Genomic DNA, 56,189 nt, shown 5'->3' with positions numbered 1-56,189 from the left:
GACGCGTTGTCCTGGCCGCGGCCGAAAGACACGTCCCGCCGTTGCAGCGTGTCAGTGAGGATCACGCCGCCGGGCGGCGGGCTGGTGCCAAGATCGCCCGACAGCACAGTCGGCGCCGAGGAAAGCTGGCCGGTCGCGGCGAGTTCGAGCAAGGACTCCGAGCCGCCCACGATGGTATTGACCGAATCCACCGGGTAGATTCCGGCCGGGTCAAGGGTTTGGCTGACCTCGAAGATCTCCAGCGCGGGGCTCAGCGGGTTCATGCCATAGTCGAAGAAGCCGCCCTCCGCCGGATCGGCCCCCACCATCGGCCCGAAGGTCTTGACGAGGGTGAGCCCGGGGGAGCGCGAAAGTGCTTGGCGCGCCAAAGCCGGGCGGCCCGCGCCGGTCTTGCCGTAGTTCAGGTCCGAGCGCAGCAGGACATACTTGACGCCGCTGCGCGCTAGCACGCTGGCCAGCCCCGGCGAACCCTCACCGCTGGTGAGCACCTGTTCGACCGAATCCAGCAGCCGGATGGTGCCGGCTGGGGCGAGCGGGATGGCGTTGCGCACGGCCCACCCGCGGTCCAGCAACGGCTGGGTGATCTCATCGGCCGTGCTTCCCCACATGTAGTGAGGAAACCGCGCCCCGGGCACCACAAGCACATGATCGCGCCCGAGATTGGCATTGAGCCAGCCTGTCGCGTCGCGCCAATAGCCCGGCACTTCGGTGAAACTTCCCGCCGGTACCAGGCCGAAACCCAACGCAGGCACGGCGACGCCCCCGATCGCGGCAAGAGCCGCGCCTGTCACGACAACGGCGCGCCGTCGGGCCAGGTGCCAGCCGCGTCCCGAAAACGCCGCTGCCCGGTCGAAGATCCCAAGCAGGTGGGCCAATCCCAGCGCGAGTGGCAGCCGTAGCAGCACGTCGAACTTGTGGACATTGCGCAGCGGCGCCCCTGCGCCGTCGAGAAACTGCCGCGCCACCCCGGAATGGAATGTGTCCAGATCGGACACATGGCCGAGCGTGAGCATCGCCATGCCCAACATAGCTCCGGCGATCAGGAACCGCCGATGCGGCATCCCGCGCCGCGCCAGCCCGGCTACAGCCAACACCGCCACCGCGATCGTGGCCGCGAAGAGCAACGGCTCAAAGACCAGGCGGAAGCCGGCGCTCATTGGCGGCCCGTGCGGCCCGCCGAAATAGGCAACCCAGTGCGAGGTGCCGCGCAGCACGGAGGTCAGATCCGTCGGCTGGGTGGTCACGGCCGAGGTCTCGATGTAGTCGAGGAAAGGCGGGCTGAATCTGCTCAGCAGCAGCAGCGGCCCGACCCACCACAGCGTCGCGCAGAGCACCGCCAGGCACCACAGCACCAGGGCCTTGAAGCGCAGCCGGGCCGGGCGCAGCATCGCCAGCCAAAGCAACGCCAACGGCACCGCGGCCAGCGTGGCGGTGGCGTTGATACCTCCGGCGAGACCAATCAGCAGCGCCGAAGCGGCTATGCGCCGGCGCATCGAACCGGTGGCCAGCCCGATCAAGGGCACAAGCACCCATGGCGCTACGGCGGTCGGCCACGCTTCCGACGAAATGACCCCGAGCTCGGTCAGAATGCGCGGGCACAGCGCGAAGGCGACACCCGCGACCATGCGCGTCAGGGGCGTGCCGATGGCCATCCGGTTCGCCAGCGCGACCACCCCGGTGTAGGCCACGCACAGCAGCAAAGCCCACCAGAGCCGTTGGACCACCCACGGCGGCAGGGAAATCCACTGGCCCACCGCGAAGAACGGTCCCATCGGCCATAGGTAGCCGTAGGCCTGGTTTTGCACCTCGCCGAAGTTCGCGACCGGGTTCCAGAGCGTCATGGCCCGCGTGAGCCAGCCCGAGGGGTTGACCAGCAGATCAATCTTTGTGTCGGCGGTGATGCGGCCTGGCTCTTGGACGAAGGCCAGCGCGGTCAGCAGGGCACAGACCGCGGCCGAGCGCATCCGCCAGGACCGCACCGGTTCTACAACATCCAAGGCACGCAGTCCCCGATCATGAACTCGCCGCCGCACAGGTCGGCGTCGAAGAGCTCGGTCACGGCCATGGCAGGCAGCTTGCCATAGTCAGGTCAGTCCTGGGGAGCCGCTGGAACGGTAAGGATTTCGACGGACCTGTTGATCAATCCCGCCACGTCGCCGGGGCCTTGTTCATTCCGCCCACCTTGGTGCAGCGTCTGGAACCACGTGGGCCTTTTGGCCGCGCGTCAGTGCGCCGAGGCCGGCGCCGACCAGAGCGGAAGGAAGCCCGATCACGATGATGGCGCCCAGCACCCAGAACAGTGCGTTGCCCAGGTTTTGACCGACCGGACCGGGTTCGCCGTCGAGCAGCAGCCCGGGTCTGATGGTGTAGCGACGCAGCGCTTCGTAGAGGAACACGGCGTAGGCCAGGGCCGCACTGGTGCTGATCGCCCACACGCCGACGTAGACGCCGGAGCGAAACGATCGGCCTGCTGATGCCGCCGCGAACGAGGCGAGGGGGAAAACGATGGCTGACCCGGAGACCAGCCACATGATGGCCAGCAACTGCATGGTCTGCTGAGTCCCGGGTTCAAGCTGTGGGTGATAGCCGGCCCGCAGCAGGGTGAGGTAGCCCGCAGCGTAGACGAGTGCGACGCCGATGCCCAAATAGGGTGCCAGCCGGTTGGTACGCGGTGCGGCGACGGCGATCCATAGGCCCCCGGCCAGGACGGCGGCGAGGAATATCCCTCCGAATATGGACAGGTGTTCAGCGGCGGTCGGCTGCCGGACCATGAACGTGACGGTCATCGTGACGGCCGCGGCCACCGCACCGCCCAACAGCAAGGTCGCGACAGGTGCGGGCATGCGCACCCGGCGGGAGTAGGCGATCGCCAGCATCACCATGACGCCGATGATCCCGGCGAAGGATGCCGCGAAGACTCCCAGCCCAGGCACTGCCGCGCCGGTCGCCCATCCAGCGGTCACGCCCCCCGCCACCACAACCGCCGTCACTGGGGCGAGGACCGGCCAACGGCCAATCGGCGCCAGCCATAGCGCGGCAGCGGCGCTGCTCGAGGCGAACTGCCAGCGGGCCCGCCGCCCCTCTATCCCGGCCAGCTCGGCGATCATCGCCACGCCCCAGTCGCGTCGGCGATCGGGTAGCGTCGCCACCGCCGCCGTGAGCAACCGATCTGGAAAGTCCATTGTGGACAGAGCCCGTCCACCGGTCCACCGGTGCAACAACAGCCCAGCCACGATCAACAGTGCCAGCGGGAAACACAACACCAATGCCGCGATCGCGGCCGTGACCGCGGCGGTCCGGAAGGTCCTTGTGTTCGGATTCATGCGCCCTGCCACCTCACTTTCAGTGCCGAGCTTGGGGATGCCGCTGCTGCCGCGGCGAGTTCGGTGGCCAGGGCCCGACCGGCGCCGGTCAGCCGGTAGAGGTGGCGTGGGGGCCGGCCGGCCGGAACATCGTTGTCCCAGGCCGTCTCAAGCAGACCCCGGTCGGCCAACCGCACCAGGATCGGATAGAGCGAACCAGGTTTGAGCCCCAGCTGCCGGCACAGCTCGTAGCCGTAGCGCCAGGTAGAGGGCTCGTGGGCCAGCGCCAATACCACCGCTGTGGTCTGCGGGGAAGGCCGGCGAGTACGCGTCACGCGCTTAACTCTATATAGTCAGAGTTAGGCGGTCAACGACTAGGCGCGGCGAGGTGGGGCGGTGCTGCCGCGCGGGGTCAGCCTCGAGGGCTCGGCTTGGAAGGAAGCGGTCGGCTCGTGGGCGATGGCGGCGAGCAGGGTGCGGGCTGCCAGCGCCCCGTAGGCGGGGATGTCGCGCCCGAGCGCGGTCAGCGCAGGGTGGACAAGCTGGCACAGCGGCGAGTCGTCCCACGCGACTATGGAAAGGTCGCCCGGCACGGCCAGGCCCATCTCCTGGGCCACGCCGAGGCCCGCAATGGCCATGACGTCGTTGTCGTAGATGATGCCGGTCGGCCGTCTGCTGTTGCTCAGCAGGCGTCGCGTCGCGCGGGCGCCCTCTTCGCCGCTGTAGTCGGAGGAGACCGTGATCGCCTCGGTCATCCCGAGCCGCTTGCTCGCGTCGGCGAAGGCTTGGCTGCGGATCTCGGTGTGCAGCAGGTCGGGCAGGCCGCCCACTCGGGCGATGCGCCGATGGCCAAGGGCGGCAAGGTATTCCACCGTCTCGACGAGCGCGGCCGCGTCGTCTGACCAGACGCTGGAGAGGTTGCCGGTATGGGTGGGCCCGCCGATCACCACCGCGGGAAGCTGGAGCTTGTCCAGCACCGGGATCCGCTCGTCGTCGACCCTCAGGTCACAGATGAGCACGCCGTCGACGCGCCTCTCGCCCCACCACCGGCGGTAGACGGCCACCTCGTCCTCGACCGTGGCCACCACTTGCAATGTCAGCGCATAGGACCGCGCTGACAGCTCGCCCTCCACACCGCTGATCAGCTCCATGAAGAACGGCTCGATGCCGAGGATCCGCGCGGGACGGCGAAGCGCCAGACCGATGGCGTTGGAGGTGGCGGCCGAAAGCGCGCGCGCAGCGCTGTTGGGGTTGAAGCCGATTTCCTCAGCGATGGCGAGGATGCGCTGGCGCGTTGCTGGGCTCACCCCGGGTTGTCCGTTGAGCGCATAGGACACAGCACCCTTGGAGACGCCCGCCCGCTGGGCGATGTCGGCGATGGTGGGCCGCTTCATGGCGATCACTGTACTCGGTTAAGCAACCGGGATAACAGTTTGGTAGCGCTCCCATCAATGTGTGTTCCATGTATTGACGAACGACTACGTCCGTGTTTCTCTGGTGTAACTTATCCGGTTCAGTAGGCATCGAAGAAATGAGGAAGGTAACGATGCGAAGCCGGTTAGCGCAGTTCGCAGCCGTGTTGCTAGCGGTCAGCATGACCGCTTCGGCCTGCCCGGGCGATTCCAAGACTCCGGATAACCCGGCCGGTGCAGGCGGATACCCGCGAAACGAGACGCTCTATACCAGCGGCACCCAATGGGGCCCGCCGAACAGCTGGAACCCGGTCGTGCCCTCGCACGCCATGGGGACGGTCGGCCTCGCCTACGAAACACTGTTCCTCTTCGACGCGGAGAAGCTGGTGCTCACCCCCTGGCTGGCCGAGAAGGGCGAATGGACCGACAGCAAGACCTACACCCTCACCATTCGCGAGGGCATCAAGTGGGGTGACGGCAAGCCGTTCGTCGCCGACGACGTGGCTTACACCGCAGAGCTCGGCAAGATCAAGGCCGTGCCCTACAGCAACCTTTGGAACTGGCTGGGCAGTGTGCAGGTGGTGGATCCGCGGACGGTCAAGTTCACGTTCACCGACACCCGGTACCAAGAATGGGACAACTGGCTTTATGAGAACGCCATCGTTCCCAAGCACATCTGGTCCACCCGGTCGGAGAAGGACATCACCACCTCGGCCAACGAAAAGCCGATCGGCACCGGCCCGTACGAGTACCTGACGCACGACCAGGACCGCATGGTCTGGCAGAAGAAGTCGGAGTGGTGGGCCACCAAGGCGCTCAAGCTTGAGGTCAAGCCCAAGTACATCGTGGACATCGTGAACTCCAGTAACGAGGTCGCGCTCGGCCTTCTGCTGCAGGGCAAGATGGACCTGAGCAACAACTTCCTTCCCGGCGTCGCCAACCTCGCGTCTGGCAAGTTCAACATCAAGACCTACTATCCCGAAGCGCCGTACATGCTTTCGGCGAACACAGCGGTCCTGATTCCGAACACCACCAAGGCGCCGCTGAACGATGCCGCGTTCCGTAAGGCCCTCGCCTCCTCTGTCGACACGAAGAAGATCGTCGAGGGCGTTTACGGCAAGATTGTCAAGCAGTCCAACGCCACCGGCCTTTTGCCGACGTGGGACAGCTATGTCGATCAAGCGGCCGTTTCGGAGCTCGGCTTCAAGTTCGACACCGCGGGAGCGAAGAGCATCCTGGCACAGGCCGGTTACACCGATCGCAACGGTGACGGTTTCGTCGAGACGCCAAGCGGTGCCCCGATCAAACTGTCGCTCATAGTTCCGGCCGGCTGGACCGACTGGATGGAGTCCATCCGCGTGATCAGCGCCGGCGCCCAGGCAGCCGGGATCAACGTGGTGCCCGAGTTCCCGGACTCGGGTGCGCTCGACGACGCGCGTACCGCAGGCAACTTCGACCTGGTCATCAACAACTGGACCGAGGTCAGCAACACCCCCTGGACCTGGTACAACTACATCTTCCAGATGCCTGTTCAGGCGCAGCAGTTCAACGCCAACTTCGAGCGCTACTCCAACCAGCAGGCGTGGGATCTGGTGCAGAAGCTGTCCCGCACGGCGAGCAACGATCCCGCTTTCAAGACCACGCTCAGCGAGCTGCAGAAAATCTCGCTGCGTGAGCTGCCGGTGATCCCGCTTTGGTACAACGGATTGTGGGCGCAGGCCAACGACACGGTCTGGACCAACTGGCCCTCCTCGGCCTCCGGCGCGCCGAAGCACTTCCCGACCACCTGGAACAACTTCTGGGAAAAGGGATCCATCTACATGCTTTGCGACCTCAAGCCCGTCGGAAAGTAGGAGCTCGCGATGCACCGGTACTTCGGGCGTAAATCGCTCATCTACCTGCTGACGTTCATCGTTGCGGTGACACTCAACTGGCTGATACCGCGGTTTATGCCCGGAGATCCGGTGCTGCGCATGCTGACCCGCAGCTCGGTGTCCAATCCAGAGTCACTCGCGCCGATGCGCGAGTACTACGAGAACGTCTTCGGCCTCGACGTCCCGCTCTGGCAGCAGTACCTCAACTATTGGTCAGAGCTGTTGCAGGGCAACATGGGGATCAGCGTCTGGTTGTTTCCCGCTCCGGTCACCGGGGTCATCCTCAAGGCGGTGCCCTACACCTTGGCCCTGCTCATCCCCTCGATCCTGTTGAGCTGGGTGGCCGGGAACAAGGTGGGGGCGCTTGCCGCTCGGCGCAAGTGGCTCGACAACACGGTGCTGCCGCTGGGTTACGTGCTCACGGCGACACCCTATATGTGGCTGGGCATCCTGCTTGCCTGGAGCCTCGGCATAGTCATGGGCATCTTCCCGATCGCGGGTGGCTATAGCTTCGCGTTGCGGCCAAGCTTCACCGTCGGCTTTATAGCCAATGCCTTCACCCATTGGTTCCTGCCCTTCCTATCGCTCTTTCTGGTGGCGTTCGGCGGCTGGGCGATCGGCATGCGAAACCTGATCATCTACGAGCTGGAAGCCGATTACGCCAACTATCTGGAGGCCCTCGGCACGCCGAGAAAGCTGATTCGCCGATACGCCTTCCGCAACGCCATGCTTCCGCAGTTGACCGGTTTGGCTTTGCAATTGGGGGTACTGGTCGCAGGCGCTCTGGTGACCGAGATTGTCTTTGCCTACCCGGGCCTGGGTTACCTGATCCTGCAAGCGATCCAGAACCAAGACTTCTTCCTGCTGCAGGGCGTCTTCCTGTTCATCGTGATCGGCGTTCTGCTGGCGAACTTCATCATCGACATCATTTATGTCCTGGTGGATCCGCGGACGCGGACCGGTTTGCAAGGTGGGACAGCATGAGAACCGAGCTATATTTCGCCTTCCGCAACCGCAAGGTGGTCGGCGGGTTCGCGGTGATCCTCGCCTTCCTCCTGCTGGGCCTCATCGCCCCGCTCTTCACCGACCACGGCCCCAACGACTATGTGGGCCCCCCGGCCGCGCCGCCGTCGGGCGAATACTGGTTCGGCACCACCACCTTCGGGCAGGACATCTTCCTGCAGTTCGCCAACGGCCTGCGTTCCACGTTTCTCGTCGGCCTGCTCGGCGGCGGGATAGCGGCGATCGTGGGTATGACGATCGGGTTCGTCGCCGGGTATCGCGGTGGGATAGTCGACGAGGCGCTCAACATGCTCACCAACATCGTCCTGGTGTTGCCGGCGCTGGCGGTGCTGATCATCCTGCACACCTACATCGGGATCAAAAGCGTTCCCGCCCAGGCACTTTTCATCGGCCTCTTCTCTTGGCCGTGGGTGGCTCGGGCCGTGCGGGCGCAAACGCTTTCGCTGCGTTCACGCGAGTTCGTCGACCTGGCCCGGCTCTCCGGGCTGCGGCCGCTGACCATCATCCGCCGCGAAATAGCGCCGAACATGAGCTCCTACCTGCTGCTGACCTTCATCCTGCTCTTCGGCGGGTCGGTGCTTTTCGCCGCGACGCTCGACTTCATCGGTCTGGGCCCGACGGAATCTATCTCGCTGGGCCTGATGATGAACAACGCTGTGCAGTGGAGCGCGCTCCATTTAGGACTGTGGTGGTGGTTCGTCCCGCCCGGGCTCGGCATCACCGCCATCGTCGGCGCGCTCTATGTCATGAACGTCGGCCTAGACGAGGTGTTCAATCCCAAGCTGAGGGAGATGTGAGCCGGTGGGCCTGCGAGTTGAGAACCTCCGGGTGTATTACCGGACCATGCGCGGCGACGTCAAAGCCCTCGACGGGGCCACCTTCGAGGTGGCCGATGGCGAGATCATGGGCCTGGCGGGCGAGTCGGGCTGCGGCAAGTCCACCCTGTCGAAGAGCCTGATCCGCCTGGACAGCCGGATGAAGCTGGTGGCGGGAAGCGTCGAGCTTGACGGGAAGATGCTGCCGCTCACCGATCACGAGGCGATGAACAAGTACAGGTTCGCCGAGGTGTCGCTGATCCCGCAATACGCGATGAGCGCGCTCAACCCGACCCGCAAAATCGGGAAAATGATCGCCGAGCTGGTCCGCTCCCGCGGCTTTTCCTATCGCGTCCTGCTCCCCGAGCTGGAGAGGCGCCTGGCGCTGGTGGGCCTGTCCCCAGACGTTCTGAACAACTACCCGATCGAGCTTTCGGGCGGGATGAAACAGCGCACGGTGATGGTGCTCTCGACCCTGCTCGATCCCTCGCTGCTCATCGCCGACGAGGTCACCTCGGCGCTCGACGTGTCGACCCAGCGGGCGGTGGCCGAAACCCTGGTCCAGTTCCGCGATCGCGGCTTCGTCAAGAGCATGATCGTGGTGACCCACGACTTGTCGCTGGTTTACCAGATCGCCGACACCATCATGGTGATGTACGCCGGGAAGCTGGCTGAAAAGGCTCCGGCCGACAAGGTCGTCAAAGAGCCCCGCCATCCCTACACGCGGCTGCTGATCTCATCGCTGCCCGAGGTGGGCGTGCGGTACGCGGAACGTCGGCTCGTCGGGATCCCGGGCCGCCCGCCCGGCCTGCTCGACCCGCCCAGCGGGTGCCGGTTCCGCGATCGGTGTCCGCTCGCGTTCGACAAATGCGCGGAGGAGCCGCCCTTCGTCGAGGTGGAACGCGGCCACGAGGTCGCCTGCTGGAAGGCGATGTGATGCTGACGCTGGAAGCGATTTCCAAGGTTTACAAGGTGGGCGCCTTCGGCGGCCGGGAGCTGACCGCTGTCCAGGAGGTGAGCTTCGCCGTTGGCCCGGGCGAGGTGGTGTCGCTGATCGGCGAGAGCGGCAGCGGCAAATCGACGATCGGGCGGATGGTGCTGCGGCTGGCCTCGGTCACCAAGGGCCGCATAGTCTTTGACGGCACAGACGTCTCCCGCCACACCGGCGCGCGCCTGAAGGCCTACCGCAAGAAGGTTCAGGGCGTCTTCCAGGACCCGTTCAGCAGCTACAACCCGATCTTCAAAGCCGATCGCGTGCTGCATATGATCCGGGATTCCTTCTTCCCGGGCGTTTCCGCGAGCCAGTGGCGCACAAAGCTGGAGGAGTCCCTGGACGCGGTTCGCCTCGATCCCGGCCAGGTGCTCGGAAAGTATCCGCATCAGCTCAGCGGCGGGCAGCTGCAGCGGTTACTCATCGCGCGGGCGCTCCTGCTGGACATCGAGCTGCTGGTGGCCGACGAGATTATCAGCATGCTCGACGCTTCCACCCGGATAGATGTGCTGAACCTGTTGGCAGAGCTCAAGGAGCGCGGCCTCGGCATCCTGTTCATCACCCACGATCTGTCGCTGGGGCACTACCTCAGCGATCGCTCGGTGATCCTGCGCCGCGGCGAGGTCGTGGAGATCGGCCCGACCACCGAGGTGTTCGCGAATCCGAAGCACGACTACACCAAGATGCTGTTGGCCTCAGTGCCGCAGCTGCACCGGAAATGGGACATGGCATGACTTCCTACCGTCCGCTCGACGAAGGCTGGACATTGTCGGGCGCGGGATACGACCGGGTTTCCGCACGGGTGCCGGGCTGTGTGCATCTCGACCTGATGAGCGGCGGTCACATCCCCGACCCCTATCTGGGCGACAACGAGAGCGACCTCGACTGGATAGGCAAAGCCGAATGGACCTACCGCACCACGTTCGAGTGGCACGACGATGGCTCAGACTTTGTCGATCTGGAGTGTGACGGGCTCGACACGCTGGCCTCCATAGAGCTCAACGGGGTTGGGGTCGGGCAGACCGCCAACATGCATCGGCGTTATCGCTTTGCCGTCAAAGAGCTTCTTCAGGTGGGTACCAATGAGCTGTCTATAACGTTCGGCTCCGTTTACCCTTACACCCAAAAGTGGCAGGAAGAGCTTGGAGCACGGCCCGCGGCCTACACCGAGCCTTACAACCTGGTCCGGAAGATGGCCTGCAACTTCGGCTGGGACTGGGGCCCGACCCTGGTCACGGCGGGAATTTGGCGGCCGATCGGGCTGCGCTCGTGGTCGGTGGCGCGCCTGGCCGAAGTCCGTCCACTCACGACGGTGACTTCCGGTTTGGGCACGGTCGATGTCCAGGTTCGGCTGGACGGGGAAGGGCCGCTCATCCTGAGCGCGACCATCGGGGGCCAGGCCGCACAGACGGAGATTCCATCCGGCCACGCTGAGTCCTCGGTCACGCTGACAGTGACCGATCCGCGGCTGTGGTGGCCTCGCGGCTACGGCGAGCAGGCACGTTACGTGCTCGAAGTGGTGTTGTCGGATGCTTCGGGGAAAAGGCTGGACAGCTGGTCTCGCCCGATCGGGTTTCGCTCGGTGCGGCTGGACACCACTCCCGACGAGCACGGGACCCCGTACACCTTGGTGGTCAACGAGGTGCCGGTCTTCGTCCGCGGCGCGAACTGGATTCCCGACGATTGTTTTCCGTCCCGGATCACCCGCGATCGGCTCGCCCAGCGGCTGACCCAGGCCTGCCAGGCGAACCTGAACTACTTGCGAATCTGGGGCGGCGGCCTCTACGAGTCGGAGGAGTTCTACGATCTGGCCGATGAGTTCGGCCTCATGGTCGGGCAAGACTTCCTCTTCTCCTGCGCCGCGTACCCGGAGGAGGAACCCTTCGCCTCGGAAGTGCTGGCCGAGGCAAGAGACAACGTCGCGCGGCTCACGCCGCACCCTAGTTTGGTCCTGTGGACGGGAAACAACGAATGTCTCTGGGGCCACGCGGACTGGGGCTGGCCGGACCAGCTCGACGGCAAGTCGTGGGGGAGCGGCTACTACCATGAAACGCTGCCAAAGGTAGTGGCGCAGCTGGACCCCACGCGTCCGTACTGGCCGGGCAGCCCCTACTCCGGTTCGCCGCAACTGCATCCCAACGATCCCGCGCACGGCAGCATGCACATCTGGGACGTCTGGAACACCCATGACTACACCCAATATCGTGCCTACACCCCACGATTCGTCGCCGAATTCGGCTATCAAGCGCCTCCGGCGTTCGCCACCCTGGCCAAGGGTGAGCACCAGAAGGCGATCGACGGAGCGCTGAAGCTGCAACGGGGCCTCGACGCCCACCTGCCGCCACCCAAAGACAGCGATGACTACCTCTACTACACGCAGGTGAACCAGGCGCGGGCGATAACCCTTGGTGTAGAGCGGTTCCGGGCGTTGAGCCCGATCTGCATGGGTGCCATCGTCTGGCAGCTCAACGACTGCTGGCCGGTGACCTCCTGGGCGGCCATCGACGGCGACGGCCGGCTCAAGCCGCTCTGGTACGCCCTTCGCAACGCGTTCGCCGACCGGCTGATCACGATCCAGCCGGATCTGTCCGTGGTGGCGGTGAACGACTCGCCCGACCGATGGACCTCGCGGCTGACCGTATCGCGACTGGGTCTGGACGGATCGAAATTCGGTGAGATGACGGCGAATCTCGACGTCGCGCCCAGGGCTTCGGCGACCGTCCGGCTGCCCGCCGATGTGTGCATGCCTGGCGATCCAAAGGGTGAGCTGTTGGTGGCCGAGACCGAAGGCTACCGCACGTTTCATTTCTTCGCCGAAGACCGCGAGCTGGCCTATCCCGCCGCGGCCTACCAGGCCGATGCCGAGCCGGTCCATGGCGGAATGAAGGTGACCGTGACCGCCCGCACCATCCTGCGCGATCTATGCCTGTTCCCCGATCGACTCGATCCAGCGTCCACTGTGGACAACGCATTGGTGACGCTGCTTGCGGGCCAGACCACCACCTTCTTTGTCCGCACCGATCAATCCCTTGACCCGGCGGCATTGACCTGCAGGCCGGTGCTGCGCTGTATCAACGACTTCCTCTAGGAGGGTCGCAATGAAACCTGTGACGCTAGTGGCGATTGCCGCCCTGGCGCTGAGCCTGGGCGCAGCCGTCCCGGCCAGCGCCGGGCAAACGGCTTCCGGCTTTGTCACTCGGCACGGCTCCGATTTGAAGCTTGACGGCAAACAGTTCCGGTACTCCGGAAGCAACAACTACTACCTTATGTACAAATCTCCGCTCATGGTGGACGACGTTTTCGCCGATGCCAAGGCCGCGAAGTTTAACGTTATTCGCACCTGGGGGTTCCTCGACATCGGCAACCAGGACGGGTCCAACTCGGTGCGGGGCAAGCAGGACGGCATCTACTTCCAGTACTGGGACGGGGATTCGCCCGCGTACAACGACGGTCCCGACGGTCTGCAAAAGCTCGACTACGTGCTCTGGTCGGCAAGGCAACACGGCATCAAGCTCATCATTCCGCTGACCAACAACTGGAACGACTTCGGCGGCATGGATCAGTACGTGCGGTGGGCGGGCGGCCAATACCACGACGACTTCTATTCCAGCGAGACGATCCGCGGCTGGTACAAGGACTGGATCAGTCACGTCCTGACCCGGGTGAACCCGCTGACCGGTGTCGCTTACCGCGACGACCCCACGGTGATGGCCTGGGAGCTGGGCAACGAGCCCCGATGCCTTTCCGCCGGGGCCTACCCGCGCTCGCCGAACTGCACCACCCAGACGCTCGTCGACTGGGCCGACGTCATCAGCCGCCACCTCAAGTCGGTGGCCCCCAAGCAGCTCGTCGACGTCGGTGACGAGGGCTTCTTCTGTGACGACCCGGCACAGGCGGACTGGACCCGCAACTGTGGCGAAGGCGTCGACACGCTCGCCTTCACCCGCCTGCCGGCCATCGACATGCTCTCGTTCCACATCTACCCGGCCGCCTGGGGCAAGGATCTGCCGTGGACGCTCGATTGGATCAAGCGCCACGTCCGGGAGGCCAACCGGATAGGCAAACCCGTGCTGTGGGGCGAGTTCGGCTGGCTGGAGAAGTCCACCCGCAACACCGTCTACAAGCAGTGGACCGACCTGTTCGACAGCGAGGGCGGCGATGGCTGGCTGTATTGGATCCTCTCCGGTGTCCAGGACGACGGCTCGCTCTACCCGGACTACGACGGTTTCACCGTCTACTGCCCGTCGCCGGTCTGCATCACGCTGACCAATGCCGGTGACGAGCTGAGGGGGCCGCAGCGCTCGCGTCCGCCGGTGGCCGATCACGACACCGCGATCGTGGAGTTCAACCAGCCCGCCACTTTGCATCCGGCCAGCAATGACGTGGCTTACCGCACGTACCTCAAGCCCGACACGATCCGGATCACGGAACCGGCCGGCGGCACGTTCACCCTCGGCTCAGGCGGGGCGGTGACCTTCACGCCGACGGAAGGCTTCGTGGGTCGTGCCACGGCCAAGTACACGATCCGTGATGCGGCCGGGCGCACCTCCAACGTGGCCGAGCTGTCGGTGAACGTCAAGCCGGACCCGACCGCCGCGATTCCCATTGCCACCTTCGAAACCGGGACGCAGGGCTGGGCGCCGGGTAATTGGATGCCCGACGCCGGAGTGCTCACCCAGACCGCCGACTTCCATCCCGAAGGCGCCCATGGTCTGCACCTCGAGGTGACCGCGGGACACTGGTTCGGGGTCAGCTTCGCCGAGCCGCTTGACCTGTCGGCGAAGTCGGAGATCGCTTACGAGCTGCGCACCGGCGCCAGCGGGACGTCGGTCTCCCTCGCCATCCAGGCTGGGCCGTCGTTCACATGGTGCCAGTCGCCGTTCCCGTTCATCCAGCCGAACACGACCACCACCATCAACGTCGGTTTGCTGACCGATCTGTCGGCGTGCGCCGGCATGTTCGCCGACATCCGTGTCCTCTACATCTTCTTCAACCCGGGTAGCTACGACATCGACAATGTGCGGGCGCTGTAGTGCTGAACCGGGTAGCTATGGGAGCGCGACCATACTATGAATACTGAGCAAATCGCTTACTGAACCGGTTCTGTAAACCCTTGCGCGTCCCGTGGGTGTCTGGCTATGCTGAGCCCCGACAGACACCCACGGGAGCCGGGTGGCCATCTCATGCTGACCAACTGCTTCCCAGAGGTGGATCATGAAAGCTCGGCTCATCATCGCCAGCCTCAGCGCGATCGCGATGACGCTCCTCGTTTCTGTGTTCGTAGCCATCCAGCCCGCCCAAGCCGCAGTGGGCCTGCGGATCACCAATGGACGGCTGGTCGAGGCGAACGGCACCCCATTCGTGATGCGTGGCACCAGCCATGCCCACGTCTGGTACCAGAGCCAGACCAGTTCATTTGCCAATATCAAGTCCTTGGGCGCCAACACTGTTCGCGTGGTCCTCAGCGGCGGGCGGTGGACCCCGATCAACGGGGTCAGCGACGTCGCGAACATCGTCAGCCTGTGCAAAGCCAATCGCCTGATCTGCGTCCTGGAAAACCATGACACGACAGGCTTCGGGGAACAACAGAACGAGTGGACCCTGGACCGCGCGGTCGACTACTGGATTAGTGTCCAAAGTGCACTGACCGGTCAGGAGAACTACGTCCTGATCAATATCGGCAACGAGCCCTACGGCAACAACAACGTGGCGGGCTGGACCCAGGCGACCACCAACGCGATCGCCCGGCTGCGCAACGCCGGCTTTGACCACACCATCGTCGTCGACGCACCAAACTGGGGCCAGGACTGGCAGTTCACCATGCGCGACAACGCTCAGGCCGTCTTCAACAGCGATGTCGACCGCAACACCCTCTTCTCCATTCACATGTACGGAGTCTTCGACACCGCCGCGGAAATCAACGCCTATCTCGACTCGTTCCGCACCCGCAACCTGCCGATCATCATCGGCGAGTTCGGCTTCAACCACTCCGACGGCAACCCGGACGAGGACACCATCATGGCTCAGGCCGTGGCGCGCGGCGTCGGCTACCTCGGCTGGTCCTGGAGTGGCAACGGCGGTGGGGTCGAATACCTGGACCAGGTGACCAGCTTCAATGTCAACCAGCTCACCTCCTGGGGCCAGCGGTTGTTCAACGGCGCCAACGGAATCCGGTCGACGTCGGTACAGGCGACCATCTATGGAAACCAGTCGCCTCCGCCCACCGGCTCGCCTTCGCCGTCGCAGTCCCCGTCGCCCAGGCCGTCTCCGTCGGTGAGCCCCACGCTGAGTCCCACCTCGGGCACCAAGGCCTGCACCGCGACCTACACGCGCACCAACCAGTGGCAGGGCGGCTTCCAGGCGGACGTGAAGGTCACCGCCGGCTCCGCCGCGATTTCGAGCTGGCGGGTCACCTGGACCTGGGCCAACGGCCAAGCCATCACGCAGTTCTGGAGCGCCAACGTGACCGGAAGCGTCGTGGCCACCAACATGCCCTACAACGGCAGCCTTGGCGCCGGGCAGAGCGCTACCTGGGGCTTCCTCGGCTCCTGGAACAACGCCACCAACACCAACCCGACTCCGTCCTGCACGGCTAGCTAGGGACGGCCAAGACTGGGCGCGCCGACTCGGCGAGGGGTTCGGCGCGCCCTCCTCAGCGCTTAGCGGGCAACAAATTGGGCCAAGCAGGGCTTATGGACCGTCGCGGCCTGGATATCATCCAGATGGCTGGCGGCGGGGGACCGCTGGCGTACAAGGGGGAGACAATGTCCAGGAACGTTCCGCAGGCTCACCGGGATGACCGGAGGCGCGACGAGGCGCAGGAAGCCACTTCGCGCGAGCAGGCTGGAGTGCAGACCGAGCAGCGGGCAGGCGAGAAGCATCATGCCAAGGCGCCCAACCGCACGAAGCCGGGCGGCGCGAAAGGCAAGAACGGCAAACGGCCTCGGTGATTCCGTTGACTTAAACCTCACTTGAGGTTGCAGACTTCGGGTCATGGATGGCACGACGAAAACGGTCACCACCGTTGAGGATCTGGTGGCCGCTACTCAAGACGAATCAATGCAGCACATTTTGATCGAGGGAGAGCTTCGGCGGGTACCACCGATTGCCCTGCAACGCGGTGTGACCTTAACCGGCCGCTCTCCCTCGTCCACGCTCGCTTTCGCCGAAGGCGTCGACGGCGTCCAGCTCCACGGGGACAACGCGGTGAGCCGCCTAGGTCTGCACACCGAGCCCACCCGGCGTTCGATTTTCCTGGACCCGGCCGCCAGCGGGTCCTTCCACCTCGTCGACCTCACGGTCACCGGTCAGGTCGACCTGGCCACCTCCGCCGGGCATTTCCTCGTCGACGGCCTGCACATCACCCAGGCCGATATCCGTCATCGCCGGGAACGCCCTGAGCTGTCCGGAGTCGGTGCCATGCAGGGTGCTTTCACGCTCTGGAACACCGACCCGCGTTCCGTGGTGACCGGCACCATCCGCCGCGTAAGCGCGGGAAGCGAGCAGAACCCGATCCGCGGCAGCGGTGTTCTCGTCGCGGGCAGGCTCGAGATAGACCTTCTCGAAACCGGCTCAATCCATACCGACGGCGGAATTCCGGACGGCACGACCGATGCCATCAGCGGCGGGGTCTTCGTCGTCCACGAGGCCCATGTCGAGACCGTGCGCAACATCGGTCCGGTCACCTCGCTGGGCACGAACGACATGCTGCTCGACAACTGGGGCCGGGTAGACCGCTGGATAGCCCAAGCCCCGCTCACCTCGTTCGGGCGCAGCGGGGTCGGCTTCGTCAACTTCGGCACCGTGGACGAGTTGCGCATCCTCGCCCCGATCGAGACCCATGGCGTTGGTGCGCGCGGCTTCAACGTCTACCACCTGGAAGGCCATCCGGACGCCTCGGTCGGCACGGCCGAGTTCGACTCCATCACCACCCACGGCGACGCCGCGATCGGCATCCAGATCGCGCAGCCGATCGGGCGATTGACCATCCACAAAGGAATCCGGACCCACGGCGGCGAGGGGGAATCGCTGGTCAAAGGCGTGCTGACAAAGCTGAGCGCACACGCGTTAAGCGTTCAGCGCGGGGGCGTGATAGCCGAGCTGGAAGTCGGTGGCACGCTGACCAGCACCGGCGAAGGCGTTGTCCCGCTTCATGTGCTGGGCGAAATCAAGTCGGCCCGCCTTGCCGGTGGGCTCAGCTGACCACCAGCGCTGGATGATCCGGGTCGTTCATGCGCACCACCACATCCGCGAACGAACCCGGATCCACCTCCTGCGCGTACCGGGCGTAGGCCGGCAACGTCCAGGCCAGCTCCGGCGGCGTGCGGCGGGACAGGATGAGCCCGGACATCTGCAGGTGCACCGTCATCTCCACGTCGAGCCCCGCCCCGAGTAGAAGGTCGCCGCTGACCACGATGACCCCCTCCGGCGGCACCTCCACATACCCAGCCCGGGTCGCCCGGTCGGTGTCGGCGTTCCACAGGGTCGGCAAAACCTTGCCCGGCTTGGAAAGCACCTCACGATTGAGCGCGGCGAGATCGACCCACCGCTCGTAGTAGGAGTCCGGTTCCTCGCGCCCAAGCTCATACCGGATCGAGGCCGGCCGCAGGAAGTCCTTGGTGCGTATGTGAATCGCGAACCCGCCGCGCGACTGCAGCCGATCGACCAAGGCCTGCGCGACGCGTTCCGGCCGCGCGGGCGGCGCCCCGTCCACGGCGACCCTGGTCCGATCGCCCATTTCCCGAGCCAGATAGTCCACCAGGCTCGCCAGGTCGATGGGCTTGAACATGTCAGAGGATGGCCAGCTTGCGGCTGGAGACGTTGAGGCGTTCGCCGCCTTCTTCGGTACACACCACAATGTCCTCGATGCGAGCACCGTGCCGCCCGGGCAGGTAGATCCCGGGCTCGATCGAGAAGGTCATCCCCGGCTCGAGCACCTGCTTGGAACCGGCCACGATGTAGGGCTCCTCATGCCCCTCAAGCCCTATCCCGTGCCCCGTGCGATGCACGAAGTAGTCCCCGTAACCCGCCTCGGCGATGATGTCGCGGCCGACCGCGTCGAGCTGTTCGGCGGTGATGCCCGGCCGCACCGCGTCCACCTGGGTCACCTGCGCCCGCAGCAGCACCTCGTAATAGCGGGCGAAGTCGGCCTCGGGCTCGCCGACCGCGTAGGTGCGCGTCGAGTCCGAGCAGTACCCGTCGGCCATCGTGCCGCCGATGTCCACCACGACCGGGTCGCCGTCGGCGATCACCCGATCGGAGACCTCGTGATGCGGGCTCGCGCCGTTGGGCCCGGACGCGACGATGGCGAAGTCGGCTGTCTCGTGGCCTGCGGCCACGATCGCCTCCTTGATGTCGTGGGCCACTTCGCGTTCGGTGCGCCCGGCGCGCAGCCATTGCCCCATCTGCTCGTGCACCCGGTCGATCGCGGCCCCGGCGCGCCGCAGCGACTCCACCTCGGCCGGCGTCTTGCGCATCCTCAGCTCGCGCAGCACATCCCCGGCGAGCTGCTGCTCGGCGCCGGGCATCGCGCGCCGGAACGCCAGCACCTTTTCCGCCCACATGTGGTTGTCGAGCCCGATCCGCTTCACCCCGCCCGGCAGCCGCGAGGCCACCAGCGCGTAGGCGTCGTCGGTCTCCCGGTGCGCGACCACCTCGATGTCGAGCCCGCCGACCGCTAACGCGGCCGGCTTCTCCAGCAGCGGGACCACCAGGAACGGCTCGCCGGAGGCCGGGATGACCAGGCAGGTCAGCCGCTCAAGCGGATGGGCGTTGTAGCCGGTCAGGTAGCGCAGGTCCGCGCTGGGCGTGATGAGCAGCGCGTCGAGCCCGCTGGCCGCGGCAAGCTCTCGTGCTCGGTCGACTTTGGGTGCCACAGCTAAGAATCTAGCCCGCTTCCGGCCAAGCGGCGTTATGAAACAGGGTTCAACCGGCTGAATAAGCGCTCCACCTCTTGACCTGGGCCTGAAAAAGAAAACACGTTCTAGTATTGAATGCGGGCTCGCGGTTGCTTACCTTGGTGCCACGGCGTCGCAGGATGCCGACGCGCTATGGAGGTATGTGATGCCCAAGGTAAGTGCATCGACTCAATCAGCCGCCGGGCCGGATCAGGTGTGGCAGCTTGCCATCGATCTCCCCAGATATCCCGAATGGCTCACCATGCACGACGCCTTCACCAGCGACGTGCCCGACACGCTCGGCGAGGGCGTGGCCTACAAGCAGCGCGTCAAGATGATGGGAATGCCCGCGGAGATCGCCTGGCGGGTCACCGAGGCCGCCGCGCCCAGCAAGCTCGAGCTGTTCGGCGACGGGCCCATGGGCATCAAGTCGGTCAACCGTTTCACCATCGAGCCGGCCGACGAGGGCTGCAACATCACCTTCGAGATGGAGTTCAACGGGCCCGCCCTCAACGGGCCGATGGCCAAGATGGCGGAGAAGAACGCGGGTGTGGCCGCGGAGCAGTCGCTCGCCAAATTCAAGGCGCTATTGGGCTGACGCCCGTTCGGCGCAACGCTGGCCGCTCACTTCAGCAGAAGCCGGGCGGCCAGTTCCAGGTGGTTGACGACATCGTTGGCGGAGGCCCGCCGGGTCACCCACGCCACCAGATTGGACAGCCATACGTCGCCGATGACCCGAGCGATCGCCTTGTCGTCCTCGGAGGGTTCACCATCGTGCATCGCCTTGGTGAACATGAGCTCCATCATGCGCGCGACGGTGTTCACCTCGGTCGCCGCGGAGGGGTCGGCGAACATGAAGGCTCTGGTCATCGCCTCGGTCAGCTGGGGATCACGCTGCATCGCCCGGGTGATCCGGCCGAGGACGAACAGCATGCGCTCGTAGGCCGTCTCGCCGGGCACCGCGGTGCGGTCCATCCGCTCCTGGGTGCGCTCGAACTCGCGCGCCAAGCCGGAGACCAGCAGGTGGATCTTGGACGGGAAGTAGCGATAGAGGGTGCCCAGCGCCACGTCGGCCTTCTCGGCCACCGCTCTCATCTGCACCGCGTCGTATCCGCCTTTGGAGGCGAGCGTCAGCGTGGCGTCGAGGATCCGCTTGCGGCGGTCGCGCTGCGCGGCCGAACCGAGCTCAGCTTCGGTCGGCGCGCTCAGGGCAATGGTGCTGTTGTTACGCGTTCTCGGCGCTGCCATCGAAACCCTCTCATGCGGTGCATCCTCTTCACGAGCCTAGCAAGCAAATGTTTCAAGAGCAGAAACGGCATGGTAGCCCCAGCATACTGAAACATGTTCTAATTTTGTTGTGCCGATCGCCATAACCGAGGAACAGCGGGCCATGCGGGAAGCTATCCGCAGCTCAGGGGCCTTGTCGTGGCCCGATCTCGGTGCGCTGGGGATCTTCGGGATGGCGATCGCGGAAGAGCTCGGGGGAGCCGGCGGCACCGCTGAGGACCTGGCGGCCGCACTTGAGCAGGTGACCGACTCACTGGCGCCCGGCCCGATCCTGTCGACGCTGGTGGCCGGCCTCGCGATCCCCTCGCCGGAGATGGCCGCGGGCAAGACGACGGTCGCTCTGGGGCTGGATCCGGGGAGTTTGACGCTGATCGGGGGCAGAGCGAGCGGCCGCACGCGGCTCGTTCTGGGAGCGGGGGAGGCCTCACAGCTCCTGCTCACCACGCCGGACGGGCAGTGGTTCCTGGTCGAGGCGGAAGATGCCGAGATCATCGCCAGCGAGGCGCTCGACCTGTCCCGCGGGTTGGGCGAGGTGACACTGTCCAATGTGGCCGCTACCGCGGTACCCGCGAGGGTGCTGGAGATAGCGGCCACGCTCTTCTGCGTTGAGGCGGCCGGGGTTGCGGGCTGGTGTGAGCGCACAGCCACCGACTACGCGAAGATCCGCCAGCAGTTCGGGCGGCCGATCGGGTCTTTCCAAGCGGTCAAACACCTGTGTGCGCAGATGCGATGCCGATACGAGGCGGCCATGGCGGTCGCCTGGGACGCCGCCCGCGCTCTGGACCAGGCGCCGCACGAGCATGAGCTCGCGGCCGCGGTGGCCGCCTCGATCGCGCTGGACGCGGCCGTCGACAACGCCAAGGACTGCATCCAGGTGCTCGGCGGCATCGGCTTCACCTGGGAGCATCCCGCGCACCGCTATCTGCGACGGGCGCTGTCGCTTCGCCACCTGCTCGGCGGAAGCGCGGTGTGGCGGATCAAAGCCGCTGAGCTTGCGCTCGCCGGGCAACGGCGTCACCTCAGCGTCGACCTGGGCGACACCAGCGCGATCAAGGCTGTGGTGCAAGGGATTGCCGCGCTCCCGGAAGAGAAACGCCGAGAAGCATTAGCCGACGCTGGGTACCTGACACCGCTTCGCGAGCCCAAGGACCAGCTGGCCGTCGACGAGGAGCTGGCGCGAGCCGGAATAGCCAAGCCAGATCTGGTCATCGGCGGCTGGGCGGTGCCCACCATCATGCGGCACGGCACCGAGGCGCAAAAGGAGCGCTTCACCGGCCCCACACTGCGCGGGGAGATCACCTGGTGCCAGCTGTTCAGCGAGCCCGAAGCCGGCTCCGACCTGGCCGCCTTACGCACCCGGGCCGAGCGGGTGGAAGGCGGCTGGCACCTCACCGGCCAGAAGGTGTGGACCTCGCTGGCCCGCGAGGCCGACTGGGCCATTTGCCTGGCCCGCACCGACCCAGCCGTCCCCAAACACAAGGGCATCACCTATTTCCTGGTAAGCATGGACAGCCCCGGCATCGAGATCCGCCCGCTGCGCGAGATCACCGGCAAGGCGGTGTTCAACGAGGTGTTCCTCGACGGCGTCTTCGTCCCCGACGACTGCGTGGTCGGCGCGCCCGGTGACGGCTGGCGGCTTGCCCGAAGCACCCTCGCCAGTGAGCGGGTGGCCATGGGGCGAGGCTCGTCGCTGGGCGAAGCGGTGGAAGGACTCCTGCGCGGCGCAGACGGGCCGAGCGAGCTCCTCGGTTCCCTCGTCGCGGAGGGGCTCTCGGTGTCGCTGCTGGACCAGCGTGCCACCATGCGCCAGCTCGCCGGGCAGGAAGCCGGTGCCGACTCGGCCGTGCGCAAGCTGATCGGTGTCCACCATCGTCAGGCCGTGGCCGAGGCGGCCCTGTTGCTGTGCGGGCCGCAGGCGGCCGCGGTCACCGAGCACACCGCCGAGCCCATCTACCAGTTCCTGCTGACCCGTTGCCTGAGCATCGCCGGCGGGACCACCCAGATCCTGCTCACGCTGGTGGGCGAGCGCGTCCTCGGACTGCCCAGGGAGGCTTGATGGACTTCACCCTCGATGAGGCGCAGGAGGTGGTCGCTCGGGTGAGCGCCGACGTGCTGCGGACCGCCGCCCCCGAGGAATCGTGGAAGGCGCTGGGGCAGGCCGGGATGCTCACTCTCGCCGCGCCGGAAAGCGTTGGTGGCGAAGGGCTGGGAGTTCTGGAAGTCGCCTTGGTGCTGCGTGAGGTGGGCCGGGCCGCGGCACTGGTGCCGGCGTTGCCTCACCTGATGACCGGCGTGATCCCCGTCGCGAGATGGGGGACGGCCGAGCAGCAGCAGGCGATGCTGACGGGCGAAAGGCTCCTGACCGCCACCCTGCATCGGGCCTCCTACGGCGATGGCGTCCTGAACGGCACGTGCCGCGGCGTGCCTTTCGCCGACACTGCCTACCGGATGCTGGTCCCGATCGAGCACGGAATAGCGGTGGTGGATCCAGCCCTGGCCCATCTTGAGCGCACCGTCACCTCCAGCGGCGGGCCGGAGTTTACGGTCCACTTGACCCGCACGCCTGTGGAAGAGGTGTGGGAGATGGATGTCCGGGAGTTTGAGGAGCTGGCGATCGCCGGGGCCTGTGCCCTGGGCGACGGGTTCCTCGCCGGGGCGCTGGAGCTGACCACCAACCACATCCGCACGCGGGAACAGTTCGGCAAGCCACTGGCCACGTTCCAAGCGGTGGCTGGGCAGATCGCCGACGTGTACATCGCCTCGCGCACCCTTCACCTCGCTGCGCTTTCAGCGGTGTGGCGGCTGCATACCGGTCGCGACGCATCCTCCGATGTGGACATCGCCGCGACCTGGCTGGCGCAGGAGGCCATGGCGGCCATGCGCACCTGTCATCACCTGCACGGCGGGATCGGCTTGGATGTCAGCTACCCGCTTCACCGGTACACGTCGATGATGAAGGACCTAATTCGGTATGTTCCTCGACCTGTCTGACGAACAGCTCGCCCTCCAGCAGGAACTGAGGGAGTATTTCGCCGCGCTGCTTTCCGTGCAGGAACGCGAGGTCATGATGACCGAGCGGCACGGCCCGGTCTATCGCGAGGTCATCAAGCGGATGGGCCGCGACGGCTGGCTCGGCGTCGGGTGGCCCGTCGATTACGGCGGACGCGGCTTTGGGCAGATCGAGCAGCAGATCTTCGTGAACGAGGCGGCCCGAGCCGATGTTCCCCTGCCGGCGGTCACTCTGCAAACCGTTGGCCCGACGCTGCAAAAGCATGGCACGCCGGAGCAGAAGGACTTCTTCCTTCCCAAGATCCTGGCGGGCGACCTCCACTTCGCCATCGGTTACACAGAGCCGGAAGCGGGCACCGACCTCGCCGCGCTCAAGACACGGGCGGTGCGCCAAGGCGACGAGTATGTCGTGAATGGACAGAAGACCTTCACGACCGGCGGTCACGATGCCGACTACATCTGGCTGGCTTGCCGCACCAACACCGAAGTGCCCAAACACAAAGGCATATCAATCCTCATTGTCGACACGGAGGACCCTGGCTATTCGTGGACCCCCATCATCACTTGCGATGGCGCGCATCACGTCAACGCCACCTACTACTCCGACGTGAGGGTGCCGGTCGGCCGCCGCGTGGGCAACGAGAACGAGGGCTGGCGGCTGGTCACCACTCAGCTCAACCACGAGCGTGTCATGCTCGGCCCGGCCGGAAGGATGGGCGCTCTTTACGATCGCGTGCACGCCTGGGCCGAATCCCAAGGCGTGTTGGGGGAGCGCGATGTGAGTTACGCGCTTTATCAGACGCGGGTGGCGATGCGGGTCAACGAGCTGCTGAATTGGCAGGTCGCCACCGCGGAAGAGGTGGAGATCGCCGACGCGTCCGCCACGAAAGTCTTCTCTTCGGAAAGACTCCAGCATCTGGGCGAGCTACTGGAAACCGCCGTTGCCCGGCACGGCGGGCCGGCGGATCTGGTGCGCTGGCTTGATGTGCAGACGAAGCGAAACCTTGTCCTCACTTTCGGCGGTGGGGTAAACGAGATTCAGCGCGAGCTGATCGCCACCGCCGGGCTGGGGCTGCCGAGGGTGCCACGATGATTGCCGAGACCGCGGCTCAGCTCAAACAGGCCGGCTATTGCACGCCGCGATCCGGGCGCGACCCGGTCAACCTGCCTATGATCAACAATTGGCTGGAAGCCATGGGGGACAACAATCGCCGCTATGCGGCGGAGGGCGTAGCTCCGCCGGCGATGGCTCAGGTGTGGACGATGCGAGGCCTGCACCCGGTGGCGACACCCGACGATCCGCTCTTCGCCATGACCGCGGTCCTCGACGAGGCAGGCTTCACCGCGGTGGTGGCCACCAACTGCGAGCAGACCTATCATCGCGAGCTGCGTCTCGGCGAGGAGGTCGCCGTGCGCAGCCGTCTGTCGGAAGTCGTGGGGCCGAAGAAAACCGCGTTGGGCGAGGGATATTTCGTCACCACGGAAAGCACCTGGTTCGTGGGCGACGAGCCCGTCTCGTCAATGCTTTTCCGGGTACTGAAGTACAAGCCCGCCGCATCGACGCCGTCCCCGGTCGCGGGTGACCCGATCCGGCCCGCGGTCAACAGGGACACGGCCTACTTCTGGGACGGCATCACCGCGGGCGAGCTTCGGATCCAGCAATGCTCGTCATGCGGGTCGCTGCGTCACCCGCCCGGCCCGATGTGCCCATCGTGCGGAGCCACTAAGCCGTCCTTCGTCGTGGCAAGTGGTGACGGCGTTGTCTACAGCTATGTGGTGCACCATCATCCACCTGTTCCGGGGCGGCGGCTGCCCTACGTGGTGGCCCTGGTCGAGCTGCCGGAAGGGGTCCGGGTGGTCGGCGAGCTGATCGGCGCCGAGCCGCGGGTCGGCATGCGGGTCGCCTTCGACGTCGCCGCCGGGCTTCCGATCTGGCGGCCGAAGTCCGATCTGCCGCCGCTCTCCATCGAGATCACGCCCACCTTCGTGGTCAGCTCCGCGCTGGCGACCCGCGACTTCCAAGATGTGCACCACGACCGTGACCTCGCGATCGCCAAGGGCTCCAAGGACATCTTCGTGAATATCCTCACCACCACCGGCCTGGTCCAGCGATTCGTCACGGACTGGAAACCGCAGGCGCGGGTGACGTCGATAGCCATCAAGCTTGGCGTTCCGTGCTACGCCTACGACATGCTCACGTTCAGCGGTCGGGTCACCAGCCCCACCACCATCGAGGTCGTCGGGCGCAACAGCCTCGGCGCCCACGTGACCGGAAGCGTGGAGGTGGCCGATGCTTAGCGGGAAGGCGGCGATCGCCGGGATAGGCGCGACCGAGTTCTCCAAGGACTCCGGACGCAGTGAGCTGCAGCTCGCCGCGGAGGCGGTGCGGTCGGCACTGGCCGACGCCGGGCTCCATCCGTCCGATGTGGATGGTCTGGTCACCTTCTCGATGGACAGCAACGCCGAGGTCGCGGTGGCGCGCGAGATCGGCGCGGGCGAGCTCACCTTCTTCAGCCGCATCGGCTACGGCGGCGGTGCCGCCTGCGCGACGGTGCAGCAGGCCGCGATGGCGGTCGCGACCGGGGTGGCCTCGGTCGTGGTGTGCTACCGCGCCTTGAACGAGCGCTCCGGCCACCGCTTCGGCCAGGTCTCGCTGGCCGCCGCCAGCGCCCCCACCACGTCCGGCATCGACAACAGCTGGCACTACCCGATGGGCCTGGGCACACCGGCGGGCACGGTGGCCATGGCCGCCCGCCGCTATATGCACAAATATGGCGCGACTAGCGAAGATTTCGGCCGCGTCGCCGTAATCGACCGCCGCCACGCCGCCACCAATCCGCATGCCTGGTTCTACGAACGCCCGATCACCCTGGCCGAGCACCAAGCCTCTCGCTGGATAACCGAGCCATTGCGACTGCTCGATTGTTGCCAGGAGAGCGATGGCGCGGTCGCCATCGTGGTGACCTCAGCCGAACGCGCCCGCGATCTGCCCCGGCCACCGGCCGTCATCACGGCGGCCACCCAGGGCAGCGGCCCCGACCAGTTCACGATGACCAGCTACTACCGCGATGATCTCTCTGGCCTGCCCGAGATCGGCGTGGTGGCCCGTCAGCTCTGGGCACAGTCGCGCCTCAGCGCCGCCGACGTGGACGTGGCCATTCTTTACGACCACTTCACCCCCTACGTCCTTATGCAGCTTGAGGAGTTGGGCTTCTGCGGCCGCGGCGAGGCCCCCGCCTTCGTGGCCGAGGAACGGGTGCCCCTCAACACCCACGGCGGCCAGCTGGGCGAGGCCTACATCCACGGCATGAACGGCATAGCCGAAGGCGTCCGCCAAATCCGGGGCACCGCCGTCAACCAGGTCGCCGACGCGCACCACGTGCTCGTCACCGCCGGCACTGGAGTCCCCACCTCCGCCCTCATCCTGGCCCGCTAAGCGAGGGTGAGCAAAGCGTTGTCGAGGGCCGGGGCATGGTCGCGGTCGATGACGGTGGCCGCGACACTCAGGCGATCCTCGTCGCGCCATACGCTGACCGCGAGGGTCTCGCCGGGGAAGACGACGCCCGCGAAGCGGGTGGAGTAGCCGACGACACGGGTCACGTCACCATCGCAGAAGTGGTCGACGATCGCCTTGCACACCATGCCGTAGGTGCAAAGCCCGTGCAGGATCGGTTTCGGGAAACCAGCCATGGCGGCGAAGCCGGGATCGGCGTGCAGCGGGTTGAAATCGCCGCATAGGCGGTAGAGCAGCGCCTGGGTGGGGAAGGTCGCGACCGTGAGCACCTCGTCGGGGGCGCGTTGCGGGGTCGGCACAGCGGTCGACGGGCCGCGGACGCCACCGAAACCGCCTTCGCCCTTGACGAAAATACTGATCCGCGAGGTGAAGTACTCCGTCGTCGTCTCGGTGACGATGATGGCGGCCGAGCCCTTGTCATAGACGTCGGCGATCCGCGACGTCGCCGTCACCGCGCCGGAGGCGGGCAGCGGCTTGTGCATGGTCAGCTCTTGGCGGCCGTGCAGGGCGGAAACCAGGTCGACGTCGACCCCCGGCATTTTCAGCACGGGCGGCGTGGTGTCGCGCAGGGTCGGCATGACCATGGCGAACGTGGGCAGGACGGCGAGGTCTCGCTCGTAAACGTATTGCAGGCGTTCGTCTGTCGCGCCCAGCGCCAGATGATAGAGCAGCACGTCAGACGCGTTCCAGCTCAGGTCGCGGGAGGGAAGCGCTGCGCCGATGGCGATCTCGGGGTCGATGGGCATGTCACTTCTCCGATCGGGAAATCATGTCGAGCGCGGCCAGGTACCCAAAAGTCATCGCCGGCCCAATGGTGGCCCCGGCTCCGGCGTAGCTGTGCCCCATCACGGCCGCGCTGGCGTTTCCGGCCGCATACAAGCCGGGAACCGTCGTGCCGTCTTCCCGCAGCACCCTCGCCCGGTCGTCGGTGCGCAGACCGCCTTTGGTGCCAAGGTCTCCGGGGACCACCTTGATGGCGTAGAAAGGCGGTTTGGTCAGTGGCGCAAGACACGGGTTCGGCCGGTTACGGGGATCGCCATAGTAGCGATCGTAGACTGAATCGCCCTTATGGAAGTCCTCATCGACCCCCGCGCGGGCAAAAGCGTTGAAGCGCTCGATGGTCGGCTCAAGCGCCGCAGGGGGAACGTCTATTTGCGAGGCGAGCGCGGCCAAGGTCGGCCCCCGGAACACCACTCCCGCCTTGTACCAGCGGCCCGGCAAGGGTTGCCGCGGCCCGAGCCCGGCGAACAGATAGCTGTTGCGGTAGCGCTGGTCGAAGATCATCCAGGCCGGGATGCTTGCGGTGTCATACATCGCGTGCACGGCATCAACGTAGGGCGCGGCTTCGTTGACGAACCGCTGACCGGCGGAGTTGACGAAAACACAGCCGGGCAGGCTGCGTTCGCCAAGGCAGAAGTAGGGTCCGCCGGTCAGCGGAAATGATGGCCCCCACCAGGCATCGTCCATGAGATCGGTGGCCGCGCCCAGCTCAAGCCCGGCAAGGATGCCATCGCCGGTGTTGGCGGCCGCGCCCACCGTCCACTCTGTGCCGATCGGTGCACGCTGGTACTTCTTACGCATCTCGTCGTTGTGCTCGAAGCCGCCGGAGGCCAGCAGCACACCCTTGCGCGCGTGGATGACCCCAGCAGCTGTCCGGATTCCGACGACTCGGCCGTCGCGCAGCTCGAGGCCGGTCAGCGCGGTGTTCAACCGCAACGGGACATCCCTGGCCAGCATTCCCAGGCGCAGCCCCGCAGCGAGGGCCTGGCCCATGCTGAGCATCCGTCGCCCCAGCAGTCGCGACACGACGGTGCGCGCGCCTACTCGCACAGCTCGGAGCAGGGATCGGGGGTGTCGGGTGCCGAGACTCAACCATTTGTAGTCGGCTGCGGTTATGGTGACACCCTTGGTGGAAATGTAAGGAGGATTCAGGTTGGCCAGCTCGTCGCCAAGACCGCGCCCATCGAAGGGCACCGGCTCGATCGTTCGGCCGCTGGCGGATCCACCCGGAGTCTCGGGATAGTAATCGGCATAGCCCGGGACCCACGAAAAACGGAGGGGTGTATGGGACAGGACGAAGGAGAGCATCGCGGGGCCATGGTCGAGAAACGCCCTCTGCCGATCTGGCGTTACGTCCGAACCGACGACATGAGCCAGATACTCGCGCGCGAGCGCGGGGTCGTCGTGGACACCTGCCTCCTGCAGCACCTCGTTGCCGGGGATCCAGATGCCACCCCCCGAGCGTGCTGTGGATCCGCCGAACATGTTCTCTTTTTCGACCACCACGGCGCTATGCCCGTGGGCCACAACCGTTAAGGCGGCTGTCATGCCAGCGGCTCCGCTACCCACTACGACAACGTCGAACTCGTCCATGGTCACTAGAACAGGTTATAATTTTTGGGTGAGCCAGGGAAGGTCGACGATTGAGACCGACGTTCTGGTGGTTGGTTTCGGTGCCGCCGGCGCCTGCGCGGCGATCGAAGCCTCCGACGAGGGCTCTGAAGTCCTGATCATCGACAGGTTCGGCGGGGGTGGAGCCACCGCGCTGTCAGGCGGGGTCGTCTACGCCGGCGGTGGCACGCGCCAGCAGGAGCAGGCCGGGGTGGAGGACACCCATGAGGCCATGTACAAATACCTGCGCCGCGAGACCGACAACGTGATCTCCGCCGACACGCTGGGCGAGTTCTGCCGCGAGAGCCCGCGAATGCTTGAGTGGCTTGAGGAGCAAGGCGTTCCCTTCGACAGCAGCCTGTGTCCTTACAAGACCTCCTATCCGAACAACGACTATTACCTCTATTACTCGGGCAGCGAGCAGGCGTTCACCGAGGTCGCGACGCCCGCGCCGCGAGGGCATCGCACCTATGGCAAGGGCACGTCAGGGCGGCTGTTCTTCGACAAGCTTGCGGAGTCGGTGCAGCGCAGAGGGATAGAGGTGCTCACCCAGACCACCGCGCAGCAGCTAGTCACCGACGAGACCGGTCGTGTGGTGGGCGTCAAATGCCGTGCGCTGCGCCGTGGACGCGTGCATCGGGTGCTGAATCGCTGGTCTGCCAAACCGTTCCTCTATGTGCCCAAGGTCGGCCGGATGATGCATAAGGTCGTCGAATGGCTCGAGCATAGGCGCAGCGCGAAGACCATCACCATCATGGCGCGCAAAGGTGTGATCTTGGCGGCCGGAGGGTTCGTCAACAACCGCCACATGATGCGCCAACACGCGCCACGTCATCGCGGTGGCCTTCCCCTGGGCACGCCGGGAGACAACGGCAGCGGGATCAATATGGGAGCCGCGGTGGGTGGGGCGACCGCCCACATGGACAGGATTTCGGTGTGGCGCTTCCTGACCCCGCCGTCGGCCATGCTCGACGGGCTGCTCGTCGACCGCAACGGTCAGCGCATCTGCGACGAGACCCGCTACGGGGCCGCGATCGGGGACGCCATCATCCGCAACGGCGGCAAGGCCTGGCTCGTGATCGATGACGTGCTCATCGAAGAAGCCAAGGAACAGTTGAAAGAGCAAACCCTTTGGTTCCAAAAGCTTCAGGTGTGGTACCTGTTGCTGACCCGCAAGCGGGGGACGCCGGGGATAGACGCGCAGGCACTTGAGGCGACGATGAAGGAGCTTGACGACGTCAAGCCGCTTTATCCGCCTTATTCGCTGATCGACATGTCGATCAGGCCGACGATCGGCTTCCCCGCGCCGATGCTGACCCTCGGCGGGCTGGTGGTGGACGAGAAGACCGGCGGTGTGAAGCGGGCCAACGGCTCGGTGATCCCCGGCCTCTACGCCGCGGGCCGCAACGCGGTCGGGATCTGCTCCAACTCCTACGTGAGCGGATTGTCGCTGGCAGACTGTGTCTTTTCCGGTCGCCGGGCCGGGCGCAACGCCTCGGCTCAGTTGTAGGTCACCGAGACATCGTCGGTCAGCGGGACGGCCTGGCAGGCGAGGATGTAGTTGTCGGCGAAGTCCTCCTCTTCGAGGATCTCGTTGTTGAGCAGCTTCACCTCGCCGCTGAGGATCCGGCAGGCACACGCGGCGCAGGTGCCCTGGCGACACGAGTAGGGCGCGTTGATTCCCTTGCTCAGTAACAGGTCTAGCAGTTTGGTGCGCACCGGCCAGTCGAACTCGTAGTTTTGCCCGTCGATGGCGACGCGCACCCGGGCTGTGCGCTCGGAGCTGGGTTGTTCGGCGAAAGGGTTGTCGCTCAACGACTCGAACCGCTCGATGCGCACGGACCCGGCGACCGCCTCCTGCACCGCCGCCATGTACGGGTCGGGACCGCAGACGAACTTCTCGTACCCAGAAAATGGCTCAATCAATTGGCGAAGCGCGGCCACCGTGGGCGGGCCGTGATCGCAGTCGAGCCAATGGATCAGCCGGAACCGGCCGGGATGGGCCGCGGCGAGATCGGCCAGCTCCTGGGCAAAAATGATCGACGGCTCATCCCGGTTGGCGTAGATAAGCGCCACCTGGCCGGCGCCGCGAAGCAGCGCGGACTTGAGAATGGACATGACCGGCGTTATTCCGCTGCCCCCGGCGAACAGCAGCAGGTCGTCGTCGAGCGAGCCGGGGGTGAAGACCCCGCCCGGCGCCAGCAGCTCCAGCTCGGTGCCCGGGGAAACGTTGTCACAGAGCCAGTTGGAGCCGTGGCCGCCGAGCATCCGCTTTACGGTGATCTTTGCCGGCTCGCCGGTGAAGGGCGAGCTGCAAAGCGAATAGCAGCGCGCGACCTCGCCCACCCGCACGGTCACGAATTGGCCCGGCTGATAGGTCCAATGCGGGGGCAGGTCAAGCACAAAGGACTTCGCTTCGGCGGTCTCGTCGATGACCGCGGCCACCCGCACCCGCTCACCCATTGAGCAAGCCCAATCGGCCCAGTTTGACCGCGAGCTCGATGCTGTCGCGCAGGGCGAGGCAGGTCGGGATCTGGGCGCTGTCACCGATGGCGAACTCCGCGCACCTGTGCACCGCCTCGGTGCTCCATTGCACGCTGGTCTGTTGCAGGCTGTGCTTCTTGACCAGTACCGATGCCGTGCAGCGCCCGCATTCCACCGGCGTCAGCCCGCCGTGTAGATAGTCCGCGCGGTCCATGACGTCAAACCGACTCTGCCGCCCGGCGGGCGAGGTTCTCGGCGACCTCGGCCTGCCAGTGCTCGTTGGCCCGGGTCGTGTCGAGCTCGAACTCGAAGCGGGCCACCATTTCTTCGGAGACGTTCTCCACGTCGACGTAGAACTGCTCGTACCACCTGCGCAGCTGATAGACCGGTCCGTCCTCCGCGCACAACAGCGGGTTGTCGATGCGCGTCTTGTTCTTCCAAACCTCGACGTCCTGCTCGAAGCCGATGGTGAGGCTATCGGCGAACTTGACGGCCGCGCGGTCGGCCTGCTCCTTGCTCAGACCCGGAAGCTTCTTGACGATCACGCCCCACTGCAGCAGGAACGAGGTCGGCGTGATCGGGTAGTGGCAGTTGATCAGGACGCTCTCCACCTGCACGCCGCGAAAGTCGTGCCAGAGATAGTCAATCATGTAGGAGGGCCCGTAATAGGAGGCGTCGGAGCGCAGCTGGGCAGCCGAGTAGGCGGCGCCGGTCATGATGTCCGGTCGCGTCTTCGACACCATGTACTGCGAGGCGATGTGCCCCTCCAGAACATTCTTGAAGTAGGTGGGGTAGGCGAAGTGGATGTAGAAGAAGTGGGCCATGTCCACCACGTTGTCAATCACCTCGCGGCAGTTGGCCCCCTCGATGAGCAGGGTGTTCCAGCTCCACTGGCTCCACTCGTCGTCGTAGGCGCCCTCGATGCGCGGGATGGTGACCTCCGCGGGCGGCGGGTTGCCCTGCGGGTCGTTCCAGATGAACAGCTGCTTGTTTTGCTCAAGAGTCAGCCAAGCCCGCGTGCGAGCCCGCGGCGGGACCCGGTTGGCATAGGGCACCAGGGTGCATTTACCGTCGCCACCCCAGCGCCAATCATGAAAAGGGCAGGCCACCGAGTCGCCCTTGACCGTGCCCATGGACAGGTCGCCGCCCATGTGCCGGCAGTAGGCGTCAAGCACGTTCAGCTTGCCCTGCGCGTCGGCGAAGACGACGAGCTTGGTGCCGAAGGCCTGGATCGCGTGTGGACCGTTCTCGCGGAACCGGTCGGCCAGGCCCAGGCAGTGCCAGCCACGCGCGAACCTGGCCGGCACGCGGCCGACGTCAATGGTTCGGACACCGTCCTGGTCGTTCATCAGGCCTCCCAGCTATCGCTGACTGCTTGTCTCAAGTAGTCGACTCTTGCATACTAGAACAGGTTCTAATTTTGTGGGAGTGGTTCTATGACTGAGGTTCTTGACGGGTTGCGCGACCTGCAGCCGGTGTTTCGCGAGCGGGCACAGGAGGCAGAGGATCGCCGGGTGCTGTCCGCCGAATCGATCAAGTCGCTGGAGGAGACCGGCTTTTTCCGGCTGCTCCAGCCGAAGCTGTTCGGCGGGCTGGAAGCCGACCCGATGGACTTCTACACGGGGGTCCGGATCATTTCCAGCGCGTGCGGGTCGACCGGATGGGTTTCCTCCGTGGTCGGCGTGCACCCCTGGCAACTCGCGCTTTTCCCGGCACAGGCACAACAGGATGTGTGGGGCAGCGACATAAATACCCGAATGTCGTCGTCCTACGCGCCGACCGGCAAGGCGCAGCCGGTCGAGGGGGGTTTCCGGCTCAGTGGCAAGTGGAGCTTCTCCTCCGGGTGCGACCATGCGACCTGGGTTCTTTTGGGCGGCATGGTCTTCGGTGAGGACGGCAAGCCGGTCGACTTCCGCACCTTCCTGGTGCCGGCGCCCGACTACGAGATCAAGGATGTGTGGAACACGGTCGGGCTGCGCGGCACGGGCAGCAACGACATCATCGTTCAGGATGCGTTCGTCCCCGAGTACAGGTCGCTGAGCATCAACGACACCGCGAAGTGCGCGTGCCCGGGGCACGAGGTGAACGGTGGGGCGCTCTACAAGCTGCCGTGGGGTTCGATTTTCCCGTATGCGATCAGCATTCCCGTCGTGGGCATGGCGTACGGGGCTTATGACGCGCATGTGGCCCACCAGCGGGAACGGGTTCGCGTCGCCTATCTGGGCCAGAAATCGGCCGAAGACCCGTTTGCCCAGGTGAGGGTCGCTGAGGCGTCGAGCGAGCTCGACGCGGCCTGGCTCCAGCTGGAGCACAACATGGGTGAGCTGATGCAGCATGCCAATGCGGGAACGAAGGTTCCGATGAGCGTGCGCCTGCGCGTGCGGCGTGACCAGGTGCGAGCCACCGGCCGCGCGATCAACGCGATCGACCGGCTTTTCGAGAACTCCGGGGCGCGGGTGCTTGCTTCTGGTACCCCCATCCAGAGATTTTGGCGAGACGCTCATGCCGGACGCGTGCACGCGATCAATGACCCCGAGCGGGCTTTGTCAATGTTTGGGCAGGGCGAGTTCGGCGTGCCCTTCACCGACGCGTGGGTGTGACCGTGACGCTTAGCTATCACGAAGAGGGCAAAGGGTTTCCGGTCGTCTTCCTGCACGGCGGTGGGCCTGGCGCTTCCGGAGTGAGCAACTTCGGGCGCAACGTGCCCGTGTTCGCCAAGCAGTTCCGCGTCATCGTGGTCGACCAGCCCGGTTTCGGCAGGTCGGCCATGTCGGCGAAGGCGGGGCACTACTTCACCATCGCCGCGGCGGAAGTGGTCGATCTGCTCGACGAGCTGGGTGTCGAGAAGGCCCATCTGGTGGGCAATTCGCTCGGTGGGGGAACGGCGATGCGCCTGGCCCTGGACCATCCCGACCGGGTGGCACGGCTGGTGCTGATGGGCCCGGGAGGGTTGAGCGTCAACGTCTTCTCGCCCGATCCGACCGAAGGGGTGAAGCGGATCTATGAGTTCGGGGCGCCACCCGGGCCGAGCAAGGAGAAGCTCGCCGCCTTCCTGCGCACGCTGGTCTTCGACACGCGTCTGGTGACCGATGAGCTTGTGGCGGAAAGATTCGCGTCGGCGATCACGCCCGAGTCGATGGCCGGGATGGCGGCGATGGGCCGGACTTTCACCGATCCGGCAACCGCCGAGCAGGGCATGCTTTGGCGCGAGGCGCACCGGCTGCGGCATGAGACGCTGCTCATCTGGGGGCGCGAGGACAGGGTCAACCCGCTCGACGGCGCCCTGCTCGCGCTGAAACTGCTCAAGAAGGCGCAGCTGCACGTCTTCGGCGGGTGCGGCCACTGGGCGCAACTGGAAAAGTTCGACGAATTCAACCGGCTGGCCATCGACTTCCTTGCTGGGGGCGCACAATGATCCGTTCACTGGGGTACCTGCGAATCGAAGCCACCGATATCAATGCCTGGCGCGAGTTCGGGGTGAAGGTGCTCGGCATGGTCGAGGGCCGCGGACCCAACAAGGAAGCCCTTTACCTGCGGATGGATGACTTCCCGGCGCGGCTGATCGTGGTGCCGGGCGAACGCGACCGCCTCCTCGCCTCGGGCTGGGAGGCGTCCTCTTTGGACGGTATTCGGCAGGCCCTCGAAGGTGCCGGCATCGCGGTCAAAGACGCCGATGAGGCGGAGCTTGCCGACCGCAGGGTGATGGAGATGATCCAGTTCACCGATCCGTTCCGGAACAATCTGGAGATCTTCACCGGGGCCGCGCTGGAGCACCGGCCCGCCATCAGCCCGTATGGTCATCGATTTGTCACCGGCGCGATGGGCATGGGACATGTCGTGCTTCCGGCTCTGGACATGGCCGCCGCACTGCGCTTCTATACGGAGGTGCTCGGCTTCCGGCTTCGCGACTCGATGCGGATGGATCCGCGTGCCTTCGGCATGCCCGCCGACGCGCCGCCGATGTGGATGCGCTTTCTCGGCTGCAACCAGCGTCATCACTCGCTGGCGCTGGCGCCGATGCCGCTCCCGGCGAAGATCGTTCATCTGATGATCGAGGTCGACACCCTCGATGGGGTGGGCCAGGCGCTCGACCGGTGCCTGCGTAAGGGAATAACCCCCACCTCGACGCTCGGCCGGCACGCCAACGACCTGATGGTCTCCTTCTATCTGCAGACCCCCGGCGGCTTCGACGTCGAGTACGGCTTCGACGGCCAGCTCGTCGACGACCAGACCTGGATCGCGCGCGAAACCACGGCCATCAGCCTGTGGGGGCACAAGTTCGCGGCGGGTCATGGGCACTGACCGGTTCCGGCAGGTCCTCGGGCATTTCTGCACCGGGGTCACCGTGGTGACCGCGGTGGAGGCCGGTGGACCGGTCGGTTTCGCGTGCCAGGCCTTCGCCGCGCTTTCGCTCGACCCGCCGCTCGTGCTGTTCTGCCCGGGCGGCAAATCCTCAAGCTGGCAACGAATTGAACGCTCCGGCCGGTTCTGTGTGAACGTGCTCGCGGCGGGCCAGGAGAACGTCTCGCGGGTGTTCGGGACGGCCGGGGCGGACAAGTTCGCCAACGTGTCGTGGACGGCCTCTCCCGGCGGTTCGCCGGTCATCGAGGGCAGCCTGACCTGGATCGATTGCAGCGTCGTGTCGGTGACCGAGGCCGGGGACCATTTCATCGTCGTCGGCGCGGTCGACACCCTCGGCCCGGTGCTCGATGAGCAGCCGCTGCTGTTCTACCGAGGCCGCTACACCACCGCTTCCACCGCGCCGGCGGGGCCGCCGGAGGTCGTGGACACCCTCCTTTCCTGGCCCCGCCACACCGACTGGATATAGCTACACTGCCCCGATGCGTCTCCCCATCCTCATCCCCCTGGTCCTGCTGACTTCCGCTTGTGCCGCATCGCCGAGTGACCCTCCTCCCGCAGCACCGGTGGCGAAGCCGGCGTACCACGCGCCGGCCGAGGGGTTCTGCAAGAAATTGGACCTGGAAGCGTTCGCGGGCAAATACGGTCCTCTCTTGCCCATAGGCATATTCGAAGATCAGTCGTCTGGGCAGATACCCAGCCACACCTGCCAGGCCAACTTCTCGCAAGAGCGTTCTATTAGCAGTGGTGGCTCGGTGAACTTGCTGATCATCGTCTTTCCCACCGAAGAGGCCGCCATCGGCGGGTATACCCGAACTGCGGGATTGCCATCAGCCGCACAGGCGGAGGCCGGAGTGTCCGCCGATGAAGTGAAATGGACATCCTCGGCGGACACGTGGCAGCTGGTCATGCGCGATGACAACGCGGTAGTGACCGTGAAGGTGACCAGCAAAGACAGCCCCTTCGACGTCTCGCTGGCGGTGCCTCTGAAGGAGCTGGGTAATCAAGTGCTTGAACGCATGCGGGCCGCATGAAGGCGGGCGGCTAGCCGGGGAGGGCGCCGAGCAGGGCCAGGAACTCCCAGCGTTCTTCCTCATCGAGCGCCTCATAGATGGGCGCGTCACGGCGGTTGGTGTCGGCTTCGATCGCCTGGCGCTGTTCACTTTCGGCGGGCAGAGCGCGAAGCTCGCCGAGCGTCAGACCGGCTGCGGCCCACGCGGCGCGATGGGCATCGGCGCGATGGTGGCGCAGCGCGCCGAGACGGCTCGTGACCTGCAGCCCGAGCGATGCGTCGGCGGGTTCGTAGACCGGGGCGAGAGCCGAGAAGGCTGGACCGCCCGAGGCCGCGCCAGCCGCGAGCAGCTTGCCGAGAAGGTCGGCCAGCCGGGGAAGCGCGTCCAGGCCCGGCATGGTGGGGATGTTCTTGACGGCCCAGAATTCTTCCGCGCCTTCGCCTATCGCCCGCTGCAGGGCGAGCGCCAGGCGACGTCCGGTGTCGGTGAGGTGCCACGCTCCGGACTCATCGACGGTGGCGATGCCTTGCGCCAGCGCGTCGGTCATATCGGGATCGATGTAGGAGCTCGCGGCCGCGAAGCCTTCAGCCGGCATCGGGCGGGCCAGCAGGCCGAAATAGAAGCTCACGATGAAACCGGGGTCCAGCCCGAATTCTTCGACCACTTGACGGGTACGAGGCCGGGCTGCCGCCCGGACCCCGGTGTAGACGCGGTCGATGACCGGACGGACCAGTGCTGCGTAATCCATGGGCGCTAGCCAAGCACATGTCCGGCGAGCCGTGTGACATGGTGCCGGGGGTGGCCGAACAGCTCGGCGCTGCCGTGCGCCCGTTTGAAGTACCGATGGGCGTCGTGTTCCCAGGTGATGCCAATTCCGCCATGGATCTGGATCATCTCGGCGGCCACCTTGAGCAGCGTCTCGGAGCAGGTTACCTTCGCGACAGCGGCGCTGAGCGGGTCGCCGTCGAGGGCGGCCAGGTAGGCCGAGCGCGCTGTCTGTACCAGGACGTGGAGATCGGCCATGCGATGTTGCAGGGCTTGGAAGGCACCGATGGGCCGTCCGAATTGGACTCTGGTCTTGGCGTAGTCGACGGTGATCGCCAGCGCCTGCTCCGCGGTGCCGACCTGTTCCGCGGCGAGCGCCACGCAGGCCAGGTCGCGCATCCGGTCGGCGTCGAAGGGCCCGAGCACCTCCCCGCGCTGTTGGACGTATACCTCGATGAGCGGCCGGGTGTGGTCCATTGTCGGCAGGGGCGTGGAAACCGCCTGCGCCGCATAGAGCTGGCCGCCGCTGACGACGAAGAACAGGTCGCCGGGAAGGACGAAATCATCCCAGACCAGGGTCGGAGTGCACGCCCCCACAGCGATTTCGGGCAGCAGCCGCGCGCACGCCTCCTCGTTGCCGGTGGCCAGCAGCGCTTGGGTGGCAATGACAGTCGACAGCATCGGTGCCGGTGAGAGAACCCGGCCCAGCTCCTCCAGCACCACGCAGGCTTCGGCCATGCCCGCGCCCGCGCCGCCGAAGCGTGCCGGGATCAGCAGCCCGGCCACGCCAACCTCCGTGCAGAGCCGTTCCCAGGCCTGCTCGGGCCGCTTGGTCAGCAGGGCTCTTACCGCATCGCGAAGGAGGTCCAACTCGTTCATAGCGCCGCCATCACCCGGGCGCGGTGCTCGGCCGGGGTGCCCCAGACCGAGACCAGGGCACGGACTTTGCTGAACCAGATGCTCAGGTCGAATTCCTCGGTGTAGCCGATCGCGCCGTGTACCTGCAGCGCCGTGCGCGCGGCGAGGTAGGCGGCGTCGCCACAGGCCACTTTCGCCGCGGAGATGTCGCGGGCTGTGCCGGAGAAGGCGGCCGCGTACAGCAGCGGGCGGGCGAAGTCGAGCGCTATCAACACCTCTGCGAGCCGATGTTTGATCGCTTGCAACTGACCTATCGGCTGTCCGAATTGGACTCGCGACTTCGCATAGGAGACCGACATCTCCAGCAGCGCACGGCCAAGGCCGGAAAGCTGCGCCGCACAAGCCAGCACGCCGGCGTTGAAGGCGGGCTCGGTGAGATCACCGGCGGCGGGGAACAGGCGGCGAGTTCGGTCGACGCAGGCCGCCAGCGCGCCCGGCGTCCCGCCGAGGACGAGGTCGGCGATGTCGGCATCGAGATACCAGGGCGCGACGGTCGCGATGACCTCGCCAGAGGCGAGTCGTGGCAACCATTGCGGGGGCGCGAGCAACGGCGCCACGGCGATCGACTCGACCAGCGGCCCGGGAACGGCGTGATGGCCAAGCTCCTCGAAGGCCACCACCAGATCCATCGCGGTCGCCCCCAGCCCGTCGTGCGACTCGGGAATGGCCAGGGCGGTCACCCCCAGCTTTGCCAGCTGACGCCAGAGAGCCAGCCCCGAAGGGTGCTCGCCGCGGCCCCAAGCGCGAGCCATTGAGGGTGTATCTGCCGCGGCGAGCAGCTCATGGAGAGACGCCGCGAAGTCCCGTTGCTGCGCAGACGGTGTCATCGTGGCAATCCCAGGAGGCGTTCGGCAATCACGTTGCGCTGCACCTCATTTGTTCCCGCGTAGATCGGCCCGGCCAGCGCGAAAAGGTAGCCGTCGGTCCAGCGGTCGTCGTGGGTGGGCCCGAGCAGATCCAGCGCTGCCTCGTGCAAGCTAAGATCAAGTTCTGACCAGAACACTTTTCCTGTACTGGATTCGGCCCCCAGCTTCCCGCCGGAGGCGAGCCGGTCGACCGTGGCATGGGTGTGCCATCGGTAGGCCTGTGCGCCGATCCACGCGTCGACCACCCGATCGCGCATCGCGGTGTCGCGCGGGTCGCCGAGCTCGCGCCAGAGTTCCAGCAACCGGCCGGCGGCGGCGATGAACCGCCCCGGGCTGCGCAGCGACAGCCCACGCTCGTGGCTTGTCGTGCTCATGGCGACCTGCCAGCCCTGGCCCGGTTCGCCGATGACGTCGACGTCCGGTACGAAGACCGCCTCCAGGAATATCTCGGCGAACCCGGGCTCGCCGTTGAGCTGGGCGATGGGCCGCACGGTGACGCCCTGGGCGCGCAGGTCGAACATGAGGTAGGTCAGGCCGCGGTGCCGCTGTGAGCCGGGCTCACTGCGAAACAGGCCGAAGGCGCGATCGGCGAAGGCGGCCCGGGAACTCCACGTCTTCTGGCCGTTCAGCAGCCATCCGCCGTCGACGCGGGTGGCGGTGGACCTGATCGCCGCCAGATCGCTGCCGGCTTCGGGCTCCGACCACGCCTGCGCCCAGACCTGCTCGGCTCGGGCCATCGGGGGCAGCAGGCGATCGCGCTGTTCTTTGGTACCAAAGGAAAAGAGAGTAGGAGCTAGGAGAAACAGCCCATTCTGGCCGACCCGGATCGGGGCGTCGGCGGCCCAGTATTCCTCCTCGAAGGTCAGCCAGTCGTGCAGCGACGCATCCTGCCCGCCATATTCGGCCGGCCAGGTCACCACCGCCCATCCTGCCGCGTAGAGCTTGCTTTCCCACTCGCGGTGCGCCTCGTTGCCGGCCGCCGTGTCGAGCGATGGCAAGCGGTGCGGCACGTTGGCGGCCAGCCACTCGCGGAGTCCTTTCACGACGATGCCTTCATCGAGCGTGCGTCCATGCCGGCCAGCGAGTCGGGCGAGACCTCCGCATTGTGCGAGTGGCCCACGTGATGCAGGCCGAAGACCGAGTCCATGCCGTTTCGCATGCCCATCTGGTCCTCGCAAAGGTTGACGGCTCGTTTCGTCAGCGCCAAGCCAAATCGGGGCATCTTCGCGATCCGCTCTGCGATCCCGAAAGTCTCCTCGGCGAGCTGGTCGCGCGGCACCACCCGATTGACCATGCCCACTTCGTAAGCCCGTTGCGCGGGTACCCGGTCGCCGGTGAAGAGCATCTCCTTGGCGAAGCGCGGGCCGACGATCCACGGGTGCGCGAAGTACTCCACCCCAGGAATCCCCATGCGCACCACGGGATCGGAGAAGAACGCATCCTCGGCGGCCACGATGAGATCGCAGATCCAGGCGAGCATCAAACCGCCCGCGATGCATGCCCCCTGCACCATGGCGATGGTGGGTTTGGGCATGTCCCGCCAGCGGCGGCACATGCTCAGGTAGACCTCCATCTCGCGGGACATGCGACGGTCGGCGCCCGCCGCGGTGGTGTGGTCCCACCACATCACGGCCTTGCGGTCGAAGGATTGATCGACATCGCGGCCCGGCGTGCCGATGTCGTGCCCGGCCGAGAAGTGGTCGCCCGAGCCGGCGAGCACGATCACGGCGATCTCGTCATCGTCGATGGCGCGGGCGAACGCCTCGTCCAGCGCGTAGGTCATCGCCGAATTCTGGGCGTTGCGGTACTCGGGCCGGTTCATCGTCACGATCGCGGTCCGCTGCCGCTTCTCGTATAGCACGACCGTCATCTGAGTTCCTCCCGGAGCACGCGTTTGAGGGGCTTGCCGGTGGCGCTGCGCGGCAGGTCTTCCCGCACTTCGACCTCGCGCGGCAGTTTGTAGTTCGCCAGCTGTGAACGGCAGTGGTCGATGATGTCCTCGGTGGACAGTCGATGTCCCGGACGCGGCACGACAAACGCCTTGCCCACCTCGCCCAGCCTTTCGTCGGGAACGCCGATGACGGCCGACTCCGCCACGCCTTCCAGACGCGCGAGCACCTGCTCGACCTCGGCGGGATACACATTGAACCCGCCACAGATGTACATGTCTTTAAGCCGGTCGGTGATGGCCAGATATCCGTTTTCATCGAGCCTGCCGATGTCACCGGTGTGCAGCCAGCCCTCCGGGTCAATCGCCTGGGCGGTCGCCTCCGGGTCATCGAGGTAGCCGAGCATCACGTTGGGGCCACGTAGGAGGATCTCATCGTTGACGCCGAGCCTCACCTGCATCTGCGCTGCGGCACGTCCGGACGTGGCGGCGACCGTCGCGGGATCGTCGCCCACGCGGCACATCGTGGCCACGACCGCCTCGGTCAGGCCGTAGGCCGTCAGCACGGTTTCGAAGCTCAGCTCCCGTTGCATCCGCTCGATCAGGGCGACCGGAACGATGGCGGCTCCGGTCACGGCGAGCCGAAGCGTGGACAGGTCAAGTTCGTGGCGCGACGGATGGTCGAGCATGGTCTGGTAGATGGTGGGCGGCCCGGGCAGCACGGTGATGCGCTCGGCGTCGACCAGCCGCATCGCCTCGGCCACGTCGAAAATCCGTTGCGGCACAATCGTTGCCCCACTGAGCAAGCACGAGAGAATGCCGGCCTTGTAGCCGAAGCTGTGAAAGAAAGGATTGATGACGAGGTACCGGTCACCGCTGGATAGCCCGCCACACTCGGCCCACGATTGGGCGACGCCGAGCGACTGCCGGTGCGCGCTCATCGCCCCCTTGCTGCGCCCGGTGGTGCCCGAGGTGAACAGGATGTCGCTGACCTGATCGGGGCTCACCGCAGCCGCCCGCTCTTCGGCAGCGCTCAGGCTGGCGATGCCCAGCCGGCCTAGGTTGTCGAGGTCCTCGGGGATCCGCCACACGACCTCGGGCGGCTTGGGCAGCTCGGCCAACCGGTCGCGCCCGAGGAACGGTCCAATCACGACAAGCGCTCGCGCCCGGCTGCGCGTGATGATCTCCTGTGCTTCGGGCGCGGTGTAGCGGGTGTTGACCGGAACGAGAACCCCACCGGCATAGAGCGCGCCGAGCGCGGCTATGACCCAGTGATAGCTGTTGGGCGCCCAGATCGCCACTCGGTCTCCCGGCGCGATGCCCGCCGCGATGTAGGCGCGGGCCGCGGTCTGGACTCGATCATGCAGCTCGGCATAGGTGAGCCGCGGGCCGCCTGGCTCCGCTATAGCCTCGCCGAATTCCGTTGCGGCCCTTGCGAGGGCGGCCGGAATGGTGAGCTTCACCCTCTCCTCCAAACAAGCAAGTGCTTGGTAGGCTGAGCCTATGCAGGACGAGGAGTTTCGGCAACACGTAAGGCAGTGGCTGCTTGACAACCTCCCGTCCGAGCTTGTCGACGTCGGCGGCCCCGGCCGTGAGCACGAGAGCTTCAACGAGCGCCTGGCGTGGGAGCGGCGGCTCGCCGCGGCCGGCTGGACCTGCCTCGGCTGGCCCGCCGCGCTGGGTGGACGAGATCTGCCGCTGTCGCAACAGGTCATCTTTCACGAGGAATACGCGTTGGCCGGTGCCCCCGCCCGGGTGGCCGTGGTGGGAGAAGGGCTGCTCGCGCCCACCTTGATCGCCTTCGGCACCGAGGCGCAGCGAGAGCGCTTCCTGCCCGGCATCAAGACAGCTGAACAGCTTTGGTGCCAAGGCTATTCGGAGCCGGGGGCGGGTTCCGATCTGGCCTCCGTCGCCACTCGCGCCGAGCTGGACGGCGACGAATGGGTCATCACCGGCCAGAAGATCTGGACGTCGCTGGCGCACGTGGCCGACTGGTGTTTCGTGCTCGCCCGCACCAGCCCGGGATCGCGGCGTCACGACGGTCTGTCCTATCTGCTCGTGCCCATGCGCCAGCCGGGAGTCACCGTTCGGCCGATCCAGCAGCTGACCGGGACCAGTGAATTCAACGAGGTGTTCTTCGACGGCGCCCGCACCTCGCGCGATCTGGTGGTGGGCGAAGCCGGGCAGGGATGGCGGATCGCCATGGCCACTCTCGGTTTTGAGCGCGGGGTGGCGATGCTCGGGCATCAGGTGCGTTTCCAGCGGGAGCTCGACGGGATCATCGCGATGGCCAAGGAGAACGGAGCGGTCGACGACCCGATCCTGTGCGACAAAATCACCCGCGCCTGGATCGGCCTGCGCGTCCTGCGCGCTCACATCCTGCGCACCCTGGCCAAAGAGGATCCCGGCTACGAGGCCTCGGTCGCGAAACTGGTCTGGGGCAGATGGCACCAGCAGCTGGGGGAGCTGGCGGTGGAGGTGATCGGCCCGCGCTCGATGTTCGAGCCGCTCGACGAATGGCAAAGGCTTTACCTGTTCGGCCGCGCCGAGACCATCTATGGCGGTTCCGACGAAATCCAGCGTGGCATCATCGCCGAACGCGTGCTCGGCCTTCCCCGTCAGGAGCGTTCATGAGCGAGCTTGTCGAGCTCATCGTGAGATTGGGATTGGTTCATGCCTTCGCCGCAGGCGATGGCCGACGTGAGGAGGCCATGGCATGAATCTGCTGGCCGACAAGGTCGTCGTGGTGACCGCGGCCGCGGGCACGGGAATCGGTTCGGCCGTGGCGCGCCGCTGCCTTGAGGAAGGCGCGCAGGTGATGATCAGTGATGCTCACCTGCGCCGCCTCGGCGAAGCCCATTCCGAGCTCGCGGCCGACTTCGGCGATCGCGTGCACTCGCTGCCCTGCGATGTCACCGCGCAGGAGCAGGTCGACGCGCTCATCGCCGGGTCGGTAAGCCATTTCGGGCGCATCGACGTCATGGTGAACAACGCCGGTCTGGGTGGGACGGGATCGGTGCTGGAGCTGTCCGATGAAGACTGGGCACGTGTCCTGGACATCACCCTCACCGGCACCTTCCGCTGCATGCGGGCAGCGCTGAGGCAGATGGTCGAGCAGGGCGGCGGCGGCGCGATCGTCAACAACGCCTCGGTTCTCGGCTGGCGCGCCCAGGCCGGGCAGGCGCACTATGCCGCGGCCAAGGCGGGGGTCATGGCGCTGACCCGCTGCGCGGCTCTCGACGTCGCCGAGCACGGCATCCGTGTCAACGCGGTCGCGCCAAGCCTTGCCATGCACCCGTTTCTGGCCAAGGTCACCACCGAGGAGCTGCTGCGCGAGCTGGCGAGCAAGGAAGCCTTCGGGCGGGCTGCGCAGCCGGTCGAAGTCGCGAACGTGATGGTGTTCCTGGCCAGCGACCTCGCCTCATACCTGACCGGCGAAGTGATCTCCGTAAGCAGCCAGCACGCCTAGGACCTCCCCGGCGGCCCGCCAACACCGCGGAGCCGCCAAGGCGGAGCTCCAAGGCTTAAATTCGCTCGATGATGGTGCCGGTGGACATCGCGCCACCGGCGCACATCGAGATCAGAGCGGTCGTCGCATCCCGTCTTTCCAGCTCGTGCAGCGCCGTGGTTATCAAGCGCGCGCCGGTGCTGCCGACGGGATGCCCGAGGGCGATCGCCCCGCCATTGACGTTGACCTTCTCCATGTCCGGGCGATGCTGGCTCGCCCAGGACAGGACCACCGAGGCGAACGCCTCGTTGACCTCGAACAGGTCCAGGTCATCGATCTTCATGCGGCTCTGGGCGAGCACGCGTTCGGTGGCGGCCACCGGGCCGTCCAGGTGGTAATAGGGCTCAGCCCCGACAAGGCATTGCGCCACAATCCGTGCCCGGGGCCGCAAACCCAGCGCGCGTGCCCTGTCGGAGTCCATCACCAGGATCGCGGCCGCGCCGTCGGAGATCTGTGAGGCCGTCCCGGCCGTGTGCAGGCCGTCTTCGAGCACCGGCTTCAGAGCGCTCAGGCCTTCGACGGTGGTCTCCCGCAAACCCTGGTCGCGCAAGACATCGCCGACGGGAACGACCTCGCGATCGAAGCGTCCCTCCGCCCATGCCTGCCCGGCGAGCCGTTGCGACCGTGCGCCGAACTCGTCCACGTCGGCGCGGCTCATTCCGCGCCGGATGGCGATGCGTTCCGCGGCTACATATTGGTTGGGCAGGTCGACGCTCCACGAGTCGGGTCGCGGCATGCCCGAGTCGACGCCGATGTTGGCGCGCAGCGCCACCCGGCTCATCGCCTCGACCCCACAGGCTATGCCGGCCTCGATGGCCCCGGCCGCGATGAGCCCTGCTACCAGGTGGGTGGCCTGCTGCGCTGAGCCGCATTGCGCGTCGAGGGTAAGGCAACCGGCCTGATGGGGCAGGCCGCTGTGCAGCCAGGCGGTGCGGGTGACGTTATTGGACTGCTCGCCCGCCTGGGTGACGCAGCCGCCGATGACCTGCTCGATCTGCGCCGGGTCGACGCCCGCGCGATCGAGGAGGCCGCGTTGTGCCAGCCCCAGAATTTCGGCCGCGTGGAGGTGAGACAGCCAGCCATTCCGTTTCCCGATCGGGGTTCTGACCGCCTCCACAATCACCGGTGTGCCCACGCGCCGATATTAGAACGCGTTCTGATATTGAGCAAACTTTGACGTTTACGTACCTCTTCATCTGTGCTGAAATTGCTAGAACGTGTTCCAAGAAGGGCGGGCGCATGATTCCGGAGGGCTTCGACTTCACCGATCCCGGGCTGTACGAACAGCGGGTCCCCACCGAAGAGCTCGCCGAGCTGCGGCGCACAGCGCCCGTGTGGTGGAACAAGCAGCCGCGTGGCATCTCCGCCTATGACGACGAGGGCTACTGGGTGGTGACCCGGCATGCCGACGTGATGGAGGTGTCGCGCAACAGCGACGTCTACTCCACATGGGAGAACACCGCCATCATCCGGTTCAACCCGGAGCTGATGACGCGCGAGCAGATCGAGCTGCAGCGCTTCGTCATGCTCAACACCGACCCGCCGCATCACACCCAGCTGCGCAGCATCGTCTCGCGCGGGTTCACCCCGCGCGCCATCAACAATCTGCGCGACGCGCTGGCGAGCCGGGCCGAGAAGATCGTCAAGAACGCCATCGAGCACGGCAAGGGCGAGTTCGTCGTCGATGTAGCCAGTGAGCTTCCGCTGCAAGCGATCGCGGAGTTGCTCGGGGTGCCGCAGGAGGACCGCCACAAGATCTTCGAGTGGTCGAACGAGATGATCGGTTACGACGACCCGGACTACCAGGCCGATCCGCTGAACTCCGCGATGGAGGTGCTCGGCTACAGCATGGCGATGGCGGAGGAGCGCAAGGCGTGCCCCATGGACGACATCGTCACCAAGCTTGTGCACGCCGAGGTCGACGGTGGTCACCTGACCTCCGATGAGTTCGGGTTCTTCGTGATTCTGCTTGCTGTGGCCGGCAACGAGACCACCCGAAATTCGATCTCCCACGGCATGCTGGCCTTCATGGATCACCCTGAGCAGTGGGAGCTTTTCCAGGCAGAGCGGCCCCGGACGGCGCCCGACGAGATCGTCCGCTGGGCCACCCCGGTCACGGTCTTCCAGCGCACCGCGAAGGTCGACACCGAACTGGGCGGACAGCAGATCAAAAAGGGCGACCGCGTCGGCATCTTCTACCGCTCGGCGAACTTCGACGAAGAGGTCTTTGACCACCCGGAGCGCTTCGACATCATGCGCAGCCCCAACCCGCATCTGGGTTTCGGTGGCAGCGGCGCGCACTTCTGCCTCGGCGCCAACCTGGCGCGGCTGCAGATCGATCTGATGTTCAACGCGATCGCCGATCACATGCCCAACATTCACAAGACCGCTGAGCCCAAGCGGCTGCGTTCGGGGTGGCTCAACGGCATCAAGGAGATGCCCGTCGCTTACAGCTGAGGCGAAAGTGGGGGCCTCGGCCAGGAGCCCCCACTTTTCTCAGGGACGAGGTGCGGCGCCAACCACCCACATGGAGAAGAACTGCGATCCTCCACCGTAGGCGTGGCCTAGCGCGCGTTGGGCTTCGGGCACCTGATGCGCTCCAGCGCGGCCCATCACCTGCATGGCAGACTCGGCGAAGCGCAGCAAGCCGGAAGCGCCGATCGGGTTGGAGCAGAGCACACCGCCGGAGGGATTGACCGGCAACCTTCCCCCTATCCGGGTCTCGCCGGCCTCGGTGAGCTTCCAGCCCTGGCCTTCCTCGGCGAATCCCAGGTTCTCCAGCCACATCGGCTCGAACCAGGAGAACGGCACGTAGATCTCGGCGGCGTCGATCTCGTTCAGCGGGTCGGTTATCCCGGCCTGCTGCCACAGCGCGGCGGCCGCATCGCGGCCCGCCTGTGGATTCACGTGATCCTTGCCCGCGAAAAAGGTCGGTTCGGTGCGCATTGCGGTGGCATGGATCCACGCCACCGGGCGTGCCGACGCCTCGGCCGCGGCCTGGTCGCCGATGACGACCGCGCAGGCGCCATCGGATGAGGGGCAGGTCTCGTCATAGCGGACCGGATCCCACAGCATCATCGAGGAGTTCACCGACTCCAGCGTGATTTCGGCTTGGCGAAGGTGCGCAAAGGGATTGAGGCTCCCGTTGCGCCGATCCTTGACCGCGACCATCGCTCCGACATGGTTGGGCGCACCGGAACGCCTGATATATGCGCGGATGTGCGGGGCGAAGTAGCCGCCCGCGCCGGCGCCGAGCGGCATGTGGAAGGGCGGGTTGATGGACAGCGCCCACATGGCGTTGGACTCGGACTGCTTCTCCCAAGCCAAGGCGAGCACCCGTTGGTGTACCCCGGCTCGCACAAGATTGCTTGCCACGATTCCGGTGGCGCCACCGACCGAGCCCGCGGTGTGCACGCGCAGCAGCGGCTTTCCCACCGCGCCAAGGGCGTCGGCGAGGTACAGCTCGGGCATCATGACGCCCTCGAAGAGGTCGGGGGCCTTGCCCACGACGACCGCGTCAATGTCGTCCCACGTGCTCCCGGAGTCTTCGAGCGCTCGGTCGACGGCTTCCCGGCACAGCCCCGCCATCGAGACATCTGTCCTGCGGGCAGCGTGATGTGTTTGTCCGGTACCAAGAACAGCCGCTCTCATCGGCCCTCCATCACGCATACGAGGTTCTGCTGCAAGGCTGGACCGCTGGTGGCGTGGCCCAGCGCCCGCCCGGCCCGGCCCGCGTGGATTTCAGCCGCTGCCCAGCCGATGCGGGCCAGCCCGGCGGCGAACATCGGGTTGCCGTCCAGCGCGCCGCCGGACGGGCTTATCCGCACGGCATCGCCAAGCCCAAGCGCGTTGCGCAACAGGATCTCCTGATGGGTGAAGGGTGCGTGCAGCTCGGCCACGTCAACGTTGCCACCGATCGCGGCGCGCGCCGCAGCGGTCGCGGAAGCGGCCGTCGTGAGGTCGCGCAGGCCGAAGTGCTGTGAGTCTGTCCTGTGCTCGAAGCCGGTTATCCACGCGGGCCGCTCGCACAGCTCGCGGGCCCGCGCCCCGGTGGCGAGGACTATCGCGGCGGCACCATCGGTGATCGGGGCGCAGTCGTGCTTGCGCAGCGGATCGGCGACGAAAGGCTGTTCCAGCAGATCCTCCACCGACTCCGGCAGCCCACGTCGCTGGATGGCGATCGCCGCCATCTCCTTCTCGCTCCACAACCCGGCTTCGATGCCAAGCCGCGCTTGCAGAGCGGCGATGCTCACCGAGTCGGGCCAAAGCGGCGCTTGCACATACGGATCGAGCTGCAACGCGAGCACCCGTCGCAGCAGCCCAGCCGAGGACTTTCCGAAGCCGTAGACCAAGGCGATCTCCGCCTCGCCCATCAGCAGCTTCACCCACGCCTCGTAGAGCGCCCACGCCCCATCCATCTCCACATGGGATTCGGAGGTGGGCGGGAAAGCACCGATGGCGTCGACCGCGGTGACGAAGGAGAACGCGCGCCCGGCCAAATAGTCGGACGAACCCGAGCACCAGAAGCCCACGTCGTCTTTTGTCAGGCCGGTTGTGTCGAAGAGCTGGCGGAAGATCGGGACAAGCATCTCCACCCCGTTGGTGGTGCTGTCGTTACGGCGCACCCGAGGCGACTCGGCAAAGGCAACGACGGCAACCTCGGTCATGGTGTCGGTCATAGGTGGCTCGCATAGGACTCAAAGGCGGCGTCGGGATCGCCGGTGGGCCGGAAATGATCGATGTTCTGCGGCGTGAAGCCCCACTCCTCGCGTGGTTTCCACACTGCCTGCACCCGCATGCCCATCCGCACCTCGTCGGCCGGGCAGCCGAGGATCAGGTGGGGGAACGGGATGTCCGCACCGTCAAGCAGGACGGCGGCGTGGACATAGGGCGGTTTGGTGCGCTGGCCTGGAAAGGGAACGTTGACGATACAGAAGGTGGTCACCGTGCCCACGTCGGGCAACTCCACCTCATCGGTGGTCGGCACGCCACAGGTCGGGCACGCCCCGCGCGGCGGAATGTAGACCTTGCGGCACCGGGGGCAGCGCTGAGCCAAGACCCGTCCCTCCGCCAGCCCATACAGATAGCGGGTCTCTTCGGGCGAGGCCGTGTGTTCATAGCTCAACCGGATAGGCGTCGTCACCATCGTCACCGGCTCCACTTCGCCCCCCGGCTCAGTCTCCGAAGTGGACAGTGGCTCGAAGCACGCGATGTCGCGAATGCTTCCCACCGGTTCGGCGGCCCAGCGCACCTGCACCCGCATGCCCGTGCTCATGGCCGAGGCGGAGCCGGCGTCCACGGCGTGCAGCATGGGGGTGTCCGCGCCGTCGAGACGGATCAGGGCCCACGCGAAGGGATGGGTCAGCGGCTGGCCCTCGATGGGCCGCGGCATCCAGGTCCAGGTCAGCACCGTGCCAGTCGCGGAAACCTCGACGAAGTCGGTGCTCGCCACGTGGGTCACCGGGTCGTACTCGATCGGCGGCGCGTGCACCCGTCCGGTGGAGTCGCGGGAACCGATGATGCGCCGCTGCGCCAGCCCGGTCATGAACCGGCTCAGCGTCGGGCCGAGCGAGCGCGTGTAGTCGAAGCTGATTTCCAGCGGCGCATGCAGCGGCAGAGCCATGCCACAAAGTGAAACACGTTTCCATTCCGGACCGCAACGCCTGTTGTAGGCAGTTGTAACGAGTTCTAATATTGGGCCCGTGACCGCTGAGATCGGGCTATGGAACATCGCCAAAACTCAATCATCCCGGACCGCGATTGTCGAGCCGGATGGGCGTGAGCTGACCTATGCCGAGCTTGCCGCCGAAGCCGACCGGATCGGGCGCGGGTTCTGCGAGCTGGGCATGCAAGCGGGCGACAGCGTGGCGACCCTGCTGCCAAACGGGGCCGACCTGGTCGCCGTCTACTTCGCCGCGATCCAGACCGGCCTCTATATCGTGCCGCTCAACTGGCATCTGGTGGCCGCGGAGATGGCGCACATCCTGGACGACAGCGACACCAAGGTGTTCCTGGCCGACGCGCGTTTCGCCAGCGCGGCAGCGGCCGCGCGCGGAGACGTGCCGGGGTTCGCCATCGGCGAGATCGCCGGGTTCGGATCGTTCCGTGAGCTGGGCGCCGCGTCGCAGGGAAGACCAGCGGATCGCACCGCCGGCGCGCCTATGGTCTACACGTCAGGCACGTCGGGGCGCCCCAAGGGGGTTCGCCGGCCGTTGACCGGGGCGGATCCTGACGTGGTACCCCCCACAGCGAATTGGTTCTTCGGCCTTTTCGGGCTCCTGCCATTTGACGGCCATGTGCATCTGTGCGGGTCGCCGCTTTACCACACGGCGGTGCTGAACTTCGTCACCATCTCGCTCCAGCTTGGACATACGGCCGTGCTGATGGATCGCTGGGACCCCGAGGAGATGATCCGGCTCATCGACCGTTACCGCGTCACGCACACGCACATGGTCCCCACCCAGTTCCGCCGCCTGCTTTCGCTGCCTGACGAGGTGAAGGCGCGCTATGACGTGTCGTCGATGCGTGCGGCGATCCACGGCGCAGCGCCGTGCCCACAGGAGGTCAAGCGCCGCATGCTCGATTGGTGGGGCCCGGTCGTCATCGAGTACTACGCCGCGAGCGAGGGTGGCGGAACGGCGATCACGGCGCAGGAGTGGCAGCGTAAGCCGGGTTCGGTCGGCAAGGCGTGGCCTGGCTCCGAGGTGCGCGTGCTTGACCAGGCCGGGGAGGACGTGCCGGTCAACGTGCCGGGCCAGGTCTTCATGCGCATGGGCGTGTCCACGTTCGAGTACCACCGGGATCAGGCGAAGACCGAAAAGTCCCGTCGCCGCAACATGTTCACCGTCGGCGACATCGGCTACCTCGATGAGGACGGCTACCTCTACCTCTGCGACCGGGAAAGCGACATGATCATCTCTGGCGGGGTGAACATCTATCCCGCCGAGATCGAGGCGGAGCTGTCGTGCCATCCCAAGGTGGCCGACGTCGCCGTGTTCGGCATCCCGCACGAGGATTGGGGCGAGGAGATCAAGGCCGTCGTTCAGCCGGCCGAGGGCGTGACCGCCGATGACGAGCTCACCGGGGACTTGCTGGCGTTCCTGAGTGAGCGGCTGGCGAAGTTCAAACTCCCGCGCTCCATCGACTACACCTCGGAGCTGCCGCGCGATCCGAACGGCAAGCTCTACAAGCGACGCCTGCGCGACCCCTACTGGGCCGGAAGGGAACGCGCTATCTAGCGGTCTTTGAACTCTGGCTTGCGTTTGTCGGTGAAGGCACGGGGGCCTTCCTTGGCGTCCTCGCTCATGAAGACCCCTATTCCTATCCCGGCTTCGAGCTTGAAGGCCTCGTTTTCCGGCATGCCCTCGGTCTCGCGGATGGTCCTGAGGATGGCGCGTACCGCGACCGGGCCGTTGGCCGCGATCATCTCGGCGATCTCCAGCGCCTTGGTGAGGGCTTGGCCGTCGGGCACCACGTGACCGATCAGCCCGATCTCCTTGGCCTCCGGGGCTTTGATATGGCGGCCGGTCAGCAGGAGGTCAGCCGCGACCGTGTAGGGAATCTGGCGCGGCAGCCGTACGGCCGACCCGCCGAGCGGGAACAAACCCCAGCGCGCCTCGGAGACGCCGAACCGGGCGCTTTCGCCGGCGACGCGGATGTCGGTGGCCTGCAAGATCTCCGTCCCGCCGGCTACCGCCGGCCCCTCCACCGCCGCGATGAGCGGCTTGGTCAGCCGGCGTCCCTTCAGCAGGCCGTCTATCACGGACATGTCCCAGCCGCTGGACTGGAAGCTTTCGCTGGGATGGCTCGCGGTCATGGCCTTGAGGTCGGCGCCCGCGCAGAAGGCCCCGCCGGCCCCGGTGAGGATGCAGACCCGGATCTCCGGATCGTTGTCGACCGTCTCCCAGGCCTGGCGCATTATGGCCAGCATTTCGCTGGACAGCGCGTTGCGTGCCTCGGGCCGGTTCATGGTGACGATCAGGACATGCCCGCGCCGCTCAACCAACGCATCCGCCATCTCGGCTCCCTGTCTGACAAGTCGGGTCTTGCCACGGACGATAACACGTTCTACTTTTTCAAGATGGCGCTCAATATTGCCGACCTTTACGAGCATGCTGCGGACCTTTTCCCGGACCGCGTCGCGATTGCCTGCGGCGAACGCGAGGTTACATTCGCGCAATTGGACGAACGCGCCAACCGTCTTGCCCACCACCTGGCCGAGCGCGGCGTCGGCCCGGGGATGCACATCGGCGTCTATGCCCGCAACTCGATCGAGGCGGTGGAGACGCTGCTCGCGGCCTACAAGCTGCGCGCTGTGGCCATCAACGTCAACTATCGGTACGTTGAGAACGAGTTGCGATATGTATTCACTGATGCCGATCTAGTGGCGCTGGTTCACGACGCGGAATATTCGCCTCAGGTGGCTGCCGTCCTGCCCCATGTGCCCGAGCTGCTGGCCGTGGTCGTGATTGGAGGCGACTACGAGGACGCCCTGGCGGCCGCATCGCCGGAGCGCGATTTCGGGCCGCGAAGCGCAGACGACCTCTACATCCTCTACACCGGCGGCACCACCGGAAATCCCAAGGGCGTCATGTGGCGTCACGAGGACGTGTGGCGGGTGCTCGGCGGCGGCATCGACTTCATGAGCGGTGAAGCGCTCGCCGATGAGTGGGAGCAGTCCAAGCGGGGAGTCGAAACCGGGGGCATGGTCCGGATGTGTGTGGCTCCGCTGATCCATGGCAACGCGCAATGGGGGGCGCTGATGGCGCTCTTCGCCGGCGACACCGTCGTGCTCGTGCCGCAGTTCGATCCGCATGAGATCTGGCGCGCGGTGCAGCGGCGCAAGGTGAACGTGATAGTGCTGATCGGCGACGCGATGGCTCGGCCGATCATCGAGGCCTTTGTTGAGGGCGGCTACGACGGCTCGTCGCTGTGGGCGGTCTCCAGCAGCGCGGCGCTCTTCTCGCCCACGGTCAAGGAGCAGTTCATTGAGCACCTGCCGAGCATCATGCTCACCGAGTCGATCGGGTCGTCCGAAACCGGCTTCGCCGGAATCGGCTTCGTCACGGCCGAGACCAAGAACGATGGACCGCGAGTGCACCCCGGTCCGAACACGATCGTCGTCGACGACTCCGGCCGCCCAGCCGGAGTCGGCGTGATCGGCCGGCTTGCCCGTGGCGGCAACGTGCCGATCGGCTATTACAAGGACCCCGAGAAGTCGGCGACGATGCTCATCGAGATCGACGGGGTGCGCTATTCGATGCCAGGGGACTTCGCCCGCTTGGAGGAGGACGGCCGGCTCACTTTGCTCGGGCGCGGAAACACCTGCGTCAACACGGGAGGCGAGAAGGTGTATCCGGAAGAGGTGGAAGGTGCCCTGAAATCGCACCCGGCCGTTTTTGACGCGCTTGTCATCGGGGTACCGGATGACCGGCTCGGGCAGCGGGTGGCAGCTCTGATCCAGCCCAGGCCGGATCAGAGCCTCGATCTTGCGGAGCTGGAAATCCATGTCCGCCAACAGGTAGCGGGGTACAAGGTGCCCAGGACGATCTGGCTGGTCGAGCAGATCGGCCGGACCGCGAGCGGCAAACCCGACTACGCGTGGGCCCGCAAGTACGCCGACGAAACGGCGGCGGCATGAGGCGGAGCGAGCTGTGCGAGCGGCTGGGGATCCAGGTGCCGATCGTTGGCTTCACGCCCTCCGAGCACGTCGCGGCGGCCATCAGCAAGGCGGGCGGTCTCGGCGTGCTCGGTGCCGTGCGTTACAACGACCCGGGTGAGCTGGCGACGGCGCTGGAGTGGATGGACGCCAACGTCGGGGGAGCGGCCTACGGGGTCGATGTGGTCATGCCCGCCAAGGTGCCGACCGAGGGCGCGCCGGTTGATCTTGAGCGGATGATTCCCGCGCCGCATCGGGATTTCGTCACCGAGACCCTGCTCAAACTCGGGGTGCCCCCGCTTCCCGACGACACCCCGGCCGGGGACGGCGTACGCGGCTGGCTTCACTCCGTCGCACGCTCGCACGTCGAAGTGGCGCTGAAGCATCCGGCGCGCCTGATCGCCAACGCGCTCGGCTCGCCGCCCGCCGACATCATCGAGCTGGCACACGAAAAGGGCATGCTGGTGGCAGCGTTGGCGGGGAAGGCCGAGCACGCCATCAGCCACGTCGATCGCGGCGTCGACATCGTGGTGGCCCAGGGCTACGAGGCCGGCGGGCACACCGGTGAGATCGCCAGCATGGTCCTGGTACCCGAAATAGTTGATGCGGTAGGGGATCGGGTGCCTGTCCTGGCGGCCGGCGGCATCGGCTCGGGACGCCAGATCGCGGCCGCCCTGGCCCTTGGCGCGTCAGGGGTGTGGATGGGTTCATGCTGGCTGACGACGGCCGAGTATCAGATGGGCCCACTGCAGTCGGCGGTGCAGGAGGCATTGCTGGCGGCGGGATCGTCGGACACGGTGCGTTCCCGGATCTACACCGGCAAACCCGCGCGCCTGCTGAAGAACAGATGGACCGAGGCGTGGGCGCAGACCGATGCGCCGTCACCGCTTCCCATGCCGTTGCAGAACATCCTTGTGGCCGAAGCACACCAGCGCTTGATGCGCGCGGGTGATCCAAGCGTGGTGCCGATGCCCGTCGGCCAGATTGTGGGGCGGATGAACGAGGTTCGCCCGGTGGCCGAGGTCATGGCGCGGCTCGTGGCCGAGTTCGAGGAAGCAATGTCCAGATTGGACAATATGCGCTAGCCCCGCCGCAGGGCGTTGCCGATGATCAGCAGCTGATCGGTGGCGTGCCCCAACGCGAACTCGTAGTGTTTGGCGGCCACAAAGTACCGGTGGATCGGGAAGTCGATGTCGATGCCGACGCCACCGTGGAC

At 66.1% G+C, this 56,189-nt stretch carries 52 protein-coding genes and 1 pseudogene (2 of these 53 only partly in view); 29 read left to right on the top strand and 24 right to left on the bottom strand.

Going from position 1 to position 56,189, the window contains the following annotated elements:
- From Rhe02_RS21470 to Rhe02_RS21455, 4 genes are all read right to left on the bottom strand, one after another.
- Positions 1-1,979 carry the 5' portion of an alpha-(1->3)-arabinofuranosyltransferase gene (locus tag Rhe02_RS21470; RefSeq protein ID WP_203910085.1) on the bottom strand. It extends 4,150 nt beyond the left edge of the window, so only the first 1,979 of its 6,129 coding nucleotides appear in the window; its start codon is at positions 1,977-1,979; its stop codon lies beyond the left edge, outside the window.
- Positions 1,980-2,168: 189 nt separating this feature from the next.
- Complete coding sequence (locus Rhe02_RS21465) at positions 2,169-3,323, bottom strand: hypothetical protein (protein WP_203910084.1); 1,155 nt, start codon at positions 3,321-3,323, stop codon at positions 2,169-2,171.
- A complete protein-coding gene (locus tag Rhe02_RS21460) occupies positions 3,320-3,637 on the bottom strand; it encodes a PadR family transcriptional regulator (RefSeq protein WP_239123961.1) in 318 nt (105 codons plus the stop codon). The genes Rhe02_RS21465 and Rhe02_RS21460 overlap by 4 nt, the downstream gene beginning before the upstream one ends.
- A gap of 39 nt (positions 3,638-3,676) precedes the next feature.
- Positions 3,677-4,696: a LacI family DNA-binding transcriptional regulator gene (locus Rhe02_RS21455; protein ID WP_203910083.1), complete on the bottom strand. Its 1,020-nt coding sequence runs from the start codon at positions 4,694-4,696 to the stop codon at positions 3,677-3,679.
- A 152-nt stretch (positions 4,697-4,848) separates the two neighbouring features.
- On the opposite strand from Rhe02_RS21455, the gene Rhe02_RS21450 reads away from it, so the two are divergent.
- From Rhe02_RS21450 to Rhe02_RS21405, 10 genes are all read left to right on the top strand, one after another.
- Positions 4,849-6,567, top strand: coding sequence for an ABC transporter substrate-binding protein (locus Rhe02_RS21450; protein WP_203910082.1), 1,719 nt, complete (start codon positions 4,849-4,851; stop codon positions 6,565-6,567).
- 9 nt (positions 6,568-6,576) lie between these two features.
- The gene (locus Rhe02_RS21445) at positions 6,577-7,572 is read left to right on the top strand and encodes an ABC transporter permease (RefSeq protein WP_203910081.1); all 996 of its coding nucleotides are present in this window, start codon (positions 6,577-6,579) and stop codon (positions 7,570-7,572) included.
- Positions 7,569-8,408: an ABC transporter permease gene (locus Rhe02_RS21440; protein ID WP_203910080.1), complete on the top strand. Its 840-nt coding sequence runs from the start codon at positions 7,569-7,571 to the stop codon at positions 8,406-8,408. Before Rhe02_RS21445 ends, Rhe02_RS21440 begins: the two co-directional genes overlap by 4 nt.
- 4 nt (positions 8,409-8,412) lie before the next feature.
- The gene (locus Rhe02_RS21435) at positions 8,413-9,363 is read left to right on the top strand and encodes an ABC transporter ATP-binding protein (protein WP_203910079.1); all 951 of its coding nucleotides are present in this window, start codon (positions 8,413-8,415) and stop codon (positions 9,361-9,363) included.
- Positions 9,363-10,151 carry an ABC transporter ATP-binding protein gene (locus Rhe02_RS21430; RefSeq protein WP_203910078.1) on the top strand — a complete coding sequence of 263 codons (789 nt, stop codon included), beginning with the start codon at positions 9,363-9,365 and terminating at the stop codon, positions 10,149-10,151. The genes Rhe02_RS21435 and Rhe02_RS21430 overlap by 1 nt, the downstream gene beginning before the upstream one ends.
- Positions 10,148-12,505 carry a glycoside hydrolase family 2 protein gene (locus Rhe02_RS21425; RefSeq protein ID WP_203910077.1) on the top strand — a complete coding sequence of 786 codons (2,358 nt, stop codon included), beginning with the start codon at positions 10,148-10,150 and terminating at the stop codon, positions 12,503-12,505. The genes Rhe02_RS21430 and Rhe02_RS21425 overlap by 4 nt, the downstream gene beginning before the upstream one ends.
- Before the next feature lie 10 nt (positions 12,506-12,515).
- Positions 12,516-14,450, top strand: coding sequence for a cellulase family glycosylhydrolase (locus Rhe02_RS21420; RefSeq protein ID WP_203910076.1), 1,935 nt, complete (start codon positions 12,516-12,518; stop codon positions 14,448-14,450).
- Positions 14,451-14,631: 181 nt separating this feature from the next.
- Positions 14,632-16,017 (top strand): cellulase family glycosylhydrolase, encoded by a 1,386-nt coding sequence (locus tag Rhe02_RS21415; protein WP_203910075.1) that lies wholly within the window; start codon positions 14,632-14,634, stop codon positions 16,015-16,017.
- Between the two features lie 164 nt (positions 16,018-16,181).
- Complete coding sequence (locus Rhe02_RS21410; protein ID WP_203910074.1) at positions 16,182-16,367, top strand: hypothetical protein; 186 nt, start codon at positions 16,182-16,184, stop codon at positions 16,365-16,367.
- Between the two features lie 43 nt (positions 16,368-16,410).
- Positions 16,411-17,619, top strand: coding sequence for a hypothetical protein (locus Rhe02_RS21405; RefSeq protein WP_203910073.1), 1,209 nt, complete (start codon positions 16,411-16,413; stop codon positions 17,617-17,619).
- Here the strand turns inward: Rhe02_RS21405 and Rhe02_RS21400 are convergent.
- Positions 17,612-18,205, bottom strand: coding sequence for a nucleoside/nucleotide kinase family protein (locus Rhe02_RS21400; protein ID WP_203910072.1), 594 nt, complete (start codon positions 18,203-18,205; stop codon positions 17,612-17,614). The two genes, Rhe02_RS21405 and Rhe02_RS21400, sit on opposite strands and share 8 nt — an antisense overlap.
- A 1-nt stretch (position 18,206) precedes the next feature.
- A complete protein-coding gene (locus Rhe02_RS21395; RefSeq protein ID WP_203910071.1) occupies positions 18,207-19,292 on the bottom strand; it encodes a M24 family metallopeptidase in 1,086 nt (361 codons plus the stop codon).
- A 187-nt stretch (positions 19,293-19,479) separates the two neighbouring features.
- Here Rhe02_RS21395 and Rhe02_RS21390 point away from each other — a divergent pair, with 187 nt between their 5' ends.
- Positions 19,480-19,911: a type II toxin-antitoxin system Rv0910 family toxin gene (locus tag Rhe02_RS21390; RefSeq protein WP_203910070.1), complete on the top strand. Its 432-nt coding sequence runs from the start codon at positions 19,480-19,482 to the stop codon at positions 19,909-19,911.
- A 26-nt stretch (positions 19,912-19,937) separates the two neighbouring features.
- Here Rhe02_RS21390 and kstR read toward each other — a convergent pair whose 3' ends face one another.
- Positions 19,938-20,561 (bottom strand): cholesterol catabolism transcriptional regulator KstR, encoded by a 624-nt coding sequence (gene kstR, locus Rhe02_RS21385; RefSeq protein WP_203910069.1) that lies wholly within the window; start codon positions 20,559-20,561, stop codon positions 19,938-19,940.
- Positions 20,562-20,670: 109 nt separating this feature from the next.
- Here kstR and Rhe02_RS21380 point away from each other — a divergent pair, with 109 nt between their 5' ends.
- The 6 genes and pseudogenes from Rhe02_RS21380 to Rhe02_RS21360 all read left to right on the top strand — a co-directional run bounded on the left by Rhe02_RS21380 (position 20,671) and on the right by Rhe02_RS21360 (position 27,045).
- On the top strand, positions 20,671-22,656 hold the full coding sequence (locus tag Rhe02_RS21380) for an acyl-CoA dehydrogenase family protein (protein ID WP_203910068.1): 1,986 nt from the start codon (positions 20,671-20,673) through the stop codon (positions 22,654-22,656).
- Positions 22,656-23,591, top strand: coding sequence for an acyl-CoA dehydrogenase family protein (locus tag Rhe02_RS21375; RefSeq protein WP_203910067.1), 936 nt, complete (start codon positions 22,656-22,658; stop codon positions 23,589-23,591). Before Rhe02_RS21380 ends, Rhe02_RS21375 begins: the two co-directional genes overlap by 1 nt.
- Entirely contained in the window at positions 23,572-24,702 is a 1,131-nt protein-coding gene (locus tag Rhe02_RS21370) for an acyl-CoA dehydrogenase family protein (RefSeq protein WP_203910066.1), read from the top strand. The genes Rhe02_RS21375 and Rhe02_RS21370 overlap by 20 nt, the downstream gene beginning before the upstream one ends.
- Positions 24,699-25,547: pseudogene (locus tag Rhe02_RS50775) on the top strand (bifunctional MaoC family dehydratase N-terminal/OB-fold nucleic acid binding domain-containing protein); the annotation flags it as partial. The gene Rhe02_RS21370 and the pseudogene Rhe02_RS50775, both read left to right, overlap by 4 nt.
- Positions 25,548-25,595: 48 nt before the next feature.
- On the top strand, positions 25,596-25,907 hold the full coding sequence (locus Rhe02_RS49915) for a hotdog family protein (protein ID WP_373320669.1): 312 nt from the start codon (positions 25,596-25,598) through the stop codon (positions 25,905-25,907).
- Positions 25,900-27,045 carry a lipid-transfer protein gene (locus Rhe02_RS21360; protein WP_203910064.1) on the top strand — a complete coding sequence of 382 codons (1,146 nt, stop codon included), beginning with the start codon at positions 25,900-25,902 and terminating at the stop codon, positions 27,043-27,045. Before Rhe02_RS49915 ends, Rhe02_RS21360 begins: the two co-directional genes overlap by 8 nt.
- Here Rhe02_RS21360 and chsH3 read toward each other — a convergent pair.
- Positions 27,042-27,869 carry an enoyl-CoA hydratase ChsH3 gene (chsH3, locus tag Rhe02_RS21355; protein ID WP_203910063.1) on the bottom strand — a complete coding sequence of 276 codons (828 nt, stop codon included), beginning with the start codon at positions 27,867-27,869 and terminating at the stop codon, positions 27,042-27,044. The genes Rhe02_RS21360 and chsH3 overlap by 4 nt on opposite strands.
- A gap of 1 nt (position 27,870) precedes the next feature.
- Entirely contained in the window at positions 27,871-29,496 is a 1,626-nt protein-coding gene (gene kstD, locus Rhe02_RS21350) for a 3-oxosteroid 1-dehydrogenase (protein WP_203910097.1), read from the bottom strand.
- Positions 29,497-29,524: 28 nt separating this feature from the next.
- Here kstD and Rhe02_RS21345 point away from each other — a divergent pair, with 28 nt between their 5' ends.
- Positions 29,525-31,024: an FAD-binding protein gene (locus Rhe02_RS21345; RefSeq protein WP_239123960.1), complete on the top strand. Its 1,500-nt coding sequence runs from the start codon at positions 29,525-29,527 to the stop codon at positions 31,022-31,024.
- Here the strand turns inward: Rhe02_RS21345 and Rhe02_RS21340 are convergent.
- The 3 genes from Rhe02_RS21340 to Rhe02_RS21330 are packed head-to-tail and all read right to left on the bottom strand — an operon-like array spanning position 31,015 to position 33,347.
- On the bottom strand, positions 31,015-31,977 hold the full coding sequence (locus Rhe02_RS21340; protein ID WP_203910061.1) for a ferredoxin--NADP reductase: 963 nt from the start codon (positions 31,975-31,977) through the stop codon (positions 31,015-31,017). The genes Rhe02_RS21345 and Rhe02_RS21340 overlap by 10 nt on opposite strands.
- Entirely contained in the window at positions 31,970-32,212 is a 243-nt protein-coding gene (locus Rhe02_RS21335; RefSeq protein WP_203910060.1) for a hypothetical protein, read from the bottom strand. The genes Rhe02_RS21340 and Rhe02_RS21335 overlap by 8 nt, the downstream gene beginning before the upstream one ends.
- Before the next feature lie 4 nt (positions 32,213-32,216).
- Complete coding sequence (locus tag Rhe02_RS21330; protein ID WP_203910059.1) at positions 32,217-33,347, bottom strand: 3-ketosteroid-9-alpha-monooxygenase, oxygenase component; 1,131 nt, start codon at positions 33,345-33,347, stop codon at positions 32,217-32,219.
- 87 nt (positions 33,348-33,434) lie between these two features.
- Here Rhe02_RS21330 and hsaA point away from each other — a divergent pair, with 87 nt between their 5' ends.
- Genes hsaA through Rhe02_RS21305 form a run of 5 tightly spaced genes read left to right on the top strand, consistent with a single transcriptional unit; the run spans position 33,435 to position 37,391 of the window.
- Positions 33,435-34,598 carry a 3-hydroxy-9,10-secoandrosta-1,3,5(10)-triene-9,17-dione monooxygenase oxygenase subunit gene (gene hsaA, locus Rhe02_RS21325; RefSeq protein WP_203910058.1) on the top strand — a complete coding sequence of 388 codons (1,164 nt, stop codon included), beginning with the start codon at positions 33,435-33,437 and terminating at the stop codon, positions 34,596-34,598.
- Entirely contained in the window at positions 34,595-35,413 is an 819-nt protein-coding gene (hsaD, locus tag Rhe02_RS21320; protein WP_373320668.1) for a 4,5:9,10-diseco-3-hydroxy-5,9,17-trioxoandrosta-1(10),2-diene-4-oate hydrolase, read from the top strand. Before hsaA ends, hsaD begins: the two co-directional genes overlap by 4 nt.
- Positions 35,410-36,300, top strand: coding sequence for an iron-dependent extradiol dioxygenase HsaC (gene hsaC / locus Rhe02_RS21315; protein WP_203910056.1), 891 nt, complete (start codon positions 35,410-35,412; stop codon positions 36,298-36,300). The genes hsaD and hsaC overlap by 4 nt, the downstream gene beginning before the upstream one ends.
- On the top strand, positions 36,290-36,826 hold the full coding sequence (hsaB, locus tag Rhe02_RS21310) for a 3-hydroxy-9,10-secoandrosta-1,3,5(10)-triene-9,17-dione monooxygenase reductase subunit (RefSeq protein WP_203910055.1): 537 nt from the start codon (positions 36,290-36,292) through the stop codon (positions 36,824-36,826). The genes hsaC and hsaB overlap by 11 nt, the downstream gene beginning before the upstream one ends.
- 13 nt (positions 36,827-36,839) lie before the next feature.
- Positions 36,840-37,391 (top strand): hypothetical protein, encoded by a 552-nt coding sequence (locus Rhe02_RS21305; protein WP_203910054.1) that lies wholly within the window; start codon positions 36,840-36,842, stop codon positions 37,389-37,391.
- A 10-nt stretch (positions 37,392-37,401) separates the two neighbouring features.
- Here Rhe02_RS21305 and Rhe02_RS21300 read toward each other — a convergent pair whose 3' ends face one another.
- From Rhe02_RS21300 to Rhe02_RS21275, 6 genes are read right to left on the bottom strand one after another with little or no spacing between them, the layout of a single operon-like run.
- Positions 37,402-38,118, bottom strand: coding sequence for a hypothetical protein (locus tag Rhe02_RS21300; protein WP_203910053.1), 717 nt, complete (start codon positions 38,116-38,118; stop codon positions 37,402-37,404).
- A gap of 5 nt (positions 38,119-38,123) precedes the next feature.
- Positions 38,124-39,014 (bottom strand): acyl-CoA dehydrogenase family protein, encoded by an 891-nt coding sequence (locus tag Rhe02_RS21295; protein WP_203910052.1) that lies wholly within the window; start codon positions 39,012-39,014, stop codon positions 38,124-38,126.
- A complete protein-coding gene (locus Rhe02_RS21290) occupies positions 39,011-39,880 on the bottom strand; it encodes an acyl-CoA dehydrogenase family protein (RefSeq protein WP_203910051.1) in 870 nt (289 codons plus the stop codon). The genes Rhe02_RS21295 and Rhe02_RS21290 overlap by 4 nt, the downstream gene beginning before the upstream one ends.
- Positions 39,877-40,962, bottom strand: coding sequence for an acyl-CoA dehydrogenase family protein (locus Rhe02_RS21285; RefSeq protein ID WP_239123958.1), 1,086 nt, complete (start codon positions 40,960-40,962; stop codon positions 39,877-39,879). Before Rhe02_RS21285 ends, Rhe02_RS21290 begins: the two co-directional genes overlap by 4 nt.
- Positions 40,959-41,789 carry an enoyl-CoA hydratase gene (locus tag Rhe02_RS21280; protein WP_203910050.1) on the bottom strand — a complete coding sequence of 277 codons (831 nt, stop codon included), beginning with the start codon at positions 41,787-41,789 and terminating at the stop codon, positions 40,959-40,961. The genes Rhe02_RS21285 and Rhe02_RS21280 overlap by 4 nt, the downstream gene beginning before the upstream one ends.
- Positions 41,786-43,270: a FadD3 family acyl-CoA ligase gene (locus tag Rhe02_RS21275; protein ID WP_239123957.1), complete on the bottom strand. Its 1,485-nt coding sequence runs from the start codon at positions 43,268-43,270 to the stop codon at positions 41,786-41,788. Before Rhe02_RS21275 ends, Rhe02_RS21280 begins: the two co-directional genes overlap by 4 nt.
- 40 nt (positions 43,271-43,310) lie before the next feature.
- Here Rhe02_RS21275 and Rhe02_RS21270 point away from each other — a divergent pair, with 40 nt between their 5' ends.
- Positions 43,311-44,441, top strand: a complete 1,131-nt coding sequence (locus Rhe02_RS21270; protein WP_239123956.1) for an acyl-CoA dehydrogenase family protein — start codon at positions 43,311-43,313, stop codon at positions 44,439-44,441.
- A gap of 82 nt (positions 44,442-44,523) precedes the next feature.
- Positions 44,524-45,276, top strand: a complete 753-nt coding sequence (locus Rhe02_RS21265) for an SDR family oxidoreductase (protein WP_203910047.1) — start codon at positions 44,524-44,526, stop codon at positions 45,274-45,276.
- A 55-nt stretch (positions 45,277-45,331) separates the two neighbouring features.
- On the opposite strand, the gene Rhe02_RS21260 is transcribed toward Rhe02_RS21265, so the two are convergent.
- Positions 45,332-46,450, bottom strand: a complete 1,119-nt coding sequence (locus Rhe02_RS21260; protein ID WP_203910046.1) for a steroid 3-ketoacyl-CoA thiolase — start codon at positions 46,448-46,450, stop codon at positions 45,332-45,334.
- Positions 46,451-46,554: 104 nt separating this feature from the next.
- On the opposite strand from Rhe02_RS21260, the gene Rhe02_RS21255 reads away from it, so the two are divergent.
- Positions 46,555-47,772: a cytochrome P450 gene (locus tag Rhe02_RS21255; RefSeq protein ID WP_203910045.1), complete on the top strand. Its 1,218-nt coding sequence runs from the start codon at positions 46,555-46,557 to the stop codon at positions 47,770-47,772.
- A gap of 39 nt (positions 47,773-47,811) precedes the next feature.
- On the opposite strand, the gene Rhe02_RS21250 is transcribed toward Rhe02_RS21255, so the two are convergent.
- From Rhe02_RS21250 to Rhe02_RS21240, 3 genes are read right to left on the bottom strand one after another with little or no spacing between them, the layout of a single operon-like run.
- Positions 47,812-48,966, bottom strand: coding sequence for a thiolase family protein (locus Rhe02_RS21250; RefSeq protein ID WP_203910044.1), 1,155 nt, complete (start codon positions 48,964-48,966; stop codon positions 47,812-47,814).
- Positions 48,963-49,994, bottom strand: a complete 1,032-nt coding sequence (locus tag Rhe02_RS21245) for a thiolase family protein (protein WP_239123955.1) — start codon at positions 49,992-49,994, stop codon at positions 48,963-48,965. Before Rhe02_RS21245 ends, Rhe02_RS21250 begins: the two co-directional genes overlap by 4 nt.
- On the bottom strand, positions 49,991-50,938 hold the full coding sequence (locus tag Rhe02_RS21240) for a Zn-ribbon domain-containing OB-fold protein (RefSeq protein ID WP_203910043.1): 948 nt from the start codon (positions 50,936-50,938) through the stop codon (positions 49,991-49,993). The genes Rhe02_RS21245 and Rhe02_RS21240 overlap by 4 nt, the downstream gene beginning before the upstream one ends.
- A 79-nt stretch (positions 50,939-51,017) precedes the next feature.
- Here Rhe02_RS21240 and Rhe02_RS21235 point away from each other — a divergent pair, with 79 nt between their 5' ends.
- Entirely contained in the window at positions 51,018-52,553 is a 1,536-nt protein-coding gene (locus Rhe02_RS21235; RefSeq protein WP_239123954.1) for an acyl-CoA synthetase, read from the top strand.
- Here Rhe02_RS21235 and Rhe02_RS21230 read toward each other — a convergent pair.
- Positions 52,550-53,332, bottom strand: coding sequence for a crotonase/enoyl-CoA hydratase family protein (locus Rhe02_RS21230; RefSeq protein ID WP_203910042.1), 783 nt, complete (start codon positions 53,330-53,332; stop codon positions 52,550-52,552). The two genes, Rhe02_RS21235 and Rhe02_RS21230, sit on opposite strands and share 4 nt — an antisense overlap.
- Positions 53,333-53,395: 63 nt before the next feature.
- Here Rhe02_RS21230 and Rhe02_RS21225 point away from each other — a divergent pair, with 63 nt between their 5' ends.
- Positions 53,396-54,955 (top strand): acyl-CoA synthetase, encoded by a 1,560-nt coding sequence (locus tag Rhe02_RS21225; protein ID WP_203910041.1) that lies wholly within the window; start codon positions 53,396-53,398, stop codon positions 54,953-54,955.
- Positions 54,952-56,058 (top strand): NAD(P)H-dependent flavin oxidoreductase, encoded by a 1,107-nt coding sequence (locus tag Rhe02_RS21220; protein ID WP_203910040.1) that lies wholly within the window; start codon positions 54,952-54,954, stop codon positions 56,056-56,058. The genes Rhe02_RS21225 and Rhe02_RS21220 overlap by 4 nt, the downstream gene beginning before the upstream one ends.
- Here the strand turns inward: Rhe02_RS21220 and Rhe02_RS21215 are convergent.
- Positions 56,055-56,189: the final stretch of an acyl-CoA dehydrogenase family protein gene (locus Rhe02_RS21215; protein ID WP_203910039.1), read on the bottom strand. Its footprint extends 906 nt past the window's final position; 135 of the gene's 1,041 nt are visible here — the last part of the coding sequence; the start codon falls outside the window, past its right edge — the gene reads right to left on this strand; it ends in the stop codon at positions 56,055-56,057. The genes Rhe02_RS21220 and Rhe02_RS21215 overlap by 4 nt on opposite strands.

Source organism: Rhizocola hellebori, from assembly GCF_016862955.1.
Classification (GTDB): Bacteria; Actinomycetota; Actinomycetes; order Mycobacteriales; family Micromonosporaceae; genus Rhizocola; species Rhizocola hellebori.
This window is presented reverse-complemented; position numbering and strand designations above follow the sequence as displayed.

Excerpts from the sequence above, each read along its gene's own strand:
- Rhe02_RS21300 (WP_203910053.1), bottom strand. The coding sequence starts at position 38,118 with ATGGATTACGCAGCACTGGTCCGTCCGGTCATCGACCGCGTCTACACC.
- Rhe02_RS21400 (WP_203910072.1), bottom strand. The coding sequence starts at position 18,205 with ATGTTCAAGCCCATCGACCTGGCGAGCCTGGTGGACTATCTGGCTCGG.
- Rhe02_RS21425 (WP_203910077.1), top strand. The coding sequence starts at position 10,148 with ATGACTTCCTACCGTCCGCTCGACGAAGGCTGGACATTGTCGGGCGCG.
- Rhe02_RS21250 (WP_203910044.1), bottom strand. The coding sequence starts at position 48,966 with ATGAGAGCGGCTGTTCTTGGTACCGGACAAACACATCACGCTGCCCGC.
- Rhe02_RS21450 (WP_203910082.1), top strand. The coding sequence starts at position 4,849 with ATGCGAAGCCGGTTAGCGCAGTTCGCAGCCGTGTTGCTAGCGGTCAGC.
- Rhe02_RS21370 (WP_203910066.1), top strand. The coding sequence starts at position 23,572 with ATGTTCCTCGACCTGTCTGACGAACAGCTCGCCCTCCAGCAGGAACTG.
- Rhe02_RS21255 (WP_203910045.1), top strand. The coding sequence starts at position 46,555 with ATGATTCCGGAGGGCTTCGACTTCACCGATCCCGGGCTGTACGAACAG.
- Rhe02_RS21405 (WP_203910073.1), top strand. The coding sequence starts at position 16,411 with ATGGATGGCACGACGAAAACGGTCACCACCGTTGAGGATCTGGTGGCC.
- Rhe02_RS21360 (WP_203910064.1), top strand. The coding sequence starts at position 25,900 with ATGCTTAGCGGGAAGGCGGCGATCGCCGGGATAGGCGCGACCGAGTTC.
- Rhe02_RS21295 (WP_203910052.1), bottom strand. The coding sequence starts at position 39,014 with ATGAACGAGTTGGACCTCCTTCGCGATGCGGTAAGAGCCCTGCTGACC.
- Rhe02_RS21225 (WP_203910041.1), top strand. The coding sequence starts at position 53,396 with ATGGCGCTCAATATTGCCGACCTTTACGAGCATGCTGCGGACCTTTTC.
- Rhe02_RS21430 (WP_203910078.1), top strand. The coding sequence starts at position 9,363 with ATGCTGACGCTGGAAGCGATTTCCAAGGTTTACAAGGTGGGCGCCTTC.
- Rhe02_RS21420 (WP_203910076.1), top strand. The coding sequence starts at position 12,516 with ATGAAACCTGTGACGCTAGTGGCGATTGCCGCCCTGGCGCTGAGCCTG.
- Rhe02_RS21410 (WP_203910074.1), top strand. The coding sequence starts at position 16,182 with ATGTCCAGGAACGTTCCGCAGGCTCACCGGGATGACCGGAGGCGCGAC.
- Rhe02_RS21245 (WP_239123955.1), bottom strand. The coding sequence starts at position 49,994 with ATGACCGACACCATGACCGAGGTTGCCGTCGTTGCCTTTGCCGAGTCG.
- hsaB (WP_203910055.1), top strand. The coding sequence starts at position 36,290 with ATGGGCACTGACCGGTTCCGGCAGGTCCTCGGGCATTTCTGCACCGGG.
- Rhe02_RS21335 (WP_203910060.1), bottom strand. The coding sequence starts at position 32,212 with ATGGACCGCGCGGACTATCTACACGGCGGGCTGACGCCGGTGGAATGC.
- Rhe02_RS21465 (WP_203910084.1), bottom strand. The coding sequence starts at position 3,323 with ATGAATCCGAACACAAGGACCTTCCGGACCGCCGCGGTCACGGCCGCG.
- Rhe02_RS21440 (WP_203910080.1), top strand. The coding sequence starts at position 7,569 with ATGAGAACCGAGCTATATTTCGCCTTCCGCAACCGCAAGGTGGTCGGC.
- chsH3 (WP_203910063.1), bottom strand. The coding sequence starts at position 27,869 with ATGCCCATCGACCCCGAGATCGCCATCGGCGCAGCGCTTCCCTCCCGC.
- Rhe02_RS21340 (WP_203910061.1), bottom strand. The coding sequence starts at position 31,977 with ATGGGTGAGCGGGTGCGGGTGGCCGCGGTCATCGACGAGACCGCCGAA.
- hsaA (WP_203910058.1), top strand. The coding sequence starts at position 33,435 with ATGACTGAGGTTCTTGACGGGTTGCGCGACCTGCAGCCGGTGTTTCGC.
- Rhe02_RS21240 (WP_203910043.1), bottom strand. The coding sequence starts at position 50,938 with ATGGCTCTGCCGCTGCATGCGCCGCTGGAAATCAGCTTCGACTACACG.
- Rhe02_RS21230 (WP_203910042.1), bottom strand. The coding sequence starts at position 53,332 with ATGGCGGATGCGTTGGTTGAGCGGCGCGGGCATGTCCTGATCGTCACC.
- Rhe02_RS21220 (WP_203910040.1), top strand. The coding sequence starts at position 54,952 with ATGAGGCGGAGCGAGCTGTGCGAGCGGCTGGGGATCCAGGTGCCGATC.
- Rhe02_RS21390 (WP_203910070.1), top strand. The coding sequence starts at position 19,480 with ATGCCCAAGGTAAGTGCATCGACTCAATCAGCCGCCGGGCCGGATCAG.
- Rhe02_RS21330 (WP_203910059.1), bottom strand. The coding sequence starts at position 33,347 with ATGAACGACCAGGACGGTGTCCGAACCATTGACGTCGGCCGCGTGCCG.
- hsaC (WP_203910056.1), top strand. The coding sequence starts at position 35,410 with ATGATCCGTTCACTGGGGTACCTGCGAATCGAAGCCACCGATATCAAT.
- Rhe02_RS21280 (WP_203910050.1), bottom strand. The coding sequence starts at position 41,789 with ATGACGGTCGTGCTATACGAGAAGCGGCAGCGGACCGCGATCGTGACG.
- Rhe02_RS21270 (WP_239123956.1), top strand. The coding sequence starts at position 43,311 with ATGCAGGACGAGGAGTTTCGGCAACACGTAAGGCAGTGGCTGCTTGAC.
- Rhe02_RS21415 (WP_203910075.1), top strand. The coding sequence starts at position 14,632 with ATGAAAGCTCGGCTCATCATCGCCAGCCTCAGCGCGATCGCGATGACG.
- Rhe02_RS21455 (WP_203910083.1), bottom strand. The coding sequence starts at position 4,696 with ATGAAGCGGCCCACCATCGCCGACATCGCCCAGCGGGCGGGCGTCTCC.
- Rhe02_RS21265 (WP_203910047.1), top strand. The coding sequence starts at position 44,524 with ATGAATCTGCTGGCCGACAAGGTCGTCGTGGTGACCGCGGCCGCGGGC.
- Rhe02_RS21375 (WP_203910067.1), top strand. The coding sequence starts at position 22,656 with ATGGACTTCACCCTCGATGAGGCGCAGGAGGTGGTCGCTCGGGTGAGC.
- kstD (WP_203910097.1), bottom strand. The coding sequence starts at position 29,496 with ATGGACGAGTTCGACGTTGTCGTAGTGGGTAGCGGAGCCGCTGGCATG.
- kstR (WP_203910069.1), bottom strand. The coding sequence starts at position 20,561 with ATGGCAGCGCCGAGAACGCGTAACAACAGCACCATTGCCCTGAGCGCG.
- Rhe02_RS21445 (WP_203910081.1), top strand. The coding sequence starts at position 6,577 with ATGCACCGGTACTTCGGGCGTAAATCGCTCATCTACCTGCTGACGTTC.
- Rhe02_RS21290 (WP_203910051.1), bottom strand. The coding sequence starts at position 39,880 with ATGACACCGTCTGCGCAGCAACGGGACTTCGCGGCGTCTCTCCATGAG.
- Rhe02_RS21305 (WP_203910054.1), top strand. The coding sequence starts at position 36,840 with ATGCGTCTCCCCATCCTCATCCCCCTGGTCCTGCTGACTTCCGCTTGT.